At 39.8% G+C, this 57671-nt stretch carries 47 protein-coding genes (1 of these 47 only partly in view); 9 read left to right on the top strand and 38 right to left on the bottom strand.

The genetic code is table 11. The annotated features are described in order from the left end of the window. Together B4Z47_RS15740 and B4Z47_RS15735 are read left to right on the top strand one after the other, a co-directional pair. Positions 1–1144 carry the 3' portion of a 7TM diverse intracellular signaling domain-containing protein gene (locus B4Z47_RS15740; RefSeq protein ID WP_286727570.1) on the top strand. 770 nt of this gene lie to the left of the window's left edge, so the window shows 1144 of its 1914 coding nt (coding positions 771–1914); the start codon falls outside the window, past its left edge; the stop codon is at positions 1142–1144. Beyond that, on the top strand, positions 1141–1752 hold the full coding sequence (locus B4Z47_RS15735) for a response regulator (RefSeq protein WP_286727569.1): 612 nt from the start codon (positions 1141–1143) through the stop codon (positions 1750–1752). Before B4Z47_RS15740 ends, B4Z47_RS15735 begins: the two co-directional genes overlap by 4 nt. A gap of 62 nt (positions 1753–1814) precedes the next feature. Here the strand turns inward: B4Z47_RS15735 and B4Z47_RS15730 are convergent, their stop codons facing one another. The 25 genes from B4Z47_RS15730 to B4Z47_RS15610 form a co-directional block, all read right to left on the bottom strand. Continuing rightward, positions 1815–2312 (bottom strand): hypothetical protein, encoded by a 498-nt coding sequence (locus tag B4Z47_RS15730; protein WP_286727568.1) that lies wholly within the window; start codon positions 2310–2312, stop codon positions 1815–1817. Positions 2313–2541: 229 nt separating this feature from the next. Continuing rightward, a complete protein-coding gene (locus B4Z47_RS15725) occupies positions 2542–3540 on the bottom strand; it encodes a mannose-1-phosphate guanylyltransferase (protein WP_286727567.1) in 999 nt (332 codons plus the stop codon). A gap of 6 nt (positions 3541–3546) precedes the next feature. Continuing rightward, positions 3547–3969 carry an adenylyltransferase/cytidyltransferase family protein gene (locus B4Z47_RS15720; protein WP_182983049.1) on the bottom strand — a complete coding sequence of 141 codons (423 nt, stop codon included), beginning with the start codon at positions 3967–3969 and terminating at the stop codon, positions 3547–3549. A 28-nt stretch (positions 3970–3997) separates the two neighbouring features. Beyond that, the gene (locus tag B4Z47_RS15715) at positions 3998–4465 is read right to left on the bottom strand and encodes an adenylyltransferase/cytidyltransferase family protein (protein WP_259655417.1); all 468 of its coding nucleotides are present in this window, start codon (positions 4463–4465) and stop codon (positions 3998–4000) included. Between the two features lie 117 nt (positions 4466–4582). Next, positions 4583–5104 carry a 3'-5' exonuclease gene (locus B4Z47_RS15710; RefSeq protein WP_286727566.1) on the bottom strand — a complete coding sequence of 174 codons (522 nt, stop codon included), beginning with the start codon at positions 5102–5104 and terminating at the stop codon, positions 4583–4585. A 68-nt stretch (positions 5105–5172) separates the two neighbouring features. Further along, positions 5173–6261, bottom strand: a complete 1089-nt coding sequence (locus tag B4Z47_RS15705) for a UDP-GlcNAc--UDP-phosphate GlcNAc-1-phosphate transferase (RefSeq protein ID WP_286727565.1) — start codon at positions 6259–6261, stop codon at positions 5173–5175. Positions 6262–6478: 217 nt separating this feature from the next. Beyond that, the gene (locus B4Z47_RS15700) at positions 6479–7639 is read right to left on the bottom strand and encodes a glycosyltransferase family 4 protein (RefSeq protein WP_286727564.1); all 1161 of its coding nucleotides are present in this window, start codon (positions 7637–7639) and stop codon (positions 6479–6481) included. Positions 7640–7663: 24 nt separating this feature from the next. Next, entirely contained in the window at positions 7664–8653 is a 990-nt protein-coding gene (locus B4Z47_RS15695) for a UDP-glucuronic acid decarboxylase family protein (RefSeq protein WP_286727563.1), read from the bottom strand. 65 nt (positions 8654–8718) lie between these two features. After that, on the bottom strand, positions 8719–9189 hold the full coding sequence (locus tag B4Z47_RS15690; RefSeq protein ID WP_286727562.1) for a hypothetical protein: 471 nt from the start codon (positions 9187–9189) through the stop codon (positions 8719–8721). A gap of 788 nt (positions 9190–9977) precedes the next feature. Next, positions 9978–10784, bottom strand: a complete 807-nt coding sequence (locus B4Z47_RS15685) for a glycosyltransferase family A protein (protein WP_286727561.1) — start codon at positions 10782–10784, stop codon at positions 9978–9980. Continuing rightward, on the bottom strand, positions 10760–11695 hold the full coding sequence (locus B4Z47_RS15680) for an NAD-dependent epimerase/dehydratase family protein (RefSeq protein WP_286727560.1): 936 nt from the start codon (positions 11693–11695) through the stop codon (positions 10760–10762). Before B4Z47_RS15680 ends, B4Z47_RS15685 begins: the two co-directional genes overlap by 25 nt. A gap of 4 nt (positions 11696–11699) precedes the next feature. Continuing rightward, positions 11700–12929, bottom strand: coding sequence for a glycosyltransferase family 4 protein (locus B4Z47_RS15675; protein ID WP_286727559.1), 1230 nt, complete (start codon positions 12927–12929; stop codon positions 11700–11702). A 10-nt stretch (positions 12930–12939) separates the two neighbouring features. Next, positions 12940–14451, bottom strand: a complete 1512-nt coding sequence (locus tag B4Z47_RS15670; protein WP_349676663.1) for an oligosaccharide flippase family protein — start codon at positions 14449–14451, stop codon at positions 12940–12942. Continuing rightward, entirely contained in the window at positions 14448–15704 is a 1257-nt protein-coding gene (locus B4Z47_RS15665) for a hypothetical protein (protein WP_286727557.1), read from the bottom strand. Before B4Z47_RS15665 ends, B4Z47_RS15670 begins: the two co-directional genes overlap by 4 nt. A gap of 1 nt (position 15705) precedes the next feature. Beyond that, the gene (pseI, locus tag B4Z47_RS15660; RefSeq protein WP_286727556.1) at positions 15706–16743 is read right to left on the bottom strand and encodes a pseudaminic acid synthase; all 1038 of its coding nucleotides are present in this window, start codon (positions 16741–16743) and stop codon (positions 15706–15708) included. Positions 16744–16747: 4 nt separating this feature from the next. Beyond that, the gene (locus tag B4Z47_RS15655) at positions 16748–17458 is read right to left on the bottom strand and encodes a PIG-L deacetylase family protein (protein ID WP_286727555.1); all 711 of its coding nucleotides are present in this window, start codon (positions 17456–17458) and stop codon (positions 16748–16750) included. After that, on the bottom strand, positions 17436–18116 hold the full coding sequence (locus B4Z47_RS15650; protein WP_286727554.1) for a formyltransferase family protein: 681 nt from the start codon (positions 18114–18116) through the stop codon (positions 17436–17438). The genes B4Z47_RS15655 and B4Z47_RS15650 overlap by 23 nt, the downstream gene beginning before the upstream one ends. Continuing rightward, positions 18091–19110, bottom strand: coding sequence for a GNAT family N-acetyltransferase (locus B4Z47_RS15645; protein WP_286727553.1), 1020 nt, complete (start codon positions 19108–19110; stop codon positions 18091–18093). Before B4Z47_RS15645 ends, B4Z47_RS15650 begins: the two co-directional genes overlap by 26 nt. Before the next feature lie 14 nt (positions 19111–19124). Next, positions 19125–20435: an aminotransferase class III-fold pyridoxal phosphate-dependent enzyme gene (locus B4Z47_RS15640; RefSeq protein ID WP_286727552.1), complete on the bottom strand. Its 1311-nt coding sequence runs from the start codon at positions 20433–20435 to the stop codon at positions 19125–19127. Further along, on the bottom strand, positions 20435–21184 hold the full coding sequence (locus B4Z47_RS15635; protein ID WP_286727551.1) for a glycosyltransferase family protein: 750 nt from the start codon (positions 21182–21184) through the stop codon (positions 20435–20437). The genes B4Z47_RS15640 and B4Z47_RS15635 overlap by 1 nt, the downstream gene beginning before the upstream one ends. Continuing rightward, on the bottom strand, positions 21166–22044 hold the full coding sequence (locus B4Z47_RS15630) for an aldo/keto reductase (protein WP_286727550.1): 879 nt from the start codon (positions 22042–22044) through the stop codon (positions 21166–21168). Before B4Z47_RS15630 ends, B4Z47_RS15635 begins: the two co-directional genes overlap by 19 nt. After that, positions 22034–23212, bottom strand: a complete 1179-nt coding sequence (gene pseC / locus B4Z47_RS15625) for a UDP-4-amino-4,6-dideoxy-N-acetyl-beta-L-altrosamine transaminase (RefSeq protein ID WP_286727549.1) — start codon at positions 23210–23212, stop codon at positions 22034–22036. Before pseC ends, B4Z47_RS15630 begins: the two co-directional genes overlap by 11 nt. Before the next feature lie 9 nt (positions 23213–23221). After that, complete coding sequence (pseB, locus tag B4Z47_RS15620) at positions 23222–24250, bottom strand: UDP-N-acetylglucosamine 4,6-dehydratase (inverting) (RefSeq protein WP_286727548.1); 1029 nt, start codon at positions 24248–24250, stop codon at positions 23222–23224. A gap of 14 nt (positions 24251–24264) precedes the next feature. Further along, complete coding sequence (locus B4Z47_RS15615) at positions 24265–25344, bottom strand: lipopolysaccharide biosynthesis protein (protein WP_286727547.1); 1080 nt, start codon at positions 25342–25344, stop codon at positions 24265–24267. 4 nt (positions 25345–25348) lie between these two features. Then, positions 25349–27877: an SLBB domain-containing protein gene (locus B4Z47_RS15610; RefSeq protein WP_286727546.1), complete on the bottom strand. Its 2529-nt coding sequence runs from the start codon at positions 27875–27877 to the stop codon at positions 25349–25351. Positions 27878–28114: 237 nt separating this feature from the next. Here B4Z47_RS15610 and B4Z47_RS15605 point away from each other — a divergent pair, with 237 nt between their 5' ends. Both B4Z47_RS15605 and B4Z47_RS15600 read left to right on the top strand, forming a co-directional pair. Then, positions 28115–29593, top strand: a complete 1479-nt coding sequence (locus tag B4Z47_RS15605; protein WP_286727545.1) for a hypothetical protein — start codon at positions 28115–28117, stop codon at positions 29591–29593. Positions 29594–29611: 18 nt separating this feature from the next. Beyond that, positions 29612–29917: a hypothetical protein gene (locus B4Z47_RS15600; protein ID WP_286727544.1), complete on the top strand. Its 306-nt coding sequence runs from the start codon at positions 29612–29614 to the stop codon at positions 29915–29917. Positions 29918–30165: 248 nt separating this feature from the next. Here B4Z47_RS15600 and B4Z47_RS15595 read toward each other — a convergent pair whose 3' ends face one another. Together B4Z47_RS15595 and B4Z47_RS15590 are read right to left on the bottom strand one after the other, a co-directional pair. Then, positions 30166–31668: a S41 family peptidase gene (locus B4Z47_RS15595; protein WP_286727543.1), complete on the bottom strand. Its 1503-nt coding sequence runs from the start codon at positions 31666–31668 to the stop codon at positions 30166–30168. 189 nt (positions 31669–31857) lie between these two features. After that, positions 31858–33138, bottom strand: a complete 1281-nt coding sequence (locus B4Z47_RS15590) for a replication-associated recombination protein A (protein WP_286727542.1) — start codon at positions 33136–33138, stop codon at positions 31858–31860. 314 nt (positions 33139–33452) lie between these two features. Between B4Z47_RS15590 and B4Z47_RS15585 the strand changes: the two genes are divergently transcribed. From B4Z47_RS15585 to B4Z47_RS15575, 3 genes are all read left to right on the top strand, one after another. Continuing rightward, entirely contained in the window at positions 33453–34556 is a 1104-nt protein-coding gene (locus B4Z47_RS15585) for a tetratricopeptide repeat protein (protein WP_286727541.1), read from the top strand. A gap of 208 nt (positions 34557–34764) precedes the next feature. After that, on the top strand, positions 34765–36891 hold the full coding sequence (locus tag B4Z47_RS15580) for a carboxy terminal-processing peptidase (RefSeq protein WP_286727540.1): 2127 nt from the start codon (positions 34765–34767) through the stop codon (positions 36889–36891). Positions 36892–37119: 228 nt separating this feature from the next. Next, a complete protein-coding gene (locus tag B4Z47_RS15575; RefSeq protein ID WP_286727539.1) occupies positions 37120–37950 on the top strand; it encodes a universal stress protein in 831 nt (276 codons plus the stop codon). 146 nt (positions 37951–38096) lie between these two features. Here B4Z47_RS15575 and B4Z47_RS15570 read toward each other — a convergent pair whose 3' ends face one another. Beyond that, the gene (locus B4Z47_RS15570) at positions 38097–38504 is read right to left on the bottom strand and encodes a DoxX family protein (protein ID WP_112375279.1); all 408 of its coding nucleotides are present in this window, start codon (positions 38502–38504) and stop codon (positions 38097–38099) included. A 224-nt stretch (positions 38505–38728) separates the two neighbouring features. Here B4Z47_RS15570 and B4Z47_RS15565 point away from each other — a divergent pair, with 224 nt between their 5' ends. Further along, complete coding sequence (locus B4Z47_RS15565; RefSeq protein ID WP_286727538.1) at positions 38729–39559, top strand: universal stress protein; 831 nt, start codon at positions 38729–38731, stop codon at positions 39557–39559. A 37-nt stretch (positions 39560–39596) separates the two neighbouring features. Here the strand turns inward: B4Z47_RS15565 and B4Z47_RS15560 are convergent, their stop codons facing one another. Continuing rightward, positions 39597–40499, bottom strand: coding sequence for a S66 peptidase family protein (locus B4Z47_RS15560; protein WP_286727537.1), 903 nt, complete (start codon positions 40497–40499; stop codon positions 39597–39599). 410 nt (positions 40500–40909) lie between these two features. On the opposite strand from B4Z47_RS15560, the gene metG reads away from it, so the two are divergent. Then, a complete protein-coding gene (gene metG, locus B4Z47_RS15555) occupies positions 40910–42979 on the top strand; it encodes a methionine--tRNA ligase (RefSeq protein ID WP_286727536.1) in 2070 nt (689 codons plus the stop codon). Between the two features lie 94 nt (positions 42980–43073). Here metG and B4Z47_RS15550 read toward each other — a convergent pair whose 3' ends face one another. The 9 genes from B4Z47_RS15550 to B4Z47_RS15510 form a co-directional block, all read right to left on the bottom strand. After that, the gene (locus B4Z47_RS15550; protein WP_286727535.1) at positions 43074–43868 is read right to left on the bottom strand and encodes a GLPGLI family protein; all 795 of its coding nucleotides are present in this window, start codon (positions 43866–43868) and stop codon (positions 43074–43076) included. Then, the gene (locus B4Z47_RS15545) at positions 43865–46657 is read right to left on the bottom strand and encodes an outer membrane beta-barrel protein (RefSeq protein ID WP_286727534.1); all 2793 of its coding nucleotides are present in this window, start codon (positions 46655–46657) and stop codon (positions 43865–43867) included. Before B4Z47_RS15545 ends, B4Z47_RS15550 begins: the two co-directional genes overlap by 4 nt. Positions 46658–46874: 217 nt before the next feature. Then, positions 46875–47315: an RrF2 family transcriptional regulator gene (locus B4Z47_RS15540; RefSeq protein ID WP_070565866.1), complete on the bottom strand. Its 441-nt coding sequence runs from the start codon at positions 47313–47315 to the stop codon at positions 46875–46877. A 91-nt stretch (positions 47316–47406) separates the two neighbouring features. Further along, complete coding sequence (pafA, locus tag B4Z47_RS15535) at positions 47407–49050, bottom strand: alkaline phosphatase PafA (RefSeq protein ID WP_286727533.1); 1644 nt, start codon at positions 49048–49050, stop codon at positions 47407–47409. A gap of 141 nt (positions 49051–49191) precedes the next feature. Continuing rightward, a complete protein-coding gene (gene uvrA, locus B4Z47_RS15530; protein WP_286727532.1) occupies positions 49192–51993 on the bottom strand; it encodes an excinuclease ABC subunit UvrA in 2802 nt (933 codons plus the stop codon). A gap of 223 nt (positions 51994–52216) precedes the next feature. After that, complete coding sequence (gene typA, locus B4Z47_RS15525; RefSeq protein ID WP_286727531.1) at positions 52217–54022, bottom strand: translational GTPase TypA; 1806 nt, start codon at positions 54020–54022, stop codon at positions 52217–52219. A 78-nt stretch (positions 54023–54100) separates the two neighbouring features. After that, positions 54101–55291, bottom strand: a complete 1191-nt coding sequence (kbl, locus tag B4Z47_RS15520) for a glycine C-acetyltransferase (RefSeq protein ID WP_286727530.1) — start codon at positions 55289–55291, stop codon at positions 54101–54103. 264 nt (positions 55292–55555) lie between these two features. Next, positions 55556–56803, bottom strand: coding sequence for an ABC transporter permease (locus B4Z47_RS15515; RefSeq protein WP_088159803.1), 1248 nt, complete (start codon positions 56801–56803; stop codon positions 55556–55558). 154 nt (positions 56804–56957) lie between these two features. Then, positions 56958–57383 carry a DUF2147 domain-containing protein gene (locus tag B4Z47_RS15510; protein ID WP_286727529.1) on the bottom strand — a complete coding sequence of 142 codons (426 nt, stop codon included), beginning with the start codon at positions 57381–57383 and terminating at the stop codon, positions 56958–56960. Positions 57384–57671 lie beyond the last annotated feature (288 nt).

Below are 57671 nucleotides of genomic sequence, written 5' to 3'. Positions count from 1 at the left end.
TAGAAATCTGGCGGGGATTAGCTTCTCACTGTTGACAATTGCCTTCTTAAATCTCAAGAAAATAAGCCCCCAATATTATAAGCTGATGCTTGGGCTCATTCTGCTGGTCGTAATGACGTCTATATTCAACTTTATCAATAACTATTGTTTCGCCAATTTTAAACAGAGCAATTCGATTAACCTCTTTGTCGGCGTGGTATATGTCCTCTTCTTTTCGAACTTATTCATATCGCTCTGGAAAAAGATAGACAGGATCCAGCGCTTCCTGATCTACTCGGTAATTTTTCTCGTCATCGGCGTCAGTATACTGATTTATTGCGGATTGATCTTGAAGGAACAGTCCATCCAATATGTGTCCATCATGACGCAGTTTATTGTTTTATGCATCACCATGATCCTCTTGATAGGAATTCGGCTGAAAATACGCAAGTCTGAACTGGAACATCACCAAACAACCGAAACCATTGTACTGGAGCGGACAGCAGAGCTCAAAAAAGCCAATGATGCCCTCTATGAGCAGCAGATTCAATTGCTTCAGAAAAACCATTATATCGAAACCCTCATTGATGAGGTCAACCATCGGGTTAAAAACAACCTCCAGCTGCTGTATAGTTTAGGGAGCCTGTGCCGCTCCGATCATGGCAACCAAAATATGCAGCCCATACAGTCCATGCAGGACCGAATACATGCCATGATGCTGGTAAACCAATTGCTGGTGTACAATCAGAATAGTCAGCTGAAACTGAATATTTTAGTAGCGGAAACTGTTAACTACCTGAGACAAATGCATGATCCCGAAGAAACGATAGCGATCCAGGTTGATGTTAGCCGAGACTGGCTGGTCACCACCCAAACCTCTATTCCCTTGGCGCTCATCATTACGGAGCTTTTGACAAATAGCTATAAGTATGCTTTTCCGAAGGGTACAGTCGATTCGCCGGCGATTTACTTGAGTATACGCAAAAATGAATGGGGAACGACCATGCGGTTTGAGGATAATGGCGTCGGTGCGAAAGCTCCTGCACCTACAGCTTCGTTCGGAATTGGCCTTGTAAAGGACCTGACCAGGCAGATCAAAGGAACAGTGACCATTCATCCGGAAAACGGATTTAAATATTTAATTGAATTTAACAATATCATATGAGCCTAAAAGTATTAATTGTAGAAGACGAAATGATCATTGCCCGATTTATTGAATATCAATTGCATTCACTTTACACCGGTCTGGAGCTACACATTGCACTTACTGTGGATGAAGTGGATCAGTATATGGAACAAAACACACCCGATTTGGTGCTCTGCGATATACAGCTCAACGACCGGCTGGATGGTATTGAATTAATGGAGAAATATACAGCAACGAAGCATTTCAGTCTAATCTTTATCACTTCTTATCAATCTAAAGGTAGCATAGATCGCGCAGCTGCCCTCCGTCCAGAAAACTATATCATTAAGCCATTGGGAGAAAATCGCCTCTATGCAGGCACGCATATGGTTATCCGCCGCCTGCAGCAACAAAAGGTTAAAAATCAGACCGTGGAAAAGCTGAAGACGTTGACTCCAGCCGAGTTAAATATTCTTAAACTCATTGCGCTCCGACATACCACCAAATATATTGCCGAATCATTATTCCTCAGTCCATATACCATCAAAAATACAAGACACCGCATCTGCCGAAAACTTGATCTCAATGAAGAAAATAATGCCCTATTATCTTGGGCGATCGAACATCAGCATCTGCTTAAATTTTGAGACAAAAAAAAAAGGGTTTGCAATGAAGCAAACCCTTTCCCATAAAATAAGAATTACGCAAATTATGTCGTCTGATCAAGTGGATCTTTGGATTGATAAAGCTCCCCGATCTTCAATACGGTACTGAATGTTTTTGGTTTACTTTTTCCAAAATTCAACACACCCGATACGCGGATTCCTTTTCCTTCCAAGGTGCTGAGTTCTCCTTTCTTTTTGAGCAATTTAAAGCGGACGGATACGTCTGATTTCCCTTCTTTTTTCTTTTCAAAAGGCACCACCACAATCTGTTCCAGATTAACAAGCAAAGCAGGATGACTGGGTTTGACCTCTTTGATCACCAAATTTTTAAGTGCGCTGTCTTTGGGTTCCGTACGAAAGACAAAGACGCCGCTTTTTGTCCGATAGTCGCCGCTATACTGCCCCGGTCTGTCCTGAAACAGGTAATTGACCTCCATCGAAACAGCCTCGTTAAAGAGCTTTTGCTTTTGTTTTTGTTTTGTCTTTAAGATTAGATAAATGGAACTCAAAACAAGTACCGTAAGTGCTATAAAAGTTGCCATAATAAAATAGTTAATGAATAGGAATAGGTGAACCCAAAAATAAGGTAATCGTCTATAGCACACGAAAATGGGACGGGGACAAAAAGGGGACAATTACAAATCAGACCTTAAAAGGGCAAAAAAGGCCTATCCGAGGAACAGGCCTTTTAGTGATTTCAGCTGTTATACTAGCTCAACTAATTGACAAAAAACGGGCGTATAATTCGAAAATTGAAAATATTGGCGCCCATTAATCAATCAACTTCGACTGATGACGTTCTAACGTATTGTAAATCTTTTTAACATCTTGCGATTTTTCCTTTTGCAATACCAAGATCGCATCTTTGGTATGAACAAGTATACTATCGCGCAAACCTACAAATGCAGTATAGATATCCGTACCGATAACCATATTACCATGCTCATCTACAGGGTGACCTGTCTGCTTCAAGTAATCGTACATCGATTCAAAAGAGCCCAAATCTGACCATTGAAAGCTGGTAGCAACAACGCGAATTTTCTTGGAGCGCTCCATCACGGCATAGTCAATGGAAATCGATGGAATATCTTTCGAAAGCTGAAGATCGAGCTCGCCATTTTGACGATGCTTCCAAGCGTTATAAGCCGTTGCATACACTTTAGGCTCAAAATTTTGAAGTTCGGCCAAAAAGGTATCTGCCCGAAAACAGAACATGCCCGAATTCCAAAGAAAATTGCCACGTTCAATAAAGTCTTCTGCCGTATCCTGGTTTGGCTTCTCACGGAAAGACAATACTTTGTCCTCCTTATATTCTATATAGCCATACCCGGTTTCAGGTCGGGTTGGCTGAATCCCAAAGGTAACGATATAGCCCTTATTCGCTTTTTCAACGCCCTCTTTTATGGCCGCAGCATACGCTTCATCTCCTACAATGACATGATCAGACGGTGTAACCACCAAAATATCGTCTGGTTGCGCCGCAAAGGCAGCAAAGGCAATTGCAGCAGCCGTATTGCGCGGGGTTGCTTCAACAATATCGATGTAATCGATCTTATTGTTTTCCATCACCTCTCTACTCAAGGTATGATTATCGCGATTTCCAACCACAATCACCTGTCCACACAACGTTTGATTGCGCTTTACGGTCATTTCAAACAACGATCCATCCTTAAATAGCGAAAGATATTGCTTCGGGTAACTTTTTCGCGAAAGCGGCCATAGACGGCTGCCTACACCTCCGGTTAAGACAACATGTATAATATTACTCATATTAAATTAGTGTTTCTCAGCTTCCTTATCTGCAACAACCCGGCGTAAACCCTCACTGGAGAAACGGTGTGTGCGCTTATTGTAATAGATCTCAATATTTTCTTCCACACAGTACTTACGGCCAGAGAAATCTTTGTCGCGATATTCTTCCCCGATAATACGCATATCGATCGGCAGTGCTTTTATGAGGTCAATCAAATCTTGCTCGGTCTCATAGGGAATGATTTCGTCCACATAGCGACAGCCTTCCAATTGAATATAACGCTCCACAATAGTTTGGGTTGGCTTGGCCTTCTCTGGAAAGACCTCTGATGGGTCGGTATTAAGACCAATAATCAAATAATCGCAGTGTCTCTTTGCTTCTTCAAGCATCATGATATGTCCGGCATGCAATAAATCAAAGACGCCAAAAGTAATTCCTATTTTCATGTTTTTTTAATAGCTGATGAGAACTTAATTAGATAGATTTCAATACGGTTTCCTTGTCCGAATTCGCTTGAGCTACAATACGACGTAAGCCTGAACTAGAAAAGCGATGATCTCGACTATTGAAATAAAGTTCAATTCCTTTTTCCTCACAATATGCCCTTCCCGTAAAGTTCTTCTCGCGGTATTCATCCCCAACAATACGAACATCAATATTAAAAGACCGAAGAATATCTTCCAAATCCTGTTCTGTAGCATAAGGCACGATCTGATCTACATACTTACAGCCTTTAAGCTGAATATAACGTTCAACGACGGTTTGTGCTGGCTTGTTTTTCTCTGGACGGTCAAGTGTTGGATCTGTCTGCAATCCACAGATCAAATAGTCACATTGTCTTTTGGCATCTTCGAGCATTTTGATATGCCCTGCATGGAGTAGGTCGAATGCACTGAAGGTAATACCTATGCGCATTCCCTTGGCTGGGATTGTTATCATCATCAAAAATATGGATATAAAATTTATTAATAAAACGGCTATATTAGCTACTCAAAGATATAAAAATATCAAACTTAGCGTACTTTTTACACCGGATTTAAAACAGATTTAACGTAAAAATCATGCCAAAGAAGGAATATCGGCGTGCCGCAAATACAATTGCGCACAAGCACGTGCGTCAGAAAGCGCTTCGTGGTGATTAAGTTCGATACCAAGTACCTCACAACAGGCATTTAAACGGGCAGGTTTAAATCCTTTCCCTTGGTAAATTTTAAAGGTGCATTCCCATTTTTCCTGCAAACCAAGTTGGTCGTAAGGTAAATTGTAATAATTCATGGTTTTACGAAGCACTCCGCGATCAAACAGCTCATTATGTGCGACCATAATGCGATTATTAATAAGCGGATAAATACGTGGAAAGATCTCTTTAAAAGTAGGAGCTTGCGCGGTATCCCTCGGGCGAATACCATGCACCCGTGTGGTCTGCCACATGTACTGATTTTGAGGAGGCTGTATTAGAGAATAAAATTCATCCACAATAATTCCATGCTCAACAACGACCAGCCCAACGGCGCAAGCCGAGTTCTGATTTGCTGTAGCTGTTTCGAAATCTATTGCAGTAAAACTTAATCCTGATTGCATATTCCCCTCTTCTAAAGTTGAGGTAAAATTAACACTTTTTTAATTCTACCCAAACTCCGCGTGCTAAATCAGACGCCACGTTGCATTAAGGTGCCTGAAACCTCTTTTTGCGGCATTTCAATAACTTTTGCTTCTGATGCCAAATTAACCTGGGGTGCAAAAGCTTTTTTCCTCCTTCTATGCGCTTTAAGCTGCTTTAATCGACGGTGACGAATGGCATAACGCTCCTCCCCTTTGATATAATAATTATTGAAAATATGTTGCTTCCAGGTAAGATAAAATGCACTTAACGCAGACAGTACCGTGATGGCAAAAGCCCACTGTACCGGTGCCCCAAACTGTACAATATAAATAACAGAAGCCCCAAGGCCTAACTGAACAAGGCCATATCCTACAGAGACCAAGAGGCTATTATACCCCACTTCGTTACTTAACATATGTAACAAAAACGTGCGGTGTGGTTCGAAAATATGATAGCCCTGATAAACACGACGTGCTACTGACCAGCCAATTTCAATACCGTATACGCCAAGAAAAAGAATATAACTAAAATCACCTGTTTTCAAGATGAGTTTTCCCAACGCAAATAATAACATAAAAGATAACACAGCAGGCCCCACATCCCCGGCAAAACACATCGCTTTTTTTCGAAAGTTGAAGAACCCAAAGACCACAACTCCCAATAACGTATAGATAAGGAAGTCCTGCTCGATAAAATTGATCTTGGTATTTACGTATGTTAAAAGCCCTCCCATAACCAAAGTGCAAAAAGCAGTCATACCGTTTATCCCATCCATAAAATTGTAGGCATTGATTACACCTATCGTAAAGACAAAAGCCAATACCAAATAATACCAAGGATAGTTAAAGACACCAAACTCGTACACCATAAGCAAAACGGACACAAAATGTACAGCTAACCGCCAATTTGGATGTACACCCCTGATATCGTCTAGGAAAGAGATATAGGTTAATAACGTTAAGCCTAAAAAAAACCAAGGATATTGGTAACTGGAGGAGATAAAATATATAATCGAGGCGGCATAAAAAATAACACCACCGCCGCGTATGGTGATCTTCGTGTGCGAAGAACGTTCGTTGGGCTTATCAATAATATTAAACTTAATAGCAATCCTCAGATACAATAGCTCTAACAAAAAAAGGATTATCAGCGTAAAAATATAAGTCATAAAATATAATTAGTGAGTCAAATAAAGCCGTACAAATATAAAATTATTTTTTCTGTTTTTACTTAACGTTAAATATAACAAATATGCTACACTATACTTTAAAAGTATTTCCATAATAATCAGACTCTTGCGCTATATAACATATGTAACAAACTTATTTTAACGGAAATAACAGTTATGGACACTAAAATGTTTTCTTTAAAAAGAATAACTTGTCCGCTATATCTTCCCACACAACTCTTTGCTGGAAATGCGTTATGATAAATTGACGCCCATTAATTCCATGTTGCTTTCTAACGTCCAAATTATTTCTGTAAAATTTAATTTTATCTGCTATATCTTTTGGATCATGCGTAATATGCAGACCCGTTTCGCCCTCTACAATTGCATCTACGCAACCCGTGGCTTTCGAGGTTAAAACCGGTAAAGACATCGATGAAGCTTCCAAAATCACTGTAGGAAATCCTTCTCGATATGAAGGGAGTACCAAGATATCCATTAAGCAATAGTAAGGAGTAACATCTTCTATAAAATCTATATGGATTATACTCTTTAAATTGCCAATCTGAGCAAGAATACGCTCTGGTACAGCATCTCTCTTTTCAAAAGGTCCAATAAGCACAAGTTTCATTTTATTATCACCAGCATGAACTAACTGCCAAGCCTCTATTAAATCAATTATTCCTTTATCCCGCACCATCCGCCCGACAAATCCAACAACGAAATCTTCATCATTAATACCTAAGGATTGACGAATAAATTGAGCCTCCTTTGCTGCAACGGAGTTAAATCTCGAAAACCTATCAATATTCACCCCATTGCAGGTTCCTTTTGATAGTAAGATGCTCTTAAGCTTATTTTTTATGCCATCGGTTTCCGCTCGTGCTGCAACAGACGGACTCACATTTACAATTGTTGTCGCAAGACGGCAAGTAAGCTTTTCAATAGCAATCAATATTTTCCTAATTGGGCCTTTGGCTGTTTCATAGACGAGGCCGTGCCTAAAGTAAACCCTGTTTTCAACACCTGCTAGATAAGCTGCCATCATGGCTATCATTGCGCCTTTGGGTGTATGACCAAACACATGAGTAAAATGATTTTTTTTAATCACTTTAAAAAGTTTCCATACTGCTATGGCATCCCCTAAGGGGCTAAAGCTTCGTGTAATAGGAATAACAAAATATGGTATGCACATTTTCCCGAGGTATTTTCTCAAAAAGCTGGAATCCGGACAAGCCACATATTGATCAACATCTCTTTCCTTAAAATAACCGAACTGCTCACCTATAAAAAACGGCAGGGCAAATGCATCATTTACAACCTGAAGTAATCTAATTTTTGACATATTATGATAATCAGATTCCCCTATTTATCTTGTATACTCACTAAAATCCTTATGTTCAACCTTTTCTAGCTGTTCTTTAGTTAATGAACGGAAATATCGGTAGGTCAATTTCAGGCCTTCTGCACGGTTAACCTTTGGTTCCCAACCAAGTAATTCTTTGGCTTTTGAGATATCTGGCCTACGCTGTTTGGGATCGTCCTGGGGGAGGTCTTTGTAAACAACCTTCTGGTCCGTGCCTGTTAATTTGATAATTTCTTCAGCAAATTGTCCAATTGTAATTTCGTCAGGATTGCCAATATTTACCGGATAGGCATGATCTGATAAAAGTAATCTATAAATTCCTTCGATCAGATCATCTACATAACAAAATGAGCGTGTTTGAGATCCGTCGCCAAAGATCGTTAAATCTTCACCTCTCAATGCTTGCCCGATAAACGCAGGCAACACTCGCCCATCATTCAATCGCATACGAGGCCCATAAGTATTGAATATCCTTACAATTCGTGTCTCTACACCATGAAATGTATGATAGGCCATCGTCATCGCCTCCTGAAATCGCTTCGCTTCATCATATACTCCCCTTGGACCAACAGGATTCACATTTCCCCAATAGTCTTCCGGCTGCGGGTTCACCGAAGGATCTCCGTAGACCTCCGAAGTTGAAGCGATTAAGATTCTGGCGCCCTTCGATTTTGCCAGTCCCAACAAATTATGTATTCCCAAAGAGCCTACCTTTAAGGTTTGAATGGGAATCTTTAAATAATCAATCGGACTTGCAGGTGATGCAAAGTGAAGAATATAATCTAGCTTACCAGATACATGTACAAATGTGGAAACATCATGATTATAGAATTCAAAATTTTCGAGCTTAAATAAATGCTCGATATTACTCAAATCGCCGGTGATTAGATTGTCCATACCTACAACGTCATAACCCTTTCCAATAAACAAATCACATAAATGCGAGCCTAAAAACCCTGCTGCTCCTGTAATTAAAACTCTTTTACTTTCCATTATTTTGTTCATATTACTTTATTACATCCGACGACCACGATATACGTATTCGCCTACTATAGTTTTCAACTTGTTACTCCACGATTAATTAAAAATTCATCGTTTACCATTTGTTGATTGTGTTGAACAGTTCCCAAAAGATACAGGTATAGGAGTACCAATGGACTAAACATAACTACTACTGAATTAAAGGAGATAGCAACAAAAAACAATAATAAGAGATAAAGAAATCTAATTCTGAAAAAGAAATAGAATAACATAGCGATATAGGCGAATATAGGAAATATCCCCAATTCGATAAAATATTTTAACCATCCATTTGATTCACCCGCCTCTGAAATGGTCTCGATAGTACCCGGACCATAACCGACAAAAAAACGGATCAAGTCCATGTTTTTGATTAAATTGAGTGATACTTCAATACGATCACTCCGATCTTCTAACGATGTATATTTATCATAATTGTCAATAAAATCATTCAAGGAAGCTAGGATAGGGCTCCCAAAAAAGAGGGTCACAATCCCAAATATACCCAAAATCAACAGAATGATTTTAAAAATGTTTGTTTTCAGTTTAATAATATTGAACAGAAAAAGTACAAAAAAACATAGAGATACGAGCGTAATAGAAACTAGCATAGATAGCCAGGCCCCAAGTGAAAATGTTAATAAAAAAGCGACAACACTCAGTGTAAAATATTTTTTATAAAACTTAGAAAAATTTTCTTTACGAAATAAAACCCAAAAAATATTAAGACCATGAAAGAATCCGAGATAACTTGGTTCAGTCATATACCACACCGGGCGCCCGAGTTTGAATATTAACAAGTCTCTTTCCGATATAACGCCCAATAAAGGGTTAAAAAAAGTGTTAAATTCAGAATAATTACCCAAGGTTATTGCAGGGTACCCTATTCTTCCTAAAAAATTAAACACCAAAAAGGAAAAACAGGTTGAAAATAGCGCAACTTTTACGAAAGTATCCCAAATTTTGAAAATAAATATAGAATCACTGTCCGACAGTTCAATCGTTCTTAAAGCCACGATTATAAAAACTGAAAAAAGTAACAAAAAAGCATTAGAAAAAATATAAGAACCTAGAATGGCCCAGATTGCCAGTAGACAAACACTCAAGCCTGCAAATAAGAAGACGCTAGTATTTGTCTTCTTGTTATTTAATTCAATCATAAAATAACAGCCTAACACCCCTAAAATCGGTAAATAACGTGTGACTTTAGGAAGTAATACGTCCGATAACATTGGGCCATTTGTAATGACTACCAAGAATATCAGAATAATAAAGGCTCTTATTAAGTGAATCTGTCTCATCTAATGAAAACTTTGTAACATACTATTTTAAAATACACGAGTAAATAAGCTAAATTTTTCCACCATACTGAAATACTTAATGTAGGAAATGCATCTTTAAAAACCAGAAGCAACTTTTTGTTACCTTCCAATAAGGACTTGGAAATATTGGAGGCATGAACACGGTAATATGTCTCCACTGACTGCAATACGCCAAACTTGCCCATCTGACTTAGTTTTAACCATAAATGATAATCTTCTACCGCTCTAAATCGATGATCATCTTTGAACGCCTTTGCTTGGATAATATTTTTTTTGCGCGCCATGACAGACGAATATGTGATATAATTCGTAAGAAAAATCATTGTATTAAAATTTTTCTTCGGTAACCATTTTAGGTTCCTTTCATTCAATGGCTTATTGTTTGAATCGATAGTCCGACGATTTGTTGCACATAGGATGTATTCTGGGTGTTCTTCCAAAAACACAAATTGTTTCTTTATCTTATCTTTTTCCCATAAATCGTCATCATCACAAAAAGCAATATATTCGCCGTTACATTTACTTAATGCTAAGTTTCTGGGTTTAGCAGGATATCCACAATGCTCGGTAAAGCAATAGGATATCGAATATCCAATTTCTTTCAACTCATTGACATGCTGCTCCACATCAGATTCATATCCATCTGATGCCACCACAACCTCAATATTATTAAAATTTTGGCTCAAAACAGACTGAAGTGTCTCTTTTAAATAATTCAGTCTTTGGTAAGTAACTACAATGACCGATACCAGTCCTTTTATTTCATCTGCCTGTGTTCCCATTCGATTGTTTTTATGATACCTGAATCTAAATCAAGTGGTTCGAAACCAATAAAACTTTTTAATTTTGTTATGTCCAAATGAAAAAAACCAACATCCGTAACCTTGGATTCCTGATAACAGATTTTGACATTTGGAATTATAGTGCTAATCTTTTTTAAAATTTCATTCAGGCTGACAGATTGCCCCGCCCCAATGTTAAAAATTTCATTTTTGACCCCTTTATAAAATAATTCCGAAATCACTTTAGCAATATCTTCTACAAAAATGTAATCCTTAGTTTGGTCCCCGTTGCCCCAAATACTTATAGGGATTCCTTTCAACGCATTTCGAATCGCAATATTAACAATTCCTTGCTTTGATGAAGTATGATATTTACCGAAGGGGTTTGACAAACGCAAAATCAGATAATCGAGGCCAAAGAGCCTATGGTAGAGTTGGATATAATTCTCGACCGTAAGTTTAGCTATTCCATAAGAACTAATGGGATGGCATACATGTTCTTCGTTTAAAATTTCCTTCGAGTTGCCATACACCGCTCCTCCAGAGGATAAATACAAAAGCATATTGCAATGATATTGCTTCATCACATCCATCAACTGTATCGACGGTACAACATTTTCGTAAATGTCCTGAACATTTGTGTCTTGGGCTGCAGATGGTACTGTTGTATTTGCAAAATGAAATACCGCGTCAAATTGAAACTTCGAGAATATCGAAATTAAAGTGTTTAAATCAGAAAAGTCACCCTCAAAGTATTTCACACGTTCTGAAAATGGTCGTTGTTTACCCAATTTACGGCTCAATACAACAATTTCGGATGGAACTTCAATACCGCTGTAGGCGAAATAATCAATTAAATTTCTGCCAATAAAGCCATCCCCTCCTATTACAAGAACTTTATTTATCATCATACAACTATCTTATATTATAAATATTTAGTAGTAGTCTACCATAATTTTCTTCTGAAAATTGCGTAGCAGCAACGGTTACATTTTTAATAATATTTTCCCTTTTCACATCATCACTAACTAATTCCCTAATACTGTCAGCAATTTCGCTATCAAGATCGGGAGAACTGGGCTCCAATAGAATGCCCGAATACTGGTCTTCAATCACCTCTCCTATACCTGCAAAATTACTTGCAATAATGATTTTGTTTAATAGCATTGCTTCTATGACGACCAAGGGCATATCTTCATCCTGAATGGAAGGCATTAAAACAAAATCTGCTATTGCAAGAAACTCATGATAATCATTTCGGTTTCCTAGAAAAAACACATCATCATGAAGTCCCATGGCATGCACAGCCCTCCCGAGATCCGCTCTATCCTCGCCATCTCCAATTAAAAATAGTACAAATCTTTTACCGTCGCTGTTGTCTTTTAATCGATCTAATGCCTTTATCGCATTTATCTGTCCCTTTCTTTTCGTCAAAAATGCAACCTGAACTAGAATCACAAGATTCTGTGGCAGATTATATGCTTGCAATAGCGAATCACGAGTCGACGTGATAGGTTTAGCTCTTACAACATTTTTTACCAACACGATTTTATCACGGTCGAAACCTGCATTTTCGGACAGATTAGCTTTTGCTAAATTAGAGGCCGTCACAAAATTGTCTACGCAGAGATTGACAATAGGATTAATGAGGTGCCCAAAAAACTTCGGCCTTCTAGCCTGATTATTAACCTGGTAAACAATATTTTTAATACCAAAAAGTTTAGCTACGATAGCCAATTGCGAACAGGTCCTCGCCGCAGGATACCCACCATTATTGATGTGTAATATATCTGGTTTACTATGGCGCAGCAACTGTATAAACTTGATACTATTAAAAAGAAAATAGAAACCAGAATAATAAAATGAGGTTAATACTATCTTTATTAAAATTGCAAGGAAAGTGTTAGTTTTCTTTGTGATATTGTGGTTAATAGTATCATTGGAAACCAATTTCAAAGGGATAATTTTTCCTTTAAAAGAACCAAAATCCGATTCCATGGCAGATGAATATTGTTTGTGGGCCCTATATGCAAAAGTAATTTCATAGTTTTTTGAAAGAACTGAATTCTGAACTAAAAAGGACATTAACCTTTCACTACCTCCATAGATATAACAATCACTATATACCAATAATCTCTTTCCCATAATCAAAAAACTATCTTCTCGCCAACAGACTGGTGAGTGAATTTCTAAAATCTTTACTAAAAGCAAAAAAAGCCAAACAGGTGAGCGTAAAAAGCCCCCCAACATATGAAAAATAAATTAGCAGGTGACCCACACTTTTCTTTACAGGCAAAAGCGGACCAATGGTTAACGATATTACCCCTATGATAACTACTCCCAATAAAATTCCAATAGCATTTTTGGATACAAAATCTTTCCAGTCAACGGCCATATATCTGCTACTAAAATATAAATAAAAAATAGCATACAAGGCAAATGCTACAAGTTTGAAAATAGCAAAGGAAAGTATCCCAAGCCGGTTGAAGCTGAAAACTACTCCGACCCAATAGATTAGCGGCAAGAATAGACTAACAAAGTACATTTCTTTTAATTTATTTTTAGCTACTACCGCTATTCCTCCCGGAGAAGTAACAAAATTAAATAAATATATCAAAAACATTATCTTGATGATCGAAATAGCTGGTTCGTATTGGCTACCAACCCAAAGGAGAATTAACTTGTCCATTGAGAATACCACAATTAGCGTTGCAAAAATAGACAAAGGGACACCAAATAAAATGACAGTGCGATAAGCTGCGTTTAGTTTATCTGTCGATCCTAAACCAATATAGTGATTAAATTTAACAGAAAAAGGATTATATAAAATCCCGAAAAGTGACCTGGCAAAGGTCATCAAGCTCAGACATACACTGAATAGCGCAACGTCCTTCAAACTTGCTATTTTTGCGATAACGATGCTATCTATTTCATAATATAAAACCCATGAAATGGTCAGTATCAGGCTACCATAGGCTAGTCCCTTAATCTTACTATAAATCACCTTATTGAATTTGCAATATTTAAAGAAAAGCCTAAAATTATAGTCGTAATCTTTTTTTGCTATAAGAAATCCAATGAGAACGACAACGAGATTTAACAACTGAAAAATAAAATAATATGTAACAATGGGATATTCAAAAAAATGAAATAAAATTACAGCTATTCCTATTTTTACTAAATTAACGATGGCATAAAGGCGCTGGTATTTAAAATCTTCGAGCCTGATATTAAAAATAAGCTGGATGATTCGATGCAAAAGAGTAATCGGCAAAGAGGCCAAAAATATCAACAAAAGATCTTTTGCCACTTGAAGCTCATCTGCCGATTCTATCCCCTTAAGGGCGATTGATGGGTTTAGGTAACCATAGAAAATCATTACCGCAAAAAGAGCAAACATGGTGAACATAATGAATAAGACAAAGCCTAAAATTTTATATTCCTGTTCTTTATCTTTTTGAATAAATGCTTCGGCCGCATATTTTATGCCCGCTGATAAAAAACCAAAATCCGCATATGACAAAAATAAATTTAAAGAGATAACGAAACTATAAATACCGAAGTAACTCTGGTTTGACGAGAGATATGGGGTAACGATAAACATCGTGGCAAATCCCGACACCAAGGAGAGGATCTGCCAAAAATAGATTTTTAATATCCCTTTCATGCCCCTACCAGGTTAATAAGTCCCTGATCTTCACAAGTCGTTTCGAAATAATCGTTTAAAAGATCTTTATTTATATTATCCAAAGGATGAGTAAAATTTGCTACAAAATCAGCTTCAGTGACTGTAAGTTTAATAAAAGACTTCCCGTCAAAAGGTGAGACGAGTTTTAAACCTTCGAATGTCAGGTCGTTTTCAACTGGATCAAATAAGATATAGTTTACATTTGCAAGTATCGCATCCAATACCATCGTAGATGTCGGGCCAACCACTAAAGATGCATTTTTGAGGCAATCCTCTTTAGAATCTTCACTTATGGTAAAAAAATCGTCAATTAAATTCCTGCTGTAAAAATCAGCATTCTCGGAAGGATGTAATCTTAAATTAGCTTTCTTTACACCAATTTTCCGCAATATACTTTTAATTTTTTCAAGATAAGTTAACGATACCGAACGATTCGGCAAATTGAGGAAATCTGAGGAACTGGGTGTACCGTTGATTGCTTTCGTCAATACCAAAATGTTGTCCAAGGATGATCGCAAGGATGTGAACTGAAAATTGTGATAAACGGGATGCTGTAATGTTAAAATTTTATTCGGATCTACACCCACATCTACATAATTTTTCTTGATACCTTCTCCCCAAACAACCAGATATTTTGCGCGATTATCGTCAATACAATTATATCGCGCAGGTAAGCCATGCAAATACACAAACGTGGGAATGCCGATTTCATTAAGTGTATGAATCGTCAAATTTTCATAAAATGATAGATCATTTGGAAAAAATGCAGCCTTTAGCTTATTTTTTTTTACAAACTCTTCAATACACCGCTTATACGCTTTGATAAGATTATGAAATTCTTTACTATAAATTGCCCTTAAGCTCCGCTCATTACGGACTTTATTAATTGCATTAATCGTTTTATAAACATTTCCAGGATAAACGTTGTTTCTGAACGACGCAGACCACGGTGGGGCCACTATCCTAGCTCCGAGGGGCACCGTCACATATGCATTACTAATAATTAAATCCGTAGGTTCCGTCATTAAAGTCCCTGAAACCACTGATTTGATCTTCAGAATCCATCGGGTAGCAAGACTTTTCAGCAAATTAAATCGGCTATAAACGTTTCCCTTCTGATGGTCGCCATAATTGTAAAGAATCCCATTACTCTCATATAAAAATATGTCGTAGAGTTCCTGTTCAGCGAGTTCAGTAGAAATCGAATTCAAATAATGATTACCTTTTTGCATTTTAATAAATATCATCAAAACTAACCCTCGTTCCCTTTTCGAGAGCCTTATTCACATGTTTCCCCAATATTGCTGATAAATATTTCGGATGTAATCCAAATCCAGGACGAATGGACCTCACATTTTCCGTTGTGATCAAATCTCCCTCAGCTACGTTTTCTACGAAATATAACGACCGTGAAAAATCTTTGCCTTTAATTTGTTTATCTGTCAAGTCGTAAGTCACTTTCCCTATTGCTGATTCTGCCTCGCGTACAGCTTTTACCATATCGGTGAACTCCTGCTCGTTCATTGAAAATGACGCGTCAGGTCCACCTATTGAACGGTCAAGAATGAAATGCTTTTCAATAATTTTGGCGCCAAAGCAAGTCGCAACAATTGGTACTGTAGCCCCCATTGTATGATCCGACAACCCCGTAATCACACCGAATCTATCAGCAAAATCCTTGATCATTACCATATTCGCTTCCTCAATAGGAGCGGGATAAGAAGATGTGCATTTTAGCAAGGCAATATCGGTATTACCCATACGATAACATGCATCCAAGGCTAGTTCAATGTCTTCTTTTGAAGCAATCCCTGTAGAAATAATGACCGGCTTTCCTTTCGAAGCAATCAGCTCTATCAACGGGATATCTGTTATCTCAAATGATGCGATTTTATAAGCGGGTGTATCTAAAGATTCCAAAAAATCAACTGATGTCGGATCGAAAGGTGATGAAAAACAAATAAGTCCTTCTTTTTCGGCAAGATCAAAAATCTCTTTATGCCATTCCCACGGTGTATATGCTTCTTTGTAAAGATCGTGTAAATTGCGTCCCTCCCAAATAGTTCCCTTTATTAAAAAATCATCTTTAGAACATGGAATAGTCATAGTATCTGCAGTATAAGTTTGCAGTTTAATACAATTTGCTCCGGCTCTCTTTGCGGCCCGTACGGTCTCTAAAGCAGTTTCCAATTTTCCATTATGATTTGCAGAAAGTTCCGCTATAATAAAAACAGAAGAAGAATTGTTTATTTCAAAATTGCCTATTTTCATATTTTTAACATATTGTCCTTATAATTTGAAATGCCTCCGCATGTTCACATCCAACTGCAATACCCCATCGTTGGGCTTGTATTGTTAACGCTTGAGGAGATCTTGGATGAGGGAAAGGTCTCGATTCAAAAACATATGCCTCCATTCCATTTATTTTTGCTTTTATATGCTCAGCACTTACAGCGACAAACAAATTGGGTAGAAAATGCCGGGGGTCAGAATTTGCTCTCCATTCTGTACCGGACGCCGTTTCAAAGCAAATTATTGTCTTTACTCTTTCATCTTCCATCGGCCTGCAAGAGGTTATAACAGCTTCAAAAGTCCGCTGATGATCAATATTAACATCTCCGCCATGATGCGTAAAAATTACCTCTGCTTTAAACTCTTCTTTTTCCGCTTCTATAACTTTAATAATATCTAATAAGTTTACTGAGTCGAACCTATTATCAGGGAAATCATAGATACCAACTGAGTGATACCCAATAGCATCTTGAGCGTTTTTTATGTTTTTCCGATGAATTTCTAACTCTTCCTTCCACAGTTGCAGATCCCTAGAATCTGCACGAGAAGTTAACCCTTCACCTAAGATCACCACCCGGGTAACTACATTATATTCGTTTATCAACTTATTCATTGTAGCCCCCAGACCAAGTAATTCATCATCTGGGTGAGCAACAACAATAAGGATCTTTTTATTTCTTAATGATTCTAACATCAGCTAAAAGTATTTTATTCGATTCTCTTTTTACTCGCGAAAATTCTAGTCTATAATTCTCAAGCTCAACAAACGCTTGGGGATAACCTTCCGCATCTAACATCCTTATATAATCATATACGTCTTCAAGTTCCTCCAATTGACTGATATCACTTTCCGAAGGCTTTCTTCTCGTAAACTTCGTTATGGTACCTTCTTGTTGTTTCGGTACAGGATTTTCAGTTATAATTTTGCCAATCATGCCCTGTATTGTTATGCTTGCTCTCAATAAAATCTCTTGAGCCGTACCAAACAAAGGGAGAGGGTACTTTAAATAAATAGGACCAGAATCAATCCCTTCCTGGACTTTTAAAGCAGAAATCTTTGTTTCTTTCAATCCTCTCACAATTAGATTCTGAAGAGGACTCCCTCCCCGACCAAAAGGGAGGTCGGTCATATGAAAGACAATACATTCGAATTTCTCAAAAATTCCGCTGGGAATAATATGTGACCAATGAGGTATAAATACTTTACTTGGCCTAATCTGCTCTAAATTCTCTTTACAAAACTGTTCCTTTGTCGTAATCAAAATCCAGCGATACTGAGGAAAGCTAGATTTTAGATTGAGAAATAGTTCTTGATGCCAATTTTTTTCAGATAAAACTACAAATGTCTCCATTGATTTTCTTTTTAAATATATATGTTTCATCATGAGTCACGCTTTCTTCAAATCCCAATTTTCTGAAAACTGAAAGAGAAGCGCTATTGGTAGACTTTACAACTGCCTTTAATTTGCTTCCTGGAGAAACTTTTTCAAAGATTAAACTAACTATTAGCTTTCCATAACCCTTTCCTCGGTGGTTTACATCAATTGAATAATCGATCTCCCAGCAATCATCTACTTTATCTAACCGAATTTGTCCTACCGAAGTTGCTTGCTGATCAACCAAAATAAAAATTTTAGATGATAAGTCTTGCAGTTTCAATCTATACCATGCTACATGGTTTTCCCAAACTATAGGCTTCGAATCAAAAGAGTTGTTTCTCACACTATCTTCGTTCGCCCATCTGAAAAGTAGATCAATATCTTGAGGGTACGCCTGTCGTAAGGTAGCCAATTCTGACCTTTTCTTAGCATGAATAACAACATCGATAAATTTTCCATTAAAAAAACAATGCTCTTTCAGAATAGCCTCCTTAAAGAAACCCATACGCTCCACAGCTGAATACAACGCTGGTCTTAAATCAAATGCATATGTATATATCTTATGTAATTTAAGGTTATCAAACGCAACCTTTTGTATTAAATCCAAATATATTTTCCAGTGGAATTCAAATTCATTTATTTCAAGATCAGTCTGCATCACAAACGAAATCTCTGCATTTTTATCGATCCAGTTAATATGAACGAGCCCTCCGTAACCTATACACCGACTTTTAAAAAGATATGAAAATAAAATCTGATCAGGATAGTCTTTATCAAACAAATTTATAACTGTATTTTTAAAATAGTTATCTTGATCCTCATTAGTTAATGGCTTACTTTGACGCAGATGATAAATCTGCTCATTGCGCCATCGCATTATATCTAAACGATCTTCATACCGAATTGGAACAATAGAATAGTCCCCATGTTTATAAACTTGTTGTGAGAGTATTTTATATCGATGCATACCATAACGTATTTTTAATTTAACCGCTTAAACCCTCCGTGACATACTGCGCCCTGGAGCAGTGTATTGAGGTCCCTTACTCCTCGCTCCACATTTCCAATAGCTTCATACACCAAGTTCAATTCATTAAAATAGCGCTCAATTATGTCATCGGTATGCTTAATACAAGCATAAAAATTGGTGCTCGCCAGAAATCCTTTTTTTAACATCTCTTGACTAATGAAAGTCTTATAAATTAAGGCATTTTCACTATTAAAAGAGTATGTACTTAAAGCAGGTATGCCGCTGATGTTAATTTCTAATTTATGTAGATTAGCAAGATTTTGCCATCCAAGCCTAACTTTTTTCCCTATTGCTGTGATTTGATCATAGGATTTTTCTTCCTCAATTGCTTTCAACGCTGCGAGCGCTGCTGTAGGGCCTATCCTCTCTGTCCAAAATGTACTACTTATGAAAGTTGTTTGGGCAGCTTCCATAACATCTTTCTTTCCTACAATAGCTGTAAGTGCATAACCATTAGCAATGGTTTTACCAAAAACGGTAAGGTCAGGCTCAACTTCATACTTTTTAAAGATTCCGCCATATGTCTCCCTAAAACCAGAAGTACATTCATCGAAAATTAGTACAATGCCTTTCTCCGTGGCCAAGTTTCTAACTTTTTGTAAGAAATTATCTTCGGGACCAAAATTGCGAAGAACTTCCATTTTTATCACGCCGATATCATGTTTCTCGACAAGATGAAGTAACTCGTTATAATCATTATACATAAACGGATACACCGAGTTTTTAAGATGTTTTGGCACACCATTCACGTCTAATCCAGCTAATAAATGATTTGATAAATCTTCCCCTTGATCATTTAAATTAACGGATAAATACCAATCATGCCAGCCATGGTATCCACAAATAGCAATGTTGTCTTTACCACTTGCAGCTCTCGCAATTCGAATTGCTATAGCATTCGCTTCGCCGCCACTTCGCGCGAAACGCACCATATCAGCCCATGGATTAATCTCAATCAGTTTTTCGGCCAGATAGACTTCCTCAGGACAATTTAAGGTCGTCATATTTCCATTTTCTATAACACCTCTAACCGCAAAATCAACTCTTTCGTCAGCATATCCCAATGTGTTCGTACCAACACCCATCATTGACATATCATAAAACATATTACCATCCAAGTCCCAAACTTGACAACCTTTGGATTTTGAATAATACGCTGGCCACAAGTCAGGTAAAAACATTTCCGGCCTTTTTGACAATAGCATTGTTCCTCCAGGGATAAGAGTTTTTGCCTTTTTATATAATTCTTGTCCTTTTCCCATTATATATCGTTTTTTAATGATTTGAGATAACCTTCATTTCTAATAATCCCTGCGTTTAGATCAGAAATACTAGAATTTAATAAATATTTCGTGTAATCTAACCAAGAAGCGTTCTTCCCTAGTGCTAAAATTAGCTGCTCAATTACTTTAAAATCTACCTGTTCATCCACAGTCATGCGCACTTTGGAATAATCTGCCGAACAAGGGAAATCTAAACATGTAAATCCATTTTTAGAATTCCGAATATAAGGAGTTACATGTTCTCTTTCAGACAGTAATGACGCTTTCTCCCATGCGCGTTCCAAGGCGCTAAATTTAAAGACTTCAACATCTTGTCCATCGGGAAAATTTTCTATAATTCCAGTCGAACAATAGTCAACATCGTTCACTAATGCGCAAGAAATCACTGCATCTATTAGATCTGGATCTATAAGTGGGCAATCTGATGTAACCCTTACGACCCATGTGGGTCTTTCATTTTTAACACTTTGATAAAAGCGATCAAGAACATCATTTTCAGAACCAGCAAAGCAATAAAAATTATTTTGCTCGGAAATATCCCTTATTATATTATCCGCTGTATTATCTGTTGTTGCAACGATTACTTTATCGACTCTATGCGCCTTTCTTATCCTATTTAAATGTATGATCAACAGCGGCTCATGATCAATTTCCATCAGCACTTTACCTGGCAACCTGGTACTACCTGTACGAGCCTGCGTAATCAATACTACTTTAGCTTGTTCCATAATGTAGGATTAATTAAATCTATATCTTTTATTTTAATTCGTTCGACCTCCATTAACGCTTCTTTTGGGACCCTTCGTTGTAAACTTACAATATTCTGCAGCAACTGCTCCCAATTATCTACCCCTATTAATACGCTATTGATCATCCTGTTTTTAAAAGTATAATGGAGAGCCAAATCTTGTATTGATATGTTGTACCTCTCAGCAATATCATTAATAAACGACAACTCCTCCTTTAAAACTCCTGCAACCGGATTATCACTTTCGGGAGACATAAAGAACAGGCCTTGTAGAAAACAAGATCGCGTATGGATCTCCTTATCCGAATTCGAGGCCTTTTCTAAAACCTCATTTCGAAGATGGCAATTATCAAAAAGATTATACGGTATCTGGATGAAATCGATTAAAGGATCTTCAATCGATTTTATTGCTTCTTCATTTGTATAAACTGAAACACCTATCTTATTAATTTGTCCCTTTTCTTTCAATTTACGAAGCTGTCTACTAACGTCTTTTATCCTACGATTATAAGAGGCAAAAGAATGAAAAGAAAAACCATACAGGCTATCGACCTCTAACTGATCAAGATACCTTTCAACTTTTTCGTCAATTTGCTCCGTAAACTCATGCGGCAGCTTTGTTAGTATATTGAAACGTGTAGCGGCATTTCTACGGTGGAACAGCCCGATAATATCATGCGCATTACCATAAGCTTCGGCCGTATCCAAGAATGTAATTCCTGACTTGAATGCTTCCTCTAACAATGTCAAACTATTAGCTAGTGTGATTTGTCCATGTACATTGTTAATACCGTATGGTAAGCCAAGCTGAACTGTTCCTAAAATTAGCTTATTCAGCATAAAATTTTGCAATAAGATCAATAACAAGTTGCTGTTCCTCTTGTGTTAACGTCGGATACATTGGCAAGCTAATACATTGTTTGTAATACTTTTCAGCGTTAGGTCGATCACCTTCTTTCCAGCCTAACTGCCTATAATACGGCATTAAATGACAAGGAATATAATGAATCTGCGCAAACACATCGTTGGTACGCAAATAATCGTATAATTCTTTCCTTTTAGGGACTTCAATAACATACAGATGATACGCATGTCCATCAACTTCACCGGACTGCCCTTTAATATTCGGATTAGTAGCAAAAGCCTTGTTATAGATCGAGGCTATTTCCTTTCGCCTTTCAAGTCCTTGCTCCGCTCGTTTCAACTGGCTATTACCTAATGCCGCCTGAAAATCAGTGATTCGATAATTATAACCCAGTATTTGCATTTCCATATACCATTGTGGGTATGAATCTTTTCCGCCTGCGAATTCGATCGAATTCTGATAAGAATCATCGTTTTTCACGATTCCATGCGTTCTCAACTGAAGTAACCTACGATATAAAGATTCATCGTTAGTTGTTATCATTCCACCCTCTCCCGAAGCAATGTGTTTGACCGGATGAAATGAAAAGATTGCCAAATCGGCAAAAACACCATTGCCACAAAGCTGTTTATTAGCTTTAGAATCAATAAAATATCCCCCTGGAGCATGACAGGCATCTTCAATAATCCACAAACCGAACTCATCGGCTAGCATTCTAAATGCCTCTAAATCTACTGGCCTGCCTGCAAAATCAACAGGAATTATTCCAGTATACGTACCCCTTGGAGCGGCTTCAAGCAATTCCCTTACGGAATTAATATCCAATAAATAGGTTTTTGGATCTATATCAGCAAAAATAACATCTCCGCCACAATAACGGATGCAATTCGCGGAGGCGGCAAAGGTAATAGGCGTAGTGATCACTTTTTGGCCTTCCTTAACATCCAAAGCCAAAGCACATAAATGTAGAGCTGCAGTTCCATTGGCTACCGCAACTGCATACTTTGCACCGACATATTTTGCAAAAGCTTCTTCAAATTCTAGGATTTTTGGTCCTTGCGTCAAAAAATCAGATTGCAAAGTTTCTATAACAACCTCGATATCTTCTTGTGTAATATGCTGTTTTCCGTATGGTATCGCCATAATTAAATATTATAATGTAAAACTTGGATCCACATGCTCAACGATTAAACTCCTCAAAGAATCAACCGTTTCCCAATCTGTATTTTCACCAGAATTATATTTAAAACCCAGTTCAACTTTCTCAGCGTTAAATGTTGAAATAAAATTAGATAAACTCCAATTTGTAACAGCAGGAAGTATAACATAGTATTTACCCAAATCATAGGTATTAAAGGAGTCAGACGGTGTTATCATTTCTTCATGTATCTTTTCCCCCGGTCGAATGCCAACCACCTTATGCTCACATTCCGGACCTATTGCCTCAGCAACGTCCATAATCTTATAAGATGATATTTTAGGCACAAAGATTTCTCCTCCCCATGCCGTAAAAAGTGCATGCATGACCATATCGACACCACCACTAAGTGATATATTAAACCTCGTCATATTTGCATCTGTAATAGGCAAAATACCTTCTTGTTTCTTATTGATAAAAAAGGGAATTACAGAACCATTAGACCCCATAACGTTACCATATCTAACCACAGAAAACCGGATTGGATTATTTCCTTTGATATTATTTGCAGCAACAAATAATTTATCTGAAGCTAGTTTTGTTGCACCATATAAGTTAATAGGAGCACACGCTTTATCAGTAGATAGCGCTACTACACGCTCAACTTCTGTCTCCAGGCAGGCATCAATTACATTTTGAGCACCATGAATGTTCGTTTTGACACATTCATCTGGATTATATTCAGCAATGTGCACATGCTTCATTGCTGCTGCGTGTATTACATAATTAATCCCTTTCATCGCACGCACAAGTCTACTTTTATCTCGCACATCCCCTATAAAAAAACGTACTTGCGGGTATAGCGATTCTGGAAATTCTTGAGCCATTTGAAATTGCTTTTGCTCATCTCGGGAAAAAATCACCAATCTTTTTACTTCTGGATATTGTTGCAAGATGTGTTTCGTTAATGCTTTGCCAAGAGATCCAGTTCCTCCTGTAATTAGTACTGATTTATTTGCTAAATTCATGGTTATTTCATTCATTACGAATTATTCTGTTATTTGATAATCCCTTTAAATAAAAGGGCTAACCCTGCTATAAATGCGCCTACAATAAAGGCTATTACAGCAGCTTTAAGCGAAGATATCTTGTCGTTTTCTAAGGGCAATCTCGGTTCATCCACAATCTGAATCAGAGGAGAATCCTTTAAAAGATTCATTTTCGACATTTCTAAATGTTGAACCAATTGGCCTAAGATGGCTTTATTTGTCTCTGCAGAAAATTGAGATCGCTGAACTGGAGCAGTTCTCTGGGCCTGCCTAGTGGGGTTCAAGTTGGGGGTCTGGTCGACTGTAATTGCAGCTGATGAAATTGCACCGTTCATCACCGATCGAACAGAATCTACCTTATTCTGTAAAATTTTAACTGTCTCAAGAGACTTTTTGGTTTTTGTCCGGACATAAAAATCATTCACTTGGTCGACTAATGAGATATTCAATTCCTGCGCAAAAGATTCATCATCTGATCTTACCGCAATTTTTAATAGAGACAATTTCTTATCTAACTTTCCAACGTCAAGTGCATTCCGCTTAATATCGGATACTATAGCAGTAACAACGCTATCCCTTTTTCTTTGTAATAGTTTATCCGGTTGTGTTATATTATTATAATTTATTTTTAGAAGATCGGGCGAATTTTTTATCCAATTTTCTTTAATATGTTCCTGATTGAGGTATTGATCCAGAAGTGTTTTGTGAGATTCTGTACTTGTTTTTTGAAGTAAAGCAGCCTCAATCATTTTTTGGGATTTATACAATTCCAAAAGATTGTCTCCTTGAAAAATACCGTTTCCCCCACCCTGTAAGTCTATCCCTACCATCGCTGCAACACCGGCATATTGTCCTAATCCACCTCCTTGTTCTCCAGTCTCTAGTACGAATGTGGTTGTCGCGGTGTAAGTAGTTTTTTTGTTTTTAGCAAATAAAAAACCAGCTGCCCCACCAATGATCCCCGTTATTACCAAGATATACCATTTAGATATTAGATATTTAAATGGTTTCTTTAACTTGAAAACCAGCTCCTTAATTGAAATTTCGTCAGAAGCTACTCTTTCACTATGATTACCTTTTTGGTTCATTTTATTAACGTAATAAAGAAACTATAATAGCCGCCAAAGAAGCAATACCTGTTCCTAATCCAACCCAGCCTTGCGCACTCATACGTTCTCTCGGAGCCCGTTTAGGCACGACAATCTCAGCCCCTGGTTTAACTTCTGGATACCCCCCATCTTTGCCTTTTACAGCACCATTTGCATATTGAACGAATACACGCTTTTTCAAGGCATTGTCGGTAAACCCTCCTGCCTGGTTGACATAGTACTTTAAGCTCTTGCCTTTGACATACACAACGTTGTTTGGATTCAAGACCTCACCAACAACTTTCACGGTCTCTAGCTCTTTTGGCACGGTGATAATATCGCCGTCTAGAACGAGAAGGTCACCCTTTTCATAAGGCTTTTCTAAAATTTTATCTAATTCAATACCTACTAGGTCACTCGGCTCGATATCTGATGTGGACACTCCAGTTTGGGAAACCTTTGCTAAAGCTGCACTTTTTGCTTTGGAATCATCATTATTCTTGTCAGGATCTTTATCTAGGCTAGCATCTTTTTTATTACCATCTTCATCGAGGTCGTATTTTTCCAATTCTTTCTTCAACCGCTCCTTTTCTTTCTTCTCTTGTTCTTTCAATTTAGACATACCGGTACGTTTCAGGGAAGCTCCTTCGGTATAAGCATAGGGTGTAAGCCCTCCCGCACGTTTAATAATATCCGAAATACGTTCATCTTCACGTGCAATCGTATAGAAACCGGGATATAGTACCTCACCTTCGATTTTGACCTGACGTTGTGTTCGGAAACCCGCATCGCCTAATATGGAAATAACATCATAAGGTTGTAATGTCATATTGGGATCTGTGAGCACACCATCTTTAATATCCACCAAAATTGTTTTGGAAGATCGATGATCAGTAACCTCTTGGTTCTGAATACGACGGGCAATTTCTACACGGGCATTTTTTGCAGTTTCGGTAAGCCCCCCTGCCTTCTGAATAACATCACCTAAAGTTGTGTTGCTCGCAAAAGGGAATTCCCCGGGAAATCGTACCTCGCCTTGAACAGTGAATTTATATTCGTCCCTTAAATCAAAGATGGACGAAATCTCAATCTTATCTTCTCGTTTTAATGGAATATCGGTTGCAGTTCCAGCAAGGACATCGCGTACATTGAAATTGATCAATTCGGAGGTATTATCTGCTTTAAGACGATTGATGATGCCGCGTTCCAAGAAGGCGTCCTCACGAACGCCATCGGCCATCTCCAGCACTTGTCTTAACGTCATACCTGGCTCCAAACCAAATATGCCGGGACGAAATACGGCCCCTAATACACTGATACGGTTGGCAAAACGATCCAAAATAGGTTCTACAATATATTGATCGCCACTTTTGGGCGTGTAGTTTGCAAATTGGTCGGCGTAAATATCTTGTACACTGCGCTCACGTCCTGTAGTCTGTAAAACTTTAACCTTTGCACTATAGGCATTTTCGGTAAAATCGCCTGCATAACGCAAGATATCGGAAAGGGATTCTCCGGGTACGGTCTCAAAAATGGCGGGACGCTTCACTTCGCCCTCAAATTGTACTCTGGCTCCGTAAACCGGGATATGAATGATATCTTGATCTTGTAAACGGATATTACCTTGTTGTATGCCATTCGCCAAGAAATCATAGACATCAATCGTGCTCACCACACGATTACCACGAATCACCTGAATTTTACGATAAGTTCCGTTTTTATTCGGTCCGCCAGAGGCATACAATGCATTGAATACAGTCGCCAAGGAAGGCAGGCTGTAAGTTCCCGGCTTAGTAACAGCCCCTGTCAAGGTCACACGAATGGTGCGAATATTACCGATGTTGACGCTCACTTGGGTTCTTCCGGAGCGTAACGCTGGATAAGTCCCGCTCAAACGTTGCTCAATCTTACTTTTTGCCGCAGCAATGGATAATCCGGCCACATTGATCTGACCCACATATTCTACTTTAATTGTTCCATCGGGACTTACTGGAAGCTGATAAGAGGCTTCATTATCGCCTGTAATATCTAACAGAATCTCATCGTCTGGACCGATAATATAGGAGCTCGGTGTAGCCATACGCAGATTGGGCTCGAAGGTGATGGCATTATTCTTAAAGAGGTCTGAGCCAAAGATCTTGAGCTTGCCTTCTTCATTTTCCATCGAATCTCTTCTATTGGTCTGCTTATTTTGCAAAGAATCTGCATGGGAGTAACCATCTACCTGACGGCCATTGCTGCGCGTATTGCGCGATTGGCTGGAAGATACTTGTGACGGATTTGGCTGCTGCTTTTTACGTTTGATATTCGCCAGACGTTCTTTTAATTTTTGAACCTCGACAGCTGAAACGCCCTGCGCACGTGCAAAGCCATCTAACTGACTTTCGTCGTAACCCATTAAAGCGGCCTGTTTGACATACTGTTCAATCTGTGCGTCACTTAGATTGTCTACTTTTATATTGGCAGGATTGGTCTGTGCGTGTACTGTACCCACAAATCCTGCTATGCATAACCATAATATTATTCTTTTCATCGACACTGCGGTATTTGCCGCAAAATTAGTAAAACTATTTAATTAAATGATTGAAATATTTCCTGAATCGGCTTTTTAACTGTAATTGATTCGTTATTCAACGAGACTTTGAAAAAGTCTATTGTAATAAACGTAAAAACTATTCCTTTCGCTACACAATAGTGTAGTGGAGCATCATCGTATTATTTTTTTTATTTAACGAAATAGTTAATCCAATAAGAAGGCTTATATTTGCGCATGCGCCAAATTATTTACACAAAAGCTATTCTTATTACGTTAGGATGTGGCCTATTGTCTTCTTGCCTAAAAAAAGATCTTTACCAAGGCAGTAAGACCGAAGATGGAAAAGAAGTATCACCTCCCGATAACGGCGAAAATGCAAACCGATACGTCTACCCCTTTGCTGAGGAAAAGACGGGACAAGAAGCGGAACTTATCATCGAGTTTCAACCGGGGCAGGAAATATCCCAAACGCCCACTGTAAGTATTCCGCCACTAAAATATAATAAGAGCTTATTGTTTATGCTCACACAGGACGACTGTAAGCAGTCGGCATTCAGCATGACCTGGGCAGCGATTAATGGCAAACCGATAGACCGCTCGGACATCAAACGGAAATATTATTTCGATATTGAGCACCTGGAAGCTGATGATATGCCACCAAACAGTTACCTGCTGGGCAAAACACTAGGCAGTACGGATGGCGTTGGCAATGAAGTCAGGTTCCATTTTACCACCACGCTGGCGCCGGAATGGGCCTTTATGAACGATCCAACAGTGGTAAAGAAAGGGTTTAAGGAAAATTTCTTCCGCTTTTATATGAAAGCTGGTCTACGGTGGAACAACGTGATCGAAATGATTAACGACGGTAATGCCATTGCTTTCCACGACCTCAATACCACCGCAGTCAACACTGTTGACTCGCTGATTAAGCATTTTGACCTTGCGCAACAAATCACTAAAAAACGGTTGAATGGGCGAAACATGAAATTTTTGGCCGAGCCAAATGGAAATAAATCGTACCTACAGGCGGCACTTGGCTTTCCGGCAATTCAGACCATGACGGCACAGACCGGTGCCGATAAGCTTATCCCGTATCAGGTCAATTCGTCCCTAAACCAAAAGACTTTGGCCCGGGTATTTGTCAATCGCGCGGCTGAGGTAGAAAAGCTGGTCAACGATGCTGTCGCAAAAGATATGGCTAACCGCGAGGCTGTCCATATTGGTGTGCACGAAACGGATCAGGACTGGGCGCAGCTTCTGCTCTGGCTCAATGATACCTATGGGAAAGACGGCAAGGACATCTTGTGGTTTCCTTCGCAAGAGGAGTATTACGAATACAATTATAACCGACAAAACAGCCTGATCAGCAGCCGTATCGACGGGAATAAGTTGATCGTGAACGTCAAATTACCAAATCAAGCGGATTTCTACTACCCTGCGCTAACATTAAATATCAGCGGATTAGACAAAAATAGCATCAAATCCATCTCGTCAAATGATGCTGTAACGGGGCTCACCTATGGCAATTTTGAAAAAGGCATCAGTGTTAATATAGACTGCCGCACATTTATACTGCAACATGCAACACACTATGTCGATCGCTATCTCGCTAAAAAATCTGCCGCAAACCTGTTAGATGCAAAGTATCATGTCCATGCGCTAAAAGATTCGGATGAAAAGAAGAAGCTGCTTCGCGCTCTGGGTATAGAGTAAAGAATCACAGCGGAAAGAGTGGACATTTATGGAACACCATGGAGCGGCAAGACGCCTTGTTATAAAAATGAACAACTGCCCTTACAAGGATTTGTTCGTCTGCAACAGGCTCCAATGAATGAGTTTGAGTGGCAAACGGGGCTTAAAGGCTTTATCGCGGTATTACCCAGCTGTACTTCTATCCGGTGGAACAAGGAATTATTTTCCAACATGAATACCATTTTGGAAAAGATTATCGCTCAGGTTCCTGTTGGTTACTTAAAATGCTTACCGGATGCTGCTGCGGCAGAGCTATGCCATTCTTATCTTTTTTCGAACGAATAAAAGGGACCTGATTCGTACCTGCTTCGGTCTTGCTTCGACCGCGGACAGACCTTGACCCAATAGGCAACAGACCTTGACCAGATCCCGAACAGGAATTATCTGGTCAGTACCTGCACAAAATTTCTATACGTATTCATCAGCCCCGAACGCGGTCCGAAGACAATACGAAGAACGTGCGAAGAAATGAAATAAAAAATCCCCCATTTGTCGACGAGACCTTTGGGGGATTTTTTTATAGCTTTTTTTGATTAACGTTTCTTGAACATGCCGCGCTCGGGACGGGGGGTGACCAGCCCTTGGCTAATGCTTCGGCGGCTTTTGCTGCTCACAGTACTTAATGCAGCCTTAGTTGTGATACCGGGCAAAGCATCATTCAATGCCGTAGCCAGCATCGTCTCCTTCTTATCACCAAAGTCGACAAAAACATAATCATCAACATTACTTTTATCGGGACTAAGTCCGTCCCAATAGTCTGATATCCCTTTGGAATTGCGCAGCATAAAGGATACTGGCCAAAAGGAGACTTTATTACGAATCACTTCTTCAAAAAATCCGACAGGCTTACCGTAGGTTCGGCTACCTGAAGCAATCACCTCGACGGTCAGATGTGGTTTGAGCACATTGATCAACATCTCTGCTGCCGAGGCAGTACCTTCGCTCACAAGAAAGTAAACCTTAGTCAGATTGAGGCTGCTGCTCCCACTGAAATAGGTATTTGCAAATTCTTTGCTGAGCTGTGCATCATTTTTGATGTAATCGTTTACATCATAGGTCAACATCAATCGCTTATCCGCACCGATGGTTCCAGCGATTTTATCGGCAACATAAACGGAGGATTCGACGTAACCTCCTCCATTATAACGCAGATCAACAATCAGGCTCTTAATACCTGCAGTTTGAAACTTCGTAAAGGCATCGTCCATATTCTTTTTGTTGGTCGCATTGCTGCCAATCTCTTCAAACGAAGACAGGGCCAAATAACCAACACTACTGCCATTGTAGGTGTAGACCTCATCTTTGTAAATTGGATTGATCGTATAACCATTGGCGTAAGTAAGATCTTCGCTCATCGTTGTCCCGTCCTGATGTTTAACCTGCAGTTTAAGTGTACCCGCGTCCAAGGCTGCATTCAGTTTATTCATCATTTTGTCCCGGGCACTTGCATCATTAATCGAACAACCAGTCGTCGTACAGGTAACAGCAATCGAGTAATCGGAATCGCCGTTGACAGCAGTAATAAAATCTGAACGTTTAAAACCTGCTTTTTGCGCAGGCGATCCGCCCTCGACAAAATAGATGATAGGCTGTGCTGTCTTTCCATCTTCAGTTCCCAATTGCACATAGATGCCATACCCGTCGTTCGTATCCATTTTAAGCCTACTGGAAGCTGTTGTTCCGGTATTATAACCATCTAGCCCCAACATATAGGAAAACCGGTCCAATACACCACCTGAATAAGAAGCATGTGCTGGGGTCATTTTCTTCAATGCGTCAAGCACCAAATCTGCTGAGCCATATTTATCGGTGAATTGAGAAGGATCACTGGTATAATCAGGAATGGATTTTTCCCAAAGTGAATACAACTTATAATATTTATAGATATCATCCTTGATCAGCTGCGCTTCGGTACGCTCCACTGGTTCCGGCTCGGGCTCGGGTTTAGGATTATCCTTTTTGCAAGAGAAGACAAAAAGTCCAGTTAGTGCTAGGATAGCCAAACGTCCTGTTTGTTTTAATGGCGCTACGTTCATAGTTGAAACATTTGTAAAACAAACATAATTAATTTACTCCGATCCACAATAAAAAAAACACGCTGACCATGGGGAGTGCCAGCGTGTTTACTACCTATTGAAAAACGTTAGGAGAACAAGCAAAGGCATAAGATAGTTTTAACAAAATCAAAAAATACCCGCCAAGCCCGTTTTTTATAACATATTGATTTAATACTTATATTTCTCTTTCCATTTGTCCCGTAAACTCTGTCTCAATTTTTCCTCCTGTGAATTTTGCCCAGGCTCATACAATTTGACACCACTAATTTCTTTGGGCAGAAATTCCTGAACGACAAAGTTTCCCGGATAGGCATGTGCATATTTGTATTCGGCCCCATAATTTAAGTCTTTCATCAATTTGGTCGGCGCATTACGGATATGCAGCGGTACAGACAGATCACCAGTTTGTTTTACCAAGGCCTGCGCTTTATTGATTGCTTCATAGGAAGCGTTGCTTTTAACAGAAGTCGCCAAATAGATAACCGTTTGCGAAAGAATGATACGTGATTCGGGCCACCCAATAACATTGACAGCCTGAAAGCAATTGTTCGCCAACAACAAGGCATTCGGATTGGCATTGCCAATATCTTCAGAAGCTAAAATCAACAACCTCCGTGCAATAAAGGATGGATCCTCCCCGCCTTCGATCATCCGTGCAAGCCAATAGACCGCGGCATTCGGATCAGACCCCCGGATTGATTTAATAAAGGCCGAAATTATATCGTAATGCTGCTCCCCCGCTTTATCATAAATGGCCATATTTTGCTGTACCTGCTTCAAAACAAAAGCATTTGTAATTGGCTCTTTGTGTAGTACAGCAGCATTCACAACCAATTCGATAACATTCAACAATTTACGTGCATCGCCACCGGACAACCGCAACAAGGCCTCATATTCTTCGACAACAATCGCTTGTTTCTGTAAATATTCATCTTCATGTAATGCTTTTTGAATTAATCCAATCAGATCTTGTTCCGAAAGATGTTCCAATACATACACTTGGCAACGCGAGAGCAAAGCGGAGATGACCTCGAACGATGGGTTTTCTGTTGTTGCACCAATAAGTGTCACCAATCCGCGCTCAACAGCTCCTAACAGGGAATCCTGCTGCGACTTGGAAAAACGGTGAATCTCATCAATAAATAAAATGGGTTGATCTTGGTTGAAGTTCATCAGCCGTTCGGCTTTTTCGATGACTTCACGAATATCTTTCACCCCTGCTTGAATCGCACTTAATGAAAAGAAAGGCCGGTCGAGCGCTCTTGCGATCAGCAAGGCCAAACTTGTTTTTCCGACCCCGGGAGGTCCCCACAGAATCATGGATGGAATATTTTTTTGCTGGATCGCATGATAGAGTACCGCATCTGGGCCCACAATATGTTGTTGTCCCACATAATCACTCAATTGCCGCGGTCTAAGTCGTTCTGCTAATGGAATTCGTGTCGCCATAACACAAAGTTAAAAATTAAACGGCACAGCAACTAAATATTTTAGCTTTATTCATCCAAACTCTGCTATTATGAGTTCTGCAAAGCGATAAGCATCAAGCTTTCATAAGCATAGTTTTGAGGGTCATCATTCGCCGTTCGATATTACTTTAACATTTTTTCACACAATTTTTCGTCATATTTGCGCTATGATATATGTAAATTGCTTTTGGCAGCGCATAACCGACCGTACAGGTTTATCGAATGAAGGAGTAGATTGCTCAAATATGTCCTTTAGCTAAATTTATGTAGACGTTAATAATAACGTAATATTTTATGAGAATGACAAAATACTGGATTGCTATAGTTACCGCTTTGACTGCATTCACGAATATACCATGTCAGGTAATCGCACAGGATGCCGCCAAAGATTATACTGGCGCAATAAAACAATACGATGCTTCCTTTAAAGGTATCGGTCCAGAGGTCTACTTTTTACCACCTCCAAAAACGGCCAATGAAATACTAGCAGAGAATTATGCAGACAAGAAGTCGTTCAGCAAAGAAATTGCCAGGCAGCTCCTGCTCCAGCGACTGTTATTGCAACTGCGGAGCACAAATAACGTGGGCCATTTTCAATATTTGATGAACCCCATGCCTACTGCGGCAAAGAGCTGGGATAGTGCTATAGAGACACAAACAAAAGCTGAAAACTGGATTGCGGGCTATGCGCTTGCCAATGAAGCAGCCTTATTTTCAATTAAAAATAACGATAGCAGCAACGCCTCAAAATTTCTATATCAGGCGCTTTCCTTGGCAAATCGTACCGATAACAGAGATGATATTGCTACCATTAATATGAACATCAGCAATTTCCAGCTGTATCGTGGAGACTTTGTACGTGCTGAAGAGAGCGCACAAAATTACCATACCTATGCCATGAAGAGCAAAAGCTATGCAGACCAAGCCAACGCCTGGCTTTTAATTGCTATGGCACGAGCCGGTCAGGGAAACTATAAAACTGCCGAAAACAATATTATCCGCAGTGCGATCCCTTTGCTCAATAAGGCCAAAGCCTATGAGGGGAAGATTTTCGCATGGGAAATGCTTGCTGAAATTTATTTTAAGCAAAATAAATTTACCGAGGCTCAGTGGTTTCTGCTACAGGCCCGCGACTTGGCCAATGCAAAAAAACTAAGTAGCGAGCTCGCTGAAATCGAATACTTGTTGGCCTCATCCAAGCAAAAAGATGGTAATTATAAGGTGGCGATCAAAGAATTTGTGCAAGCGGCAGAACTCGCTTCAGATGAAAATAATAAACAACTGTCGCTGGCTATATTGGACAAACTTGGCGAGGTATATCTTGTGCTAAAAGATTATCCATCTGCTGATCAGACCTACAAAGCCTATACGCAGTTGAAAAATGAATTGTACAATTGAAACATTTAAAACAATCTACCCCTTCTAGTGGTCTTTTGAAAGAGCCGTCTACAAAGACATTTTAAGCTTTTTGTAAATATTGAAGGATAAATCAAATAAATTTTTAGATTCTGCGATAATGTGCTACGAATTTCACTAAATTTAGCACGCTTATCAATAAGAGCTGAATATTTTTTAAATAAAAATGATTATTAAAACCGTCGAAAATATGTTTAGGAAACTCATATTTGCACTTTTTGTTGTATCCATTGTTTCTTGTGGTTCAAAACCACGGGTAGCACTTCCTGATGATGGAGGGCTTAAACCAAGCACACAACATCAAATTATCGCTAAAGAAGTCTCTGGATTATTGGAAAATGCGAGCTACAAAAAGGTCAAAATGAATGATTCGATATCGGGCATCATATACGATAATCTGATCAAAAGTTTGGATCAAGGAAAAAATTATTTGCTTCAAGCGGATGTTGATGAATTTCAAGCGTACAGAAACAATCTTGCGCAGGATATCAAAAATGGAGATCTTTCTGCGGCATTCCATATTTTTAATGTCTATTCGAAGAGATACCTGGACAGAATGCAATATGCGCTTTCAGAAATTGACAAGAAACAGGATTATACGAAGGATGAGTATTACCAACCTAATCGTGAAAAACTGGGCTGGTTTAAAACTGCAGATGAAGCCAACGACCAATGGCGTAAACGCGTAAAATACGACCTACTGAACTTAGAAACTGCCAGTGGTAAATCGACCGACAGTGCGCGAACCAAACAGGTAGAAACATTAAAAAAACGCTACGTCAATTTGATCTCTCAGGCCAAAAAAACCAACGCAAACGATGCTTTTCAGGTGGTCATGCAAGCATTGACCGATGCTGTTGACCCACATACGTCCTATTTTAACCCATCCTTTGCCCAGGCGTTTAATGAGGGAATGGCCAATACGTTTGAAGGGATCGGTGCAAGATTATCGATCGATAATGAAGCGGTAAGCATCTTTGAAATTATCCCCGGTGGACCAATATTCAAAGACAAGAGCATTCATGTCAATGATAAAATCATCGCTGTAGCCCAAGGAAAAGATGGTGAATTCGAAGACATTATTGGCTGGAGACTTGATGCAGCCGTAGCAAAAATCAAAGGTCCAAAAGGAACCATTGTCCGCCTGAAAATTATACCTGCTGGTCAGCCCATGAACTCTCATCCGCGCATTGTATCTTTAGTACGTGAGAAAATCGTTGTTGAAGAAGAGTCTGCGAAAAAAGAAATTACGAGCGTTAAAGGATCAGACGGAAAAACGTACAAAGTGGGTATCATCAATATTCCGAAGTTCTACATGGATTTTGAAGCTTACAGAAGACGCGATCCAAACTATAAGAGCACAACGAGAGACGTTAGGTTAATCTTAGACACCTTGAAACAAGAAAAAGTAGATGCTGTGGTTATCGATTTGCGATTCAATGGTGGCGGTTCCTTACCGGAAGCCATTGATTTAACCGGTTTATTTATCGACAAAGGTCCAGTTGTACAAGTAAGAGACACAAAAAATAACATCGATGTCGAAGAAGATAAAAACGCGGGTGTATCCTGGGATGGTCCATTGGGCATCATGATCAACCGCTTCTCGGCTTCGGCTTCTGAAATCTTTGCCGGTGCTATTCAAGATTATGGAAGAGGTATTATCTTGGGATCTCAAAGTTATGGTAAAGGAACAGTGCAATCGGCAATCGACATGTCACGCGTTATTAGCCCAACCAGCCGCTTATTGCTAAAAGCCTCAGGTGAAAAAGATCCGGACACCCCAGAAGGTGCTCCTCAATATGGCCAGATCAATATCACACTAGGTAAATTCTATCGTGTAAACGGTAGTAGTACACAACATAAAGGGGTTACACCAGATATCGCATTCCCTTCACAGTTCTCCGCAGAAAAATTTGGAGAGAGCTCAGAAAAATCAGCACTCCCTTGGGATCAGATCCAATCGAGCAACTTCAAAAAAGTAGCTGATCTAAGTGCTGTTGACAAAAAGTTAGAAGCAATGCATGAGGCACGCATTAAAAACTCATTGGAATATAAGTATCTGAAAGAGGATATTGAAGAAGCTCAAAAAGATGAGGATGTTAAAATTCCATTGGAACTCAACAAATTCAAAAAAGAGAAAGATGACAACCTCAAGAAAAATAGAGATCGCATCAACGCTTTATTGAAATTGCAGGGTAAACCAGCTTGGGAGGAAGGTAAGTCCCAACCTAAAATCGATCTTGACTTTGTGAAAGATGAAAGTGCCAAAGTGATGACCGATTATATCATCAACTTTGGAACAAAAAAACCGTTGTAATTTCAACGTTTCAAAAGCTAGAAAATGAAAGGCAACCGTAACTGCGGTTGCTTTTTTTTTAATATTAAATTCACGTTTTCTTTGTAACTTATCGCTACATTCATTGTTTTAGTAATATACCGGTACTGCTTAAAGTCCGAATGATTCCCATAGCTCATACGCTAAAGATTTTGCAGGACAGGATGCACCAACCAGGTTATAGAAGTTAAACGTATAAAAAAGAACATCATGAAACGTATCCTCCTGTTAACTGACTTTTCAGAAAATGCTCTTCTGGCAGCACAACAAGTAGCCCTATGTACAGAAGCCTGGAAAACGCAAAAGGTTATTATCTACCATACGTACAACAGTGTTACCATTGTCAATAACGAACCTATAGTCATTGTTAATGATGAGGTAAAAGAGGCCAAAGAGAAAGAACTGACAGCATGGTTTGACCAAATTAGATTATTGTTCCCTCCACAAGTGGAACTAACACATCAGATGGAAGATGTTGATCTGCCATTGGGAGTCAATGACATGTGTAAATCGCACGACATTGACCTTGTCGCATTGGGTATCACCGGACAAACAGGTTTTGCTAAGATCTTGGTCGGAAGTAATGCTATTACACTGATGGACATCTGCATTAAGCCCATGCTTATCGTTTCCCATAAGGTAAATCCTGCCGTCCCCAAAAATGTGTTGGCTACAACCGATCTGAAGGAGGTAGACAGAAAGCTGGATTTATTCAATTTAGATCAGGTGTTAGATACGTTCAATGCACAATTGTATGTGTTGAATGTTGCTAAAAAAGAAGGTTCAGCCGCAGACTTGGCACAGGAATTAAAGCACCTCCATGAACGCCTAGATAAATATCATCCGATTTATGACTATATCAGCCATGATGATATTGCACTAGGTATTGAAGAATATGCAAAAGAGAAACATATTGATCTCATACTTTCATTCCATAAAAAGCAAGGACTATTAGCGAGCCTATTCAAAACAAGCATTTCTAAAAAAATAGCCTGGAATGGCTCGGCCAACTTACTGGTTATTCCCATGGATAGATCGTAGAAATCTGTGCTTTGTACATATCCACAGCGATGGACTCCTTGTCCAATAGAAACAAATTATACGACAAAAACGCCGCAATGTATGCTAAATTGCGGCGTTTTTGTCGTATCGTTGTTCCTCCGGGAAATCTCTTCCCGAGAAATCTCTTATTTCTTGTCAACCGAATGTTTACCCGGCCCAATAAGGATAAGTCCTAAAAACACAAAGCAAAGCTCAATCGCATGTGATGCACCAGCGATACCATCTCCTTTAGAAAGATGCATTAATCCAGCGATGACCATCGTAAATGCAAGCAATAATGCCGCTGGTCGGAAAAAGAGCCCCAGCAGTAAAAATAGCCCCCCAACAGTTTCGGTAGCAGCTGCCATAAAGCCCCAAAAAGTAGGCATAAAATGAATACCAATATTACCCATTGATTTTCCGACACCTGCCCAGAGCTCAGGACCGCCCTGCAATTTGGGCAGACCATGCATGATCATCATCACCCCAAGTCCAACACGCAAGACCAAAAGTCCCGTATCCCTATATTTACCCAATGAATTCCAAATTGCCATAAAAAACGTTTAATTTATTAAAACTTGAATTACCGATCTCCCTAAATTAATGAAATTATTTAAATTGAACAGCTCACCGTACTCACCATAATAAATAAAGCTATTGCATTTATAATACTTAATGCGTAATTTGATGACGATAGACCCGATTATAATGCTTTGGAACGGCTAAGACAGCGTAAAAGACCTTAGCCACGGATTATGGATCAACAAATAACTAAAGGATGAAAAACCTACTCTTGTTAACAGACTTTTCGGACAATGCCTATGCTGCTGCTCGATATGCCGCACAATTAGCTCAACTTTGGGGCATTGAAAAGGTTGTCCTATACCACACATACGAAGTAATCCCTACCGTAGGTACTGAACCTGTTGTCATCAGTAATTCAGAAATCTTGGAAGAAAAACAAAAGGACCTTAATACCTGGCAACAGGAACTGATGTTGCTTTTTCCTGAGGGCATTGCCTGGAAATCAGTTCTTGAAGAATATGAACTGAGCTATGGCGTAAATCGTACCTGTGCTGAGGAGGACATTGACCTTGTTATCGTCGGAACTGCAGGTAAAAGCGGCCTAAAGAAACTGCTTCTTGGAAGCAATACCCTCAAGCTGATCGAAAATTGTCACACACCATTACTGGTGGTCCCCGCACGGGCAGAGTTTAGGGTACCCAAAAAGATGTTGATCGCCACCAATCTCAAAGAAGTCAAACTAAAATTAAACCGTCTCCTGGTGAATGCGTCGGAAGTATTACGTAAAAGTGAGGTCTATGTCGTACATGTGACTAAAGAAGATCCTGCAAATAAAGCGGTAAATGCCGAAATAACGATCATGCAGGACTTATTGGCTCCTTATCATCCCATCTATAGCTATATCCTCCATGCGGACATTGCTTCAGGGATCAACCAATACATCAATGAAAACCATATCGACATGATGGTCACTTTCCATCGGGACAAGGGTCTATTAAGCCGAATTTTCAATACGAGTATTGCGCAAAAAATGGCCTGGAAGAGTCAGGCTGCCATGATGGTCATTCCGGTACACTCAGGTTAATCAAGATATATGATCGGGCAGAATTCTGTTCAGCGGCTTACAAATAAGTTAACTGAACAGAATTCTCCGTGGTTTTCAGCGCTACCTTTCGCCCCAATACAAGGGCATGATTGTCATCAATATGCCCTGCTGGATAAGCAAATGCTACGGGGAAATCGTACTCTTTGACTTTATCCCATACAATTTCCGCTACACTTTGCCCAAAAGCTGGATCGTTGTCTTTCATGGCAGAGAAGCCACCGACAATCAGACCATTTAATTTTTTTAGTTTTCCAGCACGTTTCAATGCCCAGAGCATTCTGTCTATGGAATAATAAGCCTCACCTACATCTTCAATAAATAATATTTTATTCTTGTAATTGACATCCGAATCGGACGCAAGTACAGACAGTAAGATCGCCAGATTTCCACCCACCAGTTTTCCTTCTCCCTCGCCTGCACGATTGGGGAATAGGGCTTGCTCATAGGCAAAGTCCATACGATGACCGAACAATGCATTTTGTAAGGTTGCTAAAGAAGCTTTAGTCCCCGTTTCGAAAGACTTGGGCATCTGTCCATGTATGGTCGCAATTTTATAGTTCCGTTGAATATGGCTATGCAATACGGTTATATCACTAAAACCCACCAACCACTTGGGATTTTTTTCAAAGTTTGAAAAATCGATTTCGTCGACAATACGAACACAGCCGTAACCTCCACGCGCCGCAAAAACAGCTTTAATCGACGGGTCATCCAGCGCCCACTGCAGATCGGCGGTGCGTAAATTGTCATCTCCGGCAAACTGATGAAACGATGCCCCAACAGTCTTACCAATGACAACCTCCAGCCCCCAACTCTCTAATGTTTTTATGCCAACATCAATAGATCCACGTATAAAACTCGCAGGACAAACAATAGCGACTTTATCGCCTTCTTTCAGAAAATCAGGAATTTTGGACATATTTTTTTATCGCTAATGATCAAACAAAACCTTCATGGCTTCGAAGACACCAACCGCTATGCAAGCGAACTGAAGAATCTTTCTGGCCAATAACATCAAACACTTTCAAAAAAAAGGACCTCTACATTGCAAAGTCCGATTAGAAATATACTTGATATATGGTGCTTATATGTACAAATAAACGTAAATTTATCTAAGTTTTCTACCGCTATGTTGAATAATATTTCTACGATAACAAGAGGTTAAATAGCAGCGTATTTTAATCAAGTTGCCGTAATCGTAGAAATTAGCCAAAACAAGAATTCAAGAATAAATTGTTAGATATGGCACGCATTTATATTGCATATAAACAGCAATTTATCTAAGTTTGCCAAAGGAAACAAGTACACACTTTAATATACTTTCAAGCATTGAGTATTCTAGATAAAAAACGTTATACCATCACATCGGCATTACCTTATGCCAATGGTCCTTTACATATTGGACACCTTGCCGGAGCTTATATCCCAGGGGATATCTTTGTCCGTTATCTGCGTCTAAATCAAAAAGATGTAGTCTATGTATGTGGTTCAGATGAGCATGGTGCGGCGATTACCATCCGTGCAAAAAAAGAGGGCATCACCCCACAGCAGATCATTGACAAATACAATAAACAAATCAAAGAAAGCTTTGAAGAGTTTGGTATCTCTTTCGATATCTATCACCGTACATCGGAGCCTATACATCACCAGTTATCGCAGGATTTCTTCTTGAACCTTTACAACAAAGGTGAATTTGTCGAGAAATTTTCGGAGCAGTATTACGATGAGGAATACCATCAGTTTTTGGCTGACCGCTATATTACGGGAACTTGTCCAAATTGTAAGTCTGAAGGCGCCTATGGGGACCAATGTGAAAAATGTGGGACATCACTTAGCCCAACAGATCTGATCAACCCAATTTCAACATTGAGCGGAAAAACGCCAGTTTTGAAAGAAACGAAACATTGGTATCTACCTTTGGATAAATACCAGCCTTGGCTTGAAAAATGGCTGATCGAAGGAAAGAAAAATATCCTGAAGTCCAACGTTTTTGGCCAATGTCAATCTTGGCTTAAATCCGGTTTACAGCCGCGTTCAATGACAAGAGATCTGGATTGGGGCGTCGATGTACCTTTGGCTGAAGCAGCGGGTAAAAAACTATATGTTTGGTTAGATGCGCCTATCGGTTATATCTCAGCAACAAAACAGTGGGCTTTAGACCATGGTAAAAACTGGGAAGACTATTGGAAAACCCATGAAAACCCAGCAGACGATTCTACGCTGATCCATTTTATTGGAAAAGATAATATTGTTTTCCACTGTATTATTTTCCCGGCGATTCTTCATGCACACGGCGACTATATTTTACCAGAAAATATTCCCGCCAACGAATTCCTTAACCTGGAGGGCGATAAGCTGTCCACGTCCAGAAACCATGCGGTTTGGTTACATGAATACCTACAGGAATTTCCTGATAAGCAGGATGAATTGCGCTATGTATTGACAGCCATATTACCGGAAACTTCGGATGCCGAGTTTACCTGGAAAGATTTCCAAGCTCGGATCAACAATGAGCTCGTTGCTATTTTTGGAAACTTTGTCAACCGTGTCTTGGTACTTTCTCACAAATATTTTGATGGCAAGGTATTGAACGGTTCGCCACTAACAGCTGTAGACCAAGCGGTACTGGATGAATTAAAAACATACCCTACTTCGATCAAATCGTCTTTGGAGCAATTCCGCTTCCGTGAGGCATTGGCAGAATTTATGAATGTCGCTCGTCTCGGCAATAAATACCTTGCCGATGAAGAGCCATGGAAAATCATTAAAACAGATGAGGAACGTGTCAAAACAATCCTAAATGTAGCGGCACAGATCGTTGCCAATCTTGCCGTTCTTGCACAGCCCTTTTTACCGAAAACAGCGATCAAATTATTTGAAATGCTTAATTTCCCTCAAGGAAACTGGAACGACGCAGGTTCAGATGCTTTGATCAAAACTGGACACCAACTGGGTGAAGTGCAATTGTTATTTGACAAAATAACCGATGAACAAGTCGACTTCCAACTAAACAAACTTGCTGAAGCAAAAGCAAAAAATCTAGCTGATAATGCAAAAGTTGCTCCTGCGAAAGAAAACATCAGCTTCGATGATTTTGTTAAAATGGATATCCGCGTTGGAACTATTGCAGCTGCTGAAAAAGTTGCCAAAACCAAGAAATTGTTAAAATTGACGATAGACACCGGCTTAGATACACGCACAGTCGTTTCGGGTATCGCAGAGTTCTTCAGTCCTGAGGAAATCGTAGGCCGTCAGGTATCTATTTTGGTCAACCTTGAACCTCGTGAAATCAAAGGAATTATGTCACAAGGAATGATCCTGATGGCAGAAGATGCTGACGGTCGATTGGATTTTGTCAAACCGGATACAACAATTAAAGTAGGAAGTACGGTACGTTAATATAAAACCCGCATTTCTTTTATACAAAAAGCCTGTTCGTATGAACAGGCTTTTTTATCATCTCGACGGGACAAGAACGGTATAAGATTATCCCCTAAAAGAGTATACTCTGCAGTCGTTTTTTAAAGGCCTTCTCATCCATATAGTCATAGACGGTATCTTTCAGCTTCTTTATGATCTCCGCTCTGGATTCCGCAACGACCTTTTTCTTTTTGGTCAGCACATTGGAAAATGCTGTATTGGTAATCTCCACCTTTGTGGCAAACATATTGACATTCATGCTCGGGATAGATATCCCCATTACCAGACCTGGGAGCCCATGGATAAGCTCTGGACCACCCGAGATAGGAATTTGTCCCGCAAAAAAAGCTACTACATAGACCGAATCTTGAATAATTCCATTGGCTCTCCGACAATCATATCCCGCAATATTTCGGTATTCATCCGTATATTTCCATTTAACCGCAGGCAAAGAATCTTTGAGCAACAACTGCTCATCTCCAAAAGGGAGCAACTTTGAAAACTCCTGATTCTGGAAATTAATATAGGTTTTTGAATCGGGAAGAATAGAATTATAGTAAGTCACATTACGATAATTCGCAGGATAATCCTCCTGCACGGTTTCAAACAGGGTTTCATTATCGTAAAATTTCAAAATATGGTGGGTCACCACCTCAGTGGGCCCATTTTTCACGGCATTATCGACCATCAGCTTATCCCAGGTATCTAAATCGGGCTTGCTGAGATAATTACGCTTTAAGAAATTCTGCACATGGAACTTCCGTTCATAGGTGACCGTTCCGCTGCTCGGAAAATAAGCATGTTGTGCATGGGCTGTACCCGCGCACAGCAATAATACCCAAACCATCAACTTGATATACTTACTCATTTGGCATCTCCTTTCATTGTTGTAAAATTGTAGATTACTTTTAGCATTCCATACCGGCGCAATACGTCGTTGCTGGTCTGGATAAATGAAGTTCCATTCTGATAACGATACACTCCATTATTTTTGTTCAAAATATCATTGACAAATACCTGTACCTCCAAGGACTTATCTTTCAATAATTTCTTGGAAACATAACCATTCATATTAATGATATTAATGGATTCAAGCGTTTTTGTAGCGGCCTGATAATTCTGGTTTGTCGACAGGGAAATTTTAAAGTCTTTTGGTAAATAATAGGTAATCTCCGAGAACGTCCTGAATTTAAAAGTCGTCCGGTTCAACTCAGGCTGCAGATAGGAATTCATCTGCTCCGCACCAGGACTCATGGAGATGTAAAAATCCATCTTATTTGCTTTATATCGGCTAAAACCAATACTTGGTGCTACACTCCATGTCTGATTTCTATTGAGCTTTGGCTCTTCATTGAAGGAGGATAAGTAGCTAAATTGGCTGTTATACTGCGCATTCATGCCAAGATTCATTTTTAATCCCCATTTTTTCTTCAATACAAAACTGTATCCTCCACCACCATACATACGCCAATTGTCTTTATCAATATTGACGTAGGAAATTTGCTGCGTACCTTTATCTAGATCATAGCGCACGCTATTGTTGATACTTTTCTTTCCTTGATCTGCACTCACATAAAAATAGATACTCTGATCCTTTAACTGCTTGTAGTTATTGAAATTAACTGAATAGGAGTTATCAAAGCCAGCTTTCAGATCTGGATTATCCAAATACTCGACGAGTGGCTGGGAATTTTGTTTCAACGGCTCTATTTGCGTCAACGAAGGTTGGCTCGTGCGGCCGCTGTAGCGGAAGCTTACATTTTTGCTTTTCGAGATTTTGTAGTTGATGGAAAGATTTGGAGCAACAGATGTCTGGTTCCGCTGCAGTATTGTATTCAGGTTGTTATAGGTTCTCTTGACCTGCTCAAAATCAACTCGATTGCTCAAATTTACTGTTAATGTATTCGACTTGTAATTCAAGGAGGCGTTGACACCATTTTTTAAACTGTTAAAATCAAAATCGTTGAGCAGGTTTTGGTCCAATACCGTATATTTTCCTGTAGCCGGATCTTTATCAAATGACTGATTGAGTGTTTCCGATTTATTTTGATTGAATGCATAACCTATTGCAGCGGTCAGCCTTTTAGAAAGCGGCTCCGAATAGGTTACTGAAGCACCGTAGGTATTATTCGCCAGCTTATCATTTTTATATTGATCGATCAAGGTTGTATCTCCGGAACTTTGGAAGAAGTTTTCCGAAAAATACTGTGTTTTGTTGCGATTTTGGTCTGCATTCGCATTGACATTGAAAGTAATGGAACGGCGGTCCTTTTTGAAACGACGTGTAAGCATCGCATTTATATTAAATCGATCCTGATCGTTATTTAAATCTGTCCTGGATGAAGTCCGTGTAATCAATGTGCCATCCAATTTACGTTGATCTGCTTCGGAATTGGATAAATTGTCACGGCTAGATTTGGTAAAGCCCATGGTGACAGTAAGGTCAGCAAGCGAATCAAGCTTATAGTCATACCGTAGATTTGCAATATTTGCCTGTGTTTCTGTTTCAGATGTGGTCACATTATTATCTACCTGTGCGCGTTCAGGAAGGTTATTCTGTGCGTTGTATGTACTTGTATTGTTGACATTGATCTGGTTCCGCTTGAAATTGACATTGATCTTATGCTTATCATCTTTGGACTTATCCGAATAGCTTGCTCCCATGTTGACAGCCTTAGGCACGCCACCGCCATAGTATTTACCGTCCCATCCCCCATCAGAACCATCACCACCAGAGGAAATCATAATGCCTCCGCCCTCCATCATCTGCACATTGCTACTTCCGCCCACACCATATTTTTGGCTATCTTCAAACCCTAATCCGACCATTCCATCATTGGCGAGAATGCCATAAGCTGCAATTTTCTGCGATCCCTTAAACTTATTGAGCATGACTTTTCCGCCATAATATTTATCTGTACCAGCTCCCGCAACAGCTTGGCCGAACATTCCTTTTTTCTTATCTTCTTTGAGCTTAATATCAATTGTCTGCGTTCGTTCGCCATCATCTACTCCGGTACGTACAGCAAGATCTGATTTCTTCTCATACACTTGTACCTTGCTAACCATATCTGACCGAATATTCTTGGTAATCAGGGTTGGATCATCACCAAAAAACTCTTCCCCATCAAGCAATACCTTTTTGACTTCCTTGCCCTGAGCAATGATCTTGCCTGATCCATCCATCGTAATACCCGGCAAGACCTTCAATAGGTCCTCTACTTTAGCATCTTTCTCTACTTTAAAACTAGCGGCATCGTATTCGATGGTGTCGCCTTTAATAACCACAGGAATTTTGCCATTCACCTGAACCTCCTCCAATAGTAGCGCTGCTTTGGATAGCTTTACAATACCAATATCTAGATCCTCGGCGGCCACATGGATATCTTTTACCAAGTCAGCATACTGCGGATAGGAAACCACCATTTTATAGGTACCGGTGTCGAGATTCGCAATTTGGAATGTTCCATTTTCTTTCGTCCGACCGAATTTAACCAAAATCGAATCTTTGGGACTGAGCAGCGCGATTGAAGCCTGGTGTAGTTTTGCAAGATCTTTGATATCGGCCACCGATCCCACAAGTTTATGTTGTGCATAGGACTTGGAACTCAGGACGGATAATAAAAGAAACAAAACTAGGGAATAGGTTAGTTTCATAAAATTTCGTTTATATATTGTCGAGGTAAATATATAAATGTTGCTACGGAAAATTCGTAAAATAATGTTAAATAATTATATAATTAATAAATTAAGCTTACACCCCTCAAACAAAATACGGTAATGCACTTTATACCAATAACTTTACCGCATAAAAAAAGAGGCGTAACTTATTTGTTACGCCTCCAGTCTAAATAGAAAAATATATTTATTTCCTTTAATCTACATTTAGGTTCAATTCTTTTTCCTTATTGATTAAATGGGCAATACTTGTATCATTTAAAATCTGCAACATGGCATTTCTCACCTCGACAAAAGTATCGCGTATGCCACAGGCATGCTCTTGTGTACACTCTTCGCAGGAGCGGTAGAAGTTCAAGCTCACGCAGGGTAGCAAGGCTATGGGGCCATCAATTAGGCGCATCACCTGCGATAAAAAAACATCTTCGGGAGCCTTATTGAGGCTATAACCACCTCCAGCACCTTTTTTGCTATAGAGAATTCCGGCATTTCGCATTTCAAGTAGAATTTGTTCCAAGAATTTTTTTGGAATATTCTCCTCCTGCGCAATCTTCAAGATTTGCATCGGCTCATTACCGTAATTACGACCAAGCACCATCAGTGCCTTTATTGCATATTTTGTCTTTTTGGACAGCATAATTTGTTAACCCCCTGTTGAATTGCAAATTTACGTTTTTTATTCAATAGAATAAAACCTTCATGATTTCACGCATGCAGCAACAGTTTCCTTATTGCCCCAATACCGCCGTGATCGGTTTTCCGATGCTACCATTGGGCTCAGTAATGTGGAGTAGTGAAGAAATTGTCGGTGCAATATCAACAATATGTACCTCTGTATTAGATACACCCGGTTTAATTCCCCAACCCATAAATACCAAAGGAATATGGGAATCATAGCCAGACCAGGTACCATGTGTTGTCCCGGTGGAGCGCGGTGTGCCGTCATACCATTGTGGCTCACAAACGATCTGAATAGCACCACTACGTTTAAAGTTGTAACCGTTGATCATTTTTTCGCGAATAGGCGCCGGGATCATCAGACTTTCCCCTTTTTCCATATCAGCAACATACGCGACACCTTCGGTATGGCGAAGTTCACGAATGATGGTCTCTTTTATTTTATCACGATCCAAGTTCAACGAATCAATCAATTGATTATTTAAGTGCACCTGGTAGTTCATCATGCTTTTAACAAGCTTCTCCTGTCCAAATTTTTCTTTAAGGGTTTTGTTAAGTCCTGTGATAATCTGACGAGAATAGAAATAACCACCATTTCCTTTCATATCCATAAAGAAACGAGAGTTATAAGAAGCGCCATGATCTGCTGTCAGGAAGAACGTGTAGTTACCCTTGCCCACCGTCTTATCGAGGTAGTTGAAGAAATCGGCAAGCTGTTTATCGAGCTGCAGATAGATATCTTCAATCTCCACTGCTGTCAATGAGTAACGGTGTCCAACGTAGTCTGTTGCAGAAAGACTCACACAAAGGAAGTCGGTATTTTTAGTTGGGTTATTTCCCATCTGCTCATTTTTGATTGCTTCCATAGCCAGATCCAACGTAAACTGATTTCCCATTGGTGTGGTTTTGATTAGCTCATAGCCTTCGTCTTTCATTAGCTTGGAAGTCGCACGCGGCAAAGTCGGTTTTTCTTCACCAGGGTACTTACCTTCATAGATATTATCATCTGCAATACTGTTGGCCGCATAGCTGCTGATATCATACATGGGTTTCCAGTCGCCTTTCAGGTATTTTTCGGCCAATTTTTTCTTGTTGAAGTCTACGACCCATTTTGGCAGTTTATCCATGTAGAAATTAGAGGTGATCCAATCGCCTGATTTAGCTTCAAACCAATACGCTGCATCGGCAAAATGCCCCGCCGGTAGAATACCGCCGCGGTCTTTGATCGCGATACCGATCACTTTGGATTTAAAGTTAGAAGCGAGCTTCAATTGGTCCGTTACGGTCGAGGCAAGTAAATTACGTGGAGACTGCTGTCCCTCCTTGGCTGTAGTACCTACACCAATGACATTATCGTCCTGCGTACAGTACATATTTTTACCCGTCTGTTCTTCAATCCAGTCATTGCCCGCAATACCATGTATGGAAGGAACGGATCCTGTATAGACCGAACTGTGCCCAATGGCTGTGTATGTCGGAATATAATTAATCAATGTATTTTCACAGGAGAATCCTTCTTTCAAAAGTCGTTTGAAACCATCATTTCCATATCGATCTGCAAAGCGATATAAATAATCCCAACGCATTTGATCCACCATCAGGCCGACAACCAATTTTGGTCTTTCCGGTTGTTGCGCCATGGACGAAAGCGCCGCTATTCCAAGGACGACACTTAAAAAAAATCTTTTAATCATAATCGTATTAAGTATTGAAATATTAGTTTTTTATTTACTGTATACTATTCTATCAGACCTTAACAAAAGGAACAATAAAGCGCAACTTATTGGCAGCTCCGTTGCCCTGAGACAGATTACTTCACTTCGCTAAAGTAGGATTTAATCTTTTAAATGTGTCTTTAAAAATTGACCTGTATAAGAATCTTTACAATGAATAAGTTCTTCAGGAAGTCCCGCAAAGACGAGCTTTCCACCTTTATTACCGCCCTCAGGACCAATATCGATTACCCAATCTGCCGATTTGATCATATCCATATTATGCTCGATCACTAATATACTGTTCCCTAAGGCAATCAGTGCATCAAATGATTTCAATAACTTTTTAATATCCTGAAAGTGTAAGCCTGTTGTTGGCTCATCAAAGATAAAAAGTGTCTTCTTGCTATTATTTCCCTTAATGAGGAAGGAGGCGAGTTTAATCCGCTGTGCTTCACCGCCAGACAATGTACTTGACGATTGCCCGAGCTTAACGTAGCCTAGTCCAACGTCCTGTAAAGGCTGCAATTTCGCTAATATTTTAGGCTGGTCTGCAAAGAATACGATCGCTTCATCAACACTCAGCTCGAGAACATCTGCTACCGACTTGTTCTTATAGTGTACATCAAGCACAAACTGTTTAAATCGCTTGCCCCCACAGGCCTCACATGGCAAAACGATATCGGCCATAAATTGCATTTCAATTTTAACTTCACCTTCACCCTGACAGACATCACAACGTCCACCTTCAACATTAAATGAAAATGCCGCAGGTTTCAGTCCAGCAGCTTTGGCTGCTGCCTGGTTGGCATATAAGGCCCTGATTTCATCCCAGGCTTTCACGTAAGTCACCGGGTTGGATCGCGAAGAACGACCGATCGGGTTTTGATCGACCATTTCAACTTGTTCTATATGGGTAATATCCCCCTCGATCGCATCATAGACCCCAGTCTGTTCACCAGAGTAATTGCCTATCGACTTCTGCAATGCTGGGTAAAGGATACGTTTGACCAAGGAGGTCTTACCTGACCCTGAAACACCTGTCACCACAGTAAACGTATTCAATGGAAATTGTACATCAATCCCTTTGAGGTTATTCTCATGCGCTCCTTTAATGGTCACACTATTGGACCATGAGCGGCGCTTTTGGGGTACCTCAATCTGGCTTTTACCACTGAGGTATTGCCCCGTAAGGCTCTTTGTATCTTTCAGAATCTGCTGATATGTACCTGCGAAGACCATTTCGCCGCCATTGATCCCGGCTTCCGGTCCGATATCGATCAGGTAATCAGCCGCCTCCATCATCTCCTGCTCATGCTCGACCACCACAACCGTATTACCAACATCGCGCAGGGATTTCAGCACAGAAATCAGACGCTGTGTATCACGTGGATGAAGTCCAATACTGGGTTCGTCCAACACATAAATAGATCCTACGAGTGAACTTCCTAATGAAGTTGCCAGATTGATCCGCTGTGATTCCCCTCCAGAAAGGGTATTCGATAGCCGGTTCAAGGTCAGGTAACTTAATCCAACATCGCACAAAAATTGCAATCTGTTATTAATTTCAGCAAGAAGTCTTTTGGCAATGACCAGTTCATTACCCACCAGCGGTAGGGTTTTAAAGAATTCCAAGGCTTCCTCAAGCGGCATCAAAACGATATCGGTGATAGACTTGCCCCCTACTTTCACATAAGTCGCATCTTTGCGTAAACGGGTACCGCGGCAATCCGGGCAATCTGTCTTCCCGCGGTAGCGAGACAACATCACCCGGTATTGAATTTTATAGGTCTGAGCTTCGAGCTCTTCAAAAAATTGAGTAAGACCTGCGAAATATTTATTTCCCGTCCACAGCAGCTGTTTCTGCGCCGCAGTCAGGTCCATGTAGGCACGATGTATTGGGAAATCAAATTTCAACGAACTTTTAACAAGCACTTGTAACCACTCGCCCATTTTCTCTCCTCGCCAAGGTGCAATTGCGCCATCGTAGACCGAGCGGCTTTTGTCTGGAATAACAAGATCAGGGTCAATACCAATGATCTTTCCATAGCCCTCACATCGACGACAGGCACCATAGGGGTTATTAAAACTGAAGAAATTTGGTGTAGGTTCTTCAAATGTTATTCCATCAAGTTCAAATTTATGGGAGAAATGATGTCTTTGACCATTTTCTTCCATATAGAGCTCACCCTTACCTTCGAAAAAACCTGTTTGGACAGAGTCAGAAAGTCGATTGACTGTATCATCGTCCTGTTCAACACGGACCCGGTCGACGACAATAAGCACTTCACCATCCTGAAGGTCTTTATTGGCGACGGCCTTATCATCGATAATAGCTTCGATTTTCTGCATGCTATCCCCAAAGACGACACGCACAAAACCTTTCTGTAACAGGAGCGACAGTTCTTCCTTAAGTTTACGTCCATGAGCAGGAATAAGTGGCGCGAGAAGTGTCACCGTTGTCCCCTCTTCCAAATTCAAGGCAAAATCCACCACTGAACTCACACTGTCTTTGGTCACCTCGCGACCAGATACAGGAGAAATTGTCTTGCCGATCCGGGCATACAACAATTTCAGATAATCATAGATCTCAGTGGATGTCCCCACCGTCGAACGGGGGTTGGACGTAATGACGCGTTGCTCAATGGCAATTGCAGGGGCGATACCTTTGATGTAATCCACCTCCGGTTTATTCATCCGTCCCATAAATTGTCTTGCGTACGAAGAAAGACTTTCGACATAACGTCGCTGTCCTTCGGCATAGAGCGTATCAAAAGCTAAGGAGGATTTTCCTGAGCCCGACATTCCAGTGATAACAACTAATTTATTTTTAGGGATATCAACGTCAATATTCTTTAAGTTATTAACTCTTGCGCCCTTTATCTGAATATATTCTTTTGGAGTGTGCTCCACCTGTTTACTCATAATAATCCTTATCTCACACAAAGTTACGTATTCTTGGCTGATTATATTCCTTTGAATTAAAAAGCTATTCGGTTTTCTGCCAGATGATACTTACTGTACCGGGGAGGAAAGAACAAAAAAACGTGATATCTCCCTAAGGCACTGCCAAGGGGAGGATTTAAATCATCAAAAAAAGCCCTCGAACAATGTTCGGGGGCTTTTTTATAGCGCGTTTCGCTATTGACTATTGAAATTTCTTCGCGTTAACTTTACGCTCGTTTTCAGTCAAATAGATTTTACGTAGACGCATTGATTGTGGTGTCACCTCAATATACTCGTCAGCTTGAATATACTCCATACATTCTTCCAATGAGAATTTGATTGCTGGTGCAATACGTACGTTGTCGTCAGAACCAGAAGCACGCATATTTGTCAACTGTTTTCCTTTAGTAACGTTGATCGTTAAATCATTGTCACGGATGTGTTCACCTAGGATTTGTCCTTCATATACATCCACACCTGGATCTACGAAGAAACGACCACGGTCTTGTAACTTATCGATGGAGTATGCTGTTGTTGAACCTGTATCCAAAGAGATCAATACACCAGCCAAACGACCAGGAATTGTACCTTTCCAAGGCTCGTAACCTTTCAAACGGTGTGCCATAACAGCTTCACCAGCTGTTGCTGTCAACACGTTGTTACGTAAACCGATGATACCGCGAGAAGGGATAGAGAACTCAAGATGTTGCATATCTCCTCTAGCTTCCATAATCAACAACTCACCTTTACGTTGGGTCACCAACTCAATTACTTTTCCTGACACATCAGAAGGAACGTCAACAACAAGTTCTTCGATTGGCTCACATTTTTGACCATCAATTTCTTTGATGATAACTTGTGGCTGGCCTACTTGCAATTCATAACCTTCACGACGCATTGTTTCGATCAATACCGACAAGTGAAGGATACCACGTCCGTATACCAACCAAGCATCTGGAGACTCTGTAGGAACGACACGTAGTGCTAAGTTTTTCTCCAACTCTTTTTGTAAACGATCGTAGATGTTACGTGATGTTACCAATTTACCTTCTTTACCGAAGAAAGGAGAGTTATTGATGGTAAACAACATGTTCATTGTTGGTTCATCAATGCTGATAACTTCCAATTGCTCTGGATTTTCAAAATCTGCAATGGTATCACCGATATCGAAACCTTCGATACCTACTACGGCACAGATATCACCTGCATTTACTTCAGGCACTTTGATGCGGCCAAGGCCTTCAAATACCTGTAGTTCTTTTACACGTGATTTCACAACTTTTCCGTCGCGTTTCACCAAAGAAACAGGTTGGTTTTCTTTGATTGTACCACGAGCAACACGACCGATAGCGATACGTCCTACGAACGTCGAATAATCCAATGATGTTACCTGCATTTGCAAAGTACCTTCAGAGACTTCTGGTGCAGGGATATATTTGATGATGGCTTCCAACAAGTCGGTGAAGTCTTCAGTACGATTTTTCCAATCGGTAGACATCCATCCTTGTTTTGAAGAACCGTACAATACTGGGAAGTCCAATTGTTCTTCAGTAGCTCCTAAGTTGAAGAATAAGTCAAAAACATGTTCGTACACTTCATCAGGGCGACAGTTTTCTTTATCGACTTTATTGACAACAACGATAGGTTTGATACCTAAACCTAGCGCTTTACCTGTAACGAAACGTGTTTGAGGCATTGGGCCTTCAAAAGCATCTACCAATAGTACTACACCATCGGCCATCTTCAATACACGTTCAACCTCACCACCGAAATCGGCGTGACCTGGTGTATCGATGATGTTGATTTTAACACCTTTATATGTTACTGATACGTTCTTAGATACAATAGTGATCCCGCGCTCACGCTCTAAATCATTATTGTCTAGGATTAATTCACCAGCATTTTCATTTTCTCTGAATTGATTGGTAAAATATAAAATTTTGTCTACAAGCGTAGTTTTACCGTGGTCGACGTGAGCGATGATCGCAATGTTTCTAATGTTTTGCATTGAGCAAGAATATTTTTATAAAATTTTAGGGTGCAAAGATAAACATTTTGCACCATAAAATTTATAACTATGTGTATTTTATTTAATTACACCTAATTCTTTACCTACTTTGGTAAAGGCGGCGATTGCTTTATCCAGGTGAGCAACTTCGTGTCCTGCCGAAATCTGCACACGGATACGGGCTTTTCCCTGAGGTACAACGGGATAGTAAAAACCGATCACATAAATTCCCTCGTCCAACATCTTGGCTGCGAACTCCTGCGCTAATTTCGCGTCATACAGCATCACAGGCACGATTGGATGGAAACCTGGCTTGATATCAAATCCAGCAGCCGTCATTTTTTCACGGAAATAAGTTGTATTTGACTCCAATTTATCGCGCAATGCAGTTGTCTCACTCAGCATATCTAAAACCGCTACAGAAGCTCCTGCAATTGCTGGTGCCAGGGTATTCGAAAATAGGTATGGACGTGAACGCTGACGTAACAAATCGATGATTTCTTTTTTACCGGAAGTAAAACCACCGGAAGCACCACCTAGCGCCTTACCCAACGTACCTGTAATAATATCTACACGATCAATTACATTGAAAAGCTCGTGCGTACCACGTCCAGTTGCACCGATAAATCCTGTACAATGCGATTCATCGATCATCACTAGCGCCTGGTATTTATCGGCTAGATCACAGATCTGGTCCAATGGAGCTACAGATCCATCCATCGAAAACGCGCCATCTGTAACAATGATTTTATGCCGAGCACCGGATGCAGCCTGCAATTGCGCTTCCAGATCAGCCATATCCGCATTTTTATAACGGAAACGTTGTGCTTTACATAAACGAACACCATCTATGATAGAAGCATGATTTAATTCGTCTGAAATGATGGCATCTTCGGCACCAAATAATGGCTCAAACACACCACCATTAGCGTCGAATGCTGCCGCATATAAAATAGTATCTTCTGTTCCGAGGAACGTAGAAATTTTTGCTTCTAATTCTTTATGCACATCTTGGGTACCACAGATGAAACGTACGGAAGACATTCCATAACCATGTGTATCAATCGCTTTCTTAGCAGCTTCGATTACTTTTGGATGTGAAGAAAGTCCCAAATAATTGTTCGCACAAAAATTGACAACTTCTTGTCCTGTACTCACTTTGATGTCTGCTCCTTGGGGAGTAACGATCACTCGCTCTTGTTTATACAATCCCGCTTCTTTGATTGCTTCCAATTCCTTTTCTAAAACTGGTTGTAATGTATTGTACATAATTCGATTTTATTTTTTTATACAATATTACAGTTTTTTCATTGGAATAAGTTGCTTTACCTTTCGAGACAAGGGCTATTCACGGAGAATTCACCCCAAATCAATGATTTGGTAACATTAAACCGATTGCATAAAATTCCTTTTTTCAATCGATCTACTTTTCCTCTTGCTTTGATAGCGACCAGCTGGGCGACAAGCCCTAGACATCTTCGTCCTGCAAGCAGGGTAAATGTAAAAATAGAGCGATAGGGGGGGCAATGTAAATTACTCGTAACGAAGCGCGTCGACTGGATCCAGTTTAGATGCTTTTGAGGCCGGGTAATAGCCCGATAACATACCGACTAGTCCACATACCGCGAAACCCAAAATAATCGCTCCCCAAGGTATAATAAAAGATGTGCCGAGCTGCAGCGCCAGAATATTACCAATCAAGATACCAATAAAGATCCCGGCGACACCTCCAATCATACAGATCACAATGGCTTCCATCAGAAATTGTTTACGTATAACACTCGGTGTTGCACCGATTGCCTTACGAATACCGATCTCTCGTGTACGTTCTGTGACCGAAACTAACATGATGTTCATCAATCCGATTGAAGCTCCCACAAGGGTTATAAAAGCGATCACCACTGCTCCCAAAGTAACCATGGCCATATTTTGCATCAGCATCTGGGCAACCGCATCGGATTTGGTGATTTCGAAATCATTGGACTGCCGTGATGCCAATCCGCGAATATTTCGAAATACGATGGTAGCTTCGCCGATTGCGGCTTCCAATCGCATGGGGTCATTGGAAGAAACAGTGATCACATAGGAAGGCTCGGTACCCTGCATCACTGCCCTGGCCTTGATCAGGGGAATAAAGCAGGCCCTATCCCCGCCCATCCCGGCAGAGGAACCTTTACTTTTTAAGACTCCTATCACCAAATAGCGGATATTGTTAACAGTAATAAACTGCCCTATTGGATCAATAATTTCGTTGAATAGCATTTTACTCACTTCACTACCGATGATGATCACGCCACTACCTGTTTCAACCTCCCGCGTAGAAAAATTACGGCCTTCGCTAACAACATACCCTGATGTCTGCAGATAATTTTCATCTGTCCCGATCAGGCCGATATTGGGGTTTGTCTTTTTGGATTGATATTTTGCGGTCGTATTCCAACTCACATTGGCACTGATTGATGTCAACGCATTAAAGTGAAAATCCTGTCTGAATCTTGCAGATTGTGCATAGGTAATATTAGCAAAGACTTTTGAGCGAGTCCCTTCATTACCGATCCGGACATTTAATCCCCGGTTGCGTATGTTGAAGGAATTTGATCCCATGGATGAAAAGGAATCTGTTAGCGAGTTTTTCATGGCATCAATCGAGGTCAATACTCCTATTAATGCCATCATCCCTATGGCAATGATCAGTGCTGTCAAAAATGTCCGCAGCTTATTCCCTACAATGGACTGTAGTGCAAGCTTGACATTTTCAACATAAGACATTTTTACGGCCATAGAGCTGGTATTTATAATTTGTAGGGATGAAAATACTGTAATTCCAGCACAAAACCAAAAAGGCAATTTACTTCCAAGAAATAAATTGCCTTTTGGATGGAATCTGACCTATCCATGCAAGCGGATTATGTTGATTTTGTGGCCATTTTCTGTCTTAATTAATTCTTTTCAATGTCTCGGTGCGTCCAAGCAAGCTCACACCAACATAGCCCCTGATATCAAGCTTATCTCCTTTTAAGGTCATCTTGCAGCTATACGTTTTGCCCGATTTCGGATCGTAGATCTTGCCATCAACATAAGTATTGCCATCTTTATCAAAATTGGTCAAGATTTCGAGTCCTTGCACATTTCTGCCCTGCAATGCTTTATCTGGGTTTTTTATATCTTTCTTAGGCTGACCGGCTTCATTATTTGGAAATTTCAGCCAATAGAGTTTTCCAAAAAACTTATCGCCTTTCTTGTAAATTTCAACACGACCTTCGCCGCTTGGGTTTTCCCACTTTCCGATGATGGGATCGGTCTGCGCAAATAATGCCACTGTAGTAAGCAGCATTATGAATGACATCATAATTTTCTTCATGGGTCTATTATTTTATGAACTTAATTCTTTCAATTTCCCCGCTATTGGCGATCCGATCGCTTGTTTAAACGACTTAAGTACGTCTTTCAATTCTTTTCCACCATCGGCAATCGTCATACATAACACGCATAATCGTTGATGACCATACGGCTATAGCATGCATAGCTTCTGAATAAATATACAAAATATTTACTATGCTTGCATATATTTTTTATTCCAGTATTGCTATTGATCAAACAGCCCTGCTTACTAATACCAGTTAACGGTCCATCCATCCATCCATCCATC

Source organism: Sphingobacterium sp. UBA2610 (assembly GCF_002339225.1).
Classification (GTDB): Bacteria; Bacteroidota; Bacteroidia; order Sphingobacteriales; family Sphingobacteriaceae; genus Sphingobacterium; species Sphingobacterium multivorum.
The sequence above is the reverse complement of the archived record's forward strand: the minus strand, read 5'-3'. Positions and strand labels throughout refer to the sequence as shown.

What these genes read in the sequence shown, in the direction of transcription:
- pafA (WP_286727533.1), bottom strand. Translation starts at nt 49,050, where the DNA reads ATGATTAAAAGATTTTTTTTAAGTGTCGTCCTTGGAATAGCGGCGCTT.
- B4Z47_RS15575 (WP_286727539.1), top strand. Translation starts at nt 37,120, where the DNA reads ATGAAACGTATCCTCCTGTTAACTGACTTTTCAGAAAATGCTCTTCTG.
- B4Z47_RS15700 (WP_286727564.1), bottom strand. Translation starts at nt 7,639, where the DNA reads ATGTCAAAAATTAGATTACTTCAGGTTGTAAATGATGCATTTGCCCTG.
- B4Z47_RS15710 (WP_286727566.1), bottom strand. Translation starts at nt 5,104, where the DNA reads ATGCAATCAGGATTAAGTTTTACTGCAATAGATTTCGAAACAGCTACA.
- B4Z47_RS15680 (WP_286727560.1), bottom strand. Translation starts at nt 11,695, where the DNA reads ATGATGATAAATAAAGTTCTTGTAATAGGAGGGGATGGCTTTATTGGC.
- uvrA (WP_286727532.1), bottom strand. Translation starts at nt 51,993, where the DNA reads ATGAGTAAACAGGTGGAGCACACTCCAAAAGAATATATTCAGATAAAG.
- B4Z47_RS15570 (WP_112375279.1), bottom strand. Translation starts at nt 38,504, where the DNA reads ATGGCAATTTGGAATTCATTGGGTAAATATAGGGATACGGGACTTTTG.
- B4Z47_RS15675 (WP_286727559.1), bottom strand. Translation starts at nt 12,929, where the DNA reads ATGGGAAAGAGATTATTGGTATATAGTGATTGTTATATCTATGGAGGT.
- pseC (WP_286727549.1), bottom strand. Translation starts at nt 23,212, where the DNA reads ATGGCGATACCATACGGAAAACAGCATATTACACAAGAAGATATCGAG.
- B4Z47_RS15630 (WP_286727550.1), bottom strand. Translation starts at nt 22,044, where the DNA reads ATGCTGAATAAGCTAATTTTAGGAACAGTTCAGCTTGGCTTACCATAC.
- B4Z47_RS15560 (WP_286727537.1), bottom strand. Translation starts at nt 40,499, where the DNA reads ATGTCCAAAATTCCTGATTTTCTGAAAGAAGGCGATAAAGTCGCTATT.
- B4Z47_RS15695 (WP_286727563.1), bottom strand. Translation starts at nt 8,653, where the DNA reads ATGGAAAGTAAAAGAGTTTTAATTACAGGAGCAGCAGGGTTTTTAGGC.
- kbl (WP_286727530.1), bottom strand. Translation starts at nt 55,291, where the DNA reads ATGTACAATACATTACAACCAGTTTTAGAAAAGGAATTGGAAGCAATC.
- pseB (WP_286727548.1), bottom strand. Translation starts at nt 24,250, where the DNA reads ATGAATGAAATAACCATGAATTTAGCAAATAAATCAGTACTAATTACA.
- B4Z47_RS15565 (WP_286727538.1), top strand. Translation starts at nt 38,729, where the DNA reads ATGAAAAACCTACTCTTGTTAACAGACTTTTCGGACAATGCCTATGCT.
- B4Z47_RS15610 (WP_286727546.1), bottom strand. Translation starts at nt 27,877, where the DNA reads ATGAAAAGAATAATATTATGGTTATGCATAGCAGGATTTGTGGGTACA.
- B4Z47_RS15655 (WP_286727555.1), bottom strand. Translation starts at nt 17,458, where the DNA reads ATGTTAGAATCATTAAGAAATAAAAAGATCCTTATTGTTGTTGCTCAC.
- B4Z47_RS15605 (WP_286727545.1), top strand. Translation starts at nt 28,115, where the DNA reads ATGCGCCAAATTATTTACACAAAAGCTATTCTTATTACGTTAGGATGT.
- B4Z47_RS15650 (WP_286727554.1), bottom strand. Translation starts at nt 18,116, where the DNA reads ATGGAGACATTTGTAGTTTTATCTGAAAAAAATTGGCATCAAGAACTA.
- B4Z47_RS15550 (WP_286727535.1), bottom strand. Translation starts at nt 43,868, where the DNA reads ATGAGTAAGTATATCAAGTTGATGGTTTGGGTATTATTGCTGTGCGCG.
- B4Z47_RS15725 (WP_286727567.1), bottom strand. Translation starts at nt 3,540, where the DNA reads ATGAGTAATATTATACATGTTGTCTTAACCGGAGGTGTAGGCAGCCGT.
- B4Z47_RS15635 (WP_286727551.1), bottom strand. Translation starts at nt 21,184, where the DNA reads ATGGAACAAGCTAAAGTAGTATTGATTACGCAGGCTCGTACAGGTAGT.
- B4Z47_RS15545 (WP_286727534.1), bottom strand. Translation starts at nt 46,657, where the DNA reads ATGAAACTAACCTATTCCCTAGTTTTGTTTCTTTTATTATCCGTCCTG.
- B4Z47_RS15590 (WP_286727542.1), bottom strand. Translation starts at nt 33,138, where the DNA reads ATGGCGACACGAATTCCATTAGCAGAACGACTTAGACCGCGGCAATTG.
- B4Z47_RS15645 (WP_286727553.1), bottom strand. Translation starts at nt 19,110, where the DNA reads ATGCATCGATATAAAATACTCTCACAACAAGTTTATAAACATGGGGAC.
- B4Z47_RS15585 (WP_286727541.1), top strand. Translation starts at nt 33,453, where the DNA reads ATGAGAATGACAAAATACTGGATTGCTATAGTTACCGCTTTGACTGCA.
- B4Z47_RS15735 (WP_286727569.1), top strand. Translation starts at nt 1,141, where the DNA reads ATGAGCCTAAAAGTATTAATTGTAGAAGACGAAATGATCATTGCCCGA.
- B4Z47_RS15665 (WP_286727557.1), bottom strand. Translation starts at nt 15,704, where the DNA reads ATGCAAAAAGGTAATCATTATTTGAATTCGATTTCTACTGAACTCGCT.
- B4Z47_RS15595 (WP_286727543.1), bottom strand. Translation starts at nt 31,668, where the DNA reads ATGAACGTAGCGCCATTAAAACAAACAGGACGTTTGGCTATCCTAGCA.
- B4Z47_RS15540 (WP_070565866.1), bottom strand. Translation starts at nt 47,315, where the DNA reads ATGCTGTCCAAAAAGACAAAATATGCAATAAAGGCACTGATGGTGCTT.
- B4Z47_RS15580 (WP_286727540.1), top strand. Translation starts at nt 34,765, where the DNA reads ATGTTTAGGAAACTCATATTTGCACTTTTTGTTGTATCCATTGTTTCT.
- B4Z47_RS15640 (WP_286727552.1), bottom strand. Translation starts at nt 20,435, where the DNA reads ATGGGAAAAGGACAAGAATTATATAAAAAGGCAAAAACTCTTATCCCT.
- B4Z47_RS15715 (WP_259655417.1), bottom strand. Translation starts at nt 4,465, where the DNA reads ATGATGATAACAATCCCAGCCAAGGGAATGCGCATAGGTATTACCTTC.
- B4Z47_RS15510 (WP_286727529.1), bottom strand. Translation starts at nt 57,383, where the DNA reads ATGAAGAAAATTATGATGTCATTCATAATGCTGCTTACTACAGTGGCA.
- B4Z47_RS15670 (WP_349676663.1), bottom strand. Translation starts at nt 14,451, where the DNA reads ATGAAAGGGATATTAAAAATCTATTTTTGGCAGATCCTCTCCTTGGTG.
- B4Z47_RS15730 (WP_286727568.1), bottom strand. Translation starts at nt 2,312, where the DNA reads ATGGCAACTTTTATAGCACTTACGGTACTTGTTTTGAGTTCCATTTAT.
- typA (WP_286727531.1), bottom strand. Translation starts at nt 54,022, where the DNA reads ATGCAAAACATTAGAAACATTGCGATCATCGCTCACGTCGACCACGGT.
- B4Z47_RS15515 (WP_088159803.1), bottom strand. Translation starts at nt 56,803, where the DNA reads ATGGCCGTAAAAATGTCTTATGTTGAAAATGTCAAGCTTGCACTACAG.
- B4Z47_RS15720 (WP_182983049.1), bottom strand. Translation starts at nt 3,969, where the DNA reads ATGAAAATAGGAATTACTTTTGGCGTCTTTGATTTATTGCATGCCGGA.
- B4Z47_RS15615 (WP_286727547.1), bottom strand. Translation starts at nt 25,344, where the DNA reads ATGAACCAAAAAGGTAATCATAGTGAAAGAGTAGCTTCTGACGAAATT.
- pseI (WP_286727556.1), bottom strand. Translation starts at nt 16,743, where the DNA reads ATGAAAATAGGCAATTTTGAAATAAACAATTCTTCTTCTGTTTTTATT.
- B4Z47_RS15685 (WP_286727561.1), bottom strand. Translation starts at nt 10,784, where the DNA reads ATGGGAACACAGGCAGATGAAATAAAAGGACTGGTATCGGTCATTGTA.